At 67.5% G+C, this 54,949-nt stretch carries 58 protein-coding genes and 1 other RNA gene (1 of these 59 cut by a window edge); 34 read left to right on the top strand and 25 right to left on the bottom strand.

Annotated features, from left to right (window positions below; genetic code table 11):
- The 3 genes from LGR44_RS19025 to LGR44_RS19015 form a co-directional block, all read right to left on the bottom strand.
- Positions 1-60: the 5' portion of a DUF882 domain-containing protein gene (locus LGR44_RS19025; RefSeq protein ID WP_404809956.1), read on the bottom strand. It extends 1,641 nt beyond the left edge of the window; the window shows 60 of its 1,701 coding nt (coding positions 1-60); its start codon is at positions 58-60; the stop codon falls past the left edge of the window.
- Between the two features lie 133 nt (positions 61-193).
- Positions 194-1,912 (bottom strand): L,D-transpeptidase family protein, encoded by a 1,719-nt coding sequence (locus LGR44_RS19020; protein WP_226742293.1) that lies wholly within the window; start codon positions 1,910-1,912, stop codon positions 194-196.
- 110 nt (positions 1,913-2,022) lie between these two features.
- The gene (locus LGR44_RS19015) at positions 2,023-3,063 is read right to left on the bottom strand and encodes a sigma-54-dependent transcriptional regulator (protein WP_226742292.1); all 1,041 of its coding nucleotides are present in this window, start codon (positions 3,061-3,063) and stop codon (positions 2,023-2,025) included.
- 168 nt (positions 3,064-3,231) lie between these two features.
- Between LGR44_RS19015 and LGR44_RS19010 the strand changes: the two genes are divergently transcribed.
- Positions 3,232-5,094: a M3 family oligoendopeptidase gene (locus LGR44_RS19010; RefSeq protein WP_226742291.1), complete on the top strand. Its 1,863-nt coding sequence runs from the start codon at positions 3,232-3,234 to the stop codon at positions 5,092-5,094.
- A 37-nt stretch (positions 5,095-5,131) separates the two neighbouring features.
- Here LGR44_RS19010 and LGR44_RS19005 read toward each other — a convergent pair whose 3' ends face one another.
- Entirely contained in the window at positions 5,132-6,013 is an 882-nt protein-coding gene (locus LGR44_RS19005) for a bifunctional helix-turn-helix transcriptional regulator/GNAT family N-acetyltransferase (RefSeq protein ID WP_226742290.1), read from the bottom strand.
- A gap of 162 nt (positions 6,014-6,175) precedes the next feature.
- Here LGR44_RS19005 and LGR44_RS19000 point away from each other — a divergent pair, with 162 nt between their 5' ends.
- From LGR44_RS19000 to LGR44_RS18965, 8 genes are all read left to right on the top strand, one after another.
- Complete coding sequence (locus LGR44_RS19000; RefSeq protein WP_226742289.1) at positions 6,176-7,543, top strand: ABC1 kinase family protein; 1,368 nt, start codon at positions 6,176-6,178, stop codon at positions 7,541-7,543.
- A gap of 58 nt (positions 7,544-7,601) precedes the next feature.
- Positions 7,602-8,819: a glycosyltransferase gene (locus tag LGR44_RS18995; RefSeq protein ID WP_226742288.1), complete on the top strand. Its 1,218-nt coding sequence runs from the start codon at positions 7,602-7,604 to the stop codon at positions 8,817-8,819.
- Positions 8,820-8,931: 112 nt separating this feature from the next.
- The gene (locus LGR44_RS18990) at positions 8,932-9,225 is read left to right on the top strand and encodes an aa3-type cytochrome c oxidase subunit IV (RefSeq protein ID WP_226742287.1); all 294 of its coding nucleotides are present in this window, start codon (positions 8,932-8,934) and stop codon (positions 9,223-9,225) included.
- Positions 9,226-9,293: 68 nt separating this feature from the next.
- Positions 9,294-10,430: a Re/Si-specific NAD(P)(+) transhydrogenase subunit alpha gene (locus tag LGR44_RS18985; RefSeq protein ID WP_226742286.1), complete on the top strand. Its 1,137-nt coding sequence runs from the start codon at positions 9,294-9,296 to the stop codon at positions 10,428-10,430.
- A gap of 13 nt (positions 10,431-10,443) precedes the next feature.
- Positions 10,444-10,884, top strand: a complete 441-nt coding sequence (locus LGR44_RS18980; protein WP_226742285.1) for a proton-translocating transhydrogenase family protein — start codon at positions 10,444-10,446, stop codon at positions 10,882-10,884.
- Between the two features lie 4 nt (positions 10,885-10,888).
- Positions 10,889-12,280 carry an NAD(P)(+) transhydrogenase (Re/Si-specific) subunit beta gene (locus tag LGR44_RS18975; protein WP_226742284.1) on the top strand — a complete coding sequence of 464 codons (1,392 nt, stop codon included), beginning with the start codon at positions 10,889-10,891 and terminating at the stop codon, positions 12,278-12,280.
- A 75-nt stretch (positions 12,281-12,355) separates the two neighbouring features.
- A complete protein-coding gene (locus LGR44_RS18970; RefSeq protein WP_226742283.1) occupies positions 12,356-12,832 on the top strand; it encodes a GNAT family N-acetyltransferase in 477 nt (158 codons plus the stop codon).
- 89 nt (positions 12,833-12,921) lie between these two features.
- Positions 12,922-13,419: a hypothetical protein gene (locus LGR44_RS18965; RefSeq protein ID WP_226742282.1), complete on the top strand. Its 498-nt coding sequence runs from the start codon at positions 12,922-12,924 to the stop codon at positions 13,417-13,419.
- 27 nt (positions 13,420-13,446) lie between these two features.
- Here LGR44_RS18965 and LGR44_RS18960 read toward each other — a convergent pair whose 3' ends face one another.
- The 6 genes from LGR44_RS18960 to LGR44_RS18935 all read right to left on the bottom strand — a co-directional run bounded on the left by LGR44_RS18960 (position 13,447) and on the right by LGR44_RS18935 (position 17,336).
- Positions 13,447-14,022 (bottom strand): nucleotidyltransferase family protein, encoded by a 576-nt coding sequence (locus LGR44_RS18960; protein WP_226742281.1) that lies wholly within the window; start codon positions 14,020-14,022, stop codon positions 13,447-13,449.
- A 16-nt stretch (positions 14,023-14,038) separates the two neighbouring features.
- The gene (locus LGR44_RS18955; RefSeq protein WP_226742280.1) at positions 14,039-14,905 is read right to left on the bottom strand and encodes a tetratricopeptide repeat protein; all 867 of its coding nucleotides are present in this window, start codon (positions 14,903-14,905) and stop codon (positions 14,039-14,041) included.
- A 163-nt stretch (positions 14,906-15,068) separates the two neighbouring features.
- Entirely contained in the window at positions 15,069-15,299 is a 231-nt protein-coding gene (gene rpsU / locus LGR44_RS18950; protein ID WP_009763401.1) for a 30S ribosomal protein S21, read from the bottom strand.
- 168 nt (positions 15,300-15,467) lie between these two features.
- Entirely contained in the window at positions 15,468-16,547 is a 1,080-nt protein-coding gene (locus LGR44_RS18945) for a 5-(carboxyamino)imidazole ribonucleotide synthase (protein WP_226742279.1), read from the bottom strand.
- Positions 16,548-16,550: 3 nt separating this feature from the next.
- Positions 16,551-17,042 carry a 5-(carboxyamino)imidazole ribonucleotide mutase gene (gene purE, locus LGR44_RS18940; protein WP_226742278.1) on the bottom strand — a complete coding sequence of 164 codons (492 nt, stop codon included), beginning with the start codon at positions 17,040-17,042 and terminating at the stop codon, positions 16,551-16,553.
- A 93-nt stretch (positions 17,043-17,135) separates the two neighbouring features.
- A complete protein-coding gene (locus LGR44_RS18935) occupies positions 17,136-17,336 on the bottom strand; it encodes a YdcH family protein (RefSeq protein WP_226742277.1) in 201 nt (66 codons plus the stop codon).
- A 201-nt stretch (positions 17,337-17,537) separates the two neighbouring features.
- On the opposite strand from LGR44_RS18935, the gene LGR44_RS18930 reads away from it, so the two are divergent.
- A complete protein-coding gene (locus tag LGR44_RS18930) occupies positions 17,538-17,720 on the top strand; it encodes a YdcH family protein (protein WP_226742276.1) in 183 nt (60 codons plus the stop codon).
- A gap of 81 nt (positions 17,721-17,801) precedes the next feature.
- Here the strand turns inward: LGR44_RS18930 and LGR44_RS18925 are convergent, their stop codons facing one another.
- Positions 17,802-18,560 (bottom strand): sulfite exporter TauE/SafE family protein, encoded by a 759-nt coding sequence (locus LGR44_RS18925; RefSeq protein WP_226742275.1) that lies wholly within the window; start codon positions 18,558-18,560, stop codon positions 17,802-17,804.
- A gap of 97 nt (positions 18,561-18,657) precedes the next feature.
- Between LGR44_RS18925 and LGR44_RS18920 the strand changes: the two genes are divergently transcribed.
- On the top strand, positions 18,658-20,571 hold the full coding sequence (locus LGR44_RS18920; RefSeq protein WP_226742274.1) for a propionyl-CoA synthetase: 1,914 nt from the start codon (positions 18,658-18,660) through the stop codon (positions 20,569-20,571).
- Between the two features lie 393 nt (positions 20,572-20,964).
- Here the strand turns inward: LGR44_RS18920 and LGR44_RS18915 are convergent, their stop codons facing one another.
- The gene (locus LGR44_RS18915; protein ID WP_226742273.1) at positions 20,965-21,687 is read right to left on the bottom strand and encodes a DUF1013 domain-containing protein; all 723 of its coding nucleotides are present in this window, start codon (positions 21,685-21,687) and stop codon (positions 20,965-20,967) included.
- Positions 21,688-22,057: 370 nt separating this feature from the next.
- On the opposite strand from LGR44_RS18915, the gene LGR44_RS18910 reads away from it, so the two are divergent.
- Together LGR44_RS18910 and rcdA are read left to right on the top strand one after the other, a co-directional pair.
- The gene (locus tag LGR44_RS18910) at positions 22,058-22,264 is read left to right on the top strand and encodes a DUF1192 domain-containing protein (protein WP_226742272.1); all 207 of its coding nucleotides are present in this window, start codon (positions 22,058-22,060) and stop codon (positions 22,262-22,264) included.
- A 323-nt stretch (positions 22,265-22,587) separates the two neighbouring features.
- Complete coding sequence (gene rcdA / locus LGR44_RS18905) at positions 22,588-23,094, top strand: protease adaptor protein RcdA (RefSeq protein WP_226742365.1); 507 nt, start codon at positions 22,588-22,590, stop codon at positions 23,092-23,094.
- Positions 23,095-23,170: 76 nt separating this feature from the next.
- Here rcdA and rpmE read toward each other — a convergent pair whose 3' ends face one another.
- Positions 23,171-23,407, bottom strand: a complete 237-nt coding sequence (rpmE, locus tag LGR44_RS18900; RefSeq protein ID WP_226742271.1) for a 50S ribosomal protein L31 — start codon at positions 23,405-23,407, stop codon at positions 23,171-23,173.
- Between the two features lie 160 nt (positions 23,408-23,567).
- On the opposite strand from rpmE, the gene LGR44_RS18895 reads away from it, so the two are divergent.
- Together LGR44_RS18895 and LGR44_RS18890 are read left to right on the top strand one after the other, a co-directional pair.
- Positions 23,568-25,355 (top strand): ABC transporter transmembrane domain-containing protein, encoded by a 1,788-nt coding sequence (locus LGR44_RS18895; protein WP_226742270.1) that lies wholly within the window; start codon positions 23,568-23,570, stop codon positions 25,353-25,355.
- 79 nt (positions 25,356-25,434) lie between these two features.
- Positions 25,435-25,617 (top strand): DUF3606 domain-containing protein, encoded by a 183-nt coding sequence (locus LGR44_RS18890; RefSeq protein WP_226742269.1) that lies wholly within the window; start codon positions 25,435-25,437, stop codon positions 25,615-25,617.
- Between the two features lie 13 nt (positions 25,618-25,630).
- On the opposite strand, the gene LGR44_RS18885 is transcribed toward LGR44_RS18890, so the two are convergent.
- The 9 genes from LGR44_RS18885 to tkt form a co-directional block, all read right to left on the bottom strand.
- Complete coding sequence (locus tag LGR44_RS18885) at positions 25,631-26,659, bottom strand: peptidoglycan -binding protein (RefSeq protein ID WP_226742268.1); 1,029 nt, start codon at positions 26,657-26,659, stop codon at positions 25,631-25,633.
- The gene (locus LGR44_RS18880) at positions 26,659-27,621 is read right to left on the bottom strand and encodes a flagellar motor protein MotA (RefSeq protein WP_226742267.1); all 963 of its coding nucleotides are present in this window, start codon (positions 27,619-27,621) and stop codon (positions 26,659-26,661) included. Before LGR44_RS18880 ends, LGR44_RS18885 begins: the two co-directional genes overlap by 1 nt.
- Before the next feature lie 103 nt (positions 27,622-27,724).
- Positions 27,725-28,519, bottom strand: coding sequence for an inositol monophosphatase family protein (locus LGR44_RS18875; protein ID WP_226742266.1), 795 nt, complete (start codon positions 28,517-28,519; stop codon positions 27,725-27,727).
- Positions 28,520-28,606: 87 nt separating this feature from the next.
- On the bottom strand, positions 28,607-29,506 hold the full coding sequence (locus LGR44_RS18870; protein WP_226742265.1) for a tetratricopeptide repeat protein: 900 nt from the start codon (positions 29,504-29,506) through the stop codon (positions 28,607-28,609).
- The gene (locus LGR44_RS18865; protein WP_226742264.1) at positions 29,506-30,156 is read right to left on the bottom strand and encodes a thiamine phosphate synthase; all 651 of its coding nucleotides are present in this window, start codon (positions 30,154-30,156) and stop codon (positions 29,506-29,508) included. Before LGR44_RS18865 ends, LGR44_RS18870 begins: the two co-directional genes overlap by 1 nt.
- A 108-nt stretch (positions 30,157-30,264) precedes the next feature.
- On the bottom strand, positions 30,265-31,353 hold the full coding sequence (gene fba / locus LGR44_RS18860) for a class II fructose-bisphosphate aldolase (RefSeq protein WP_226742263.1): 1,089 nt from the start codon (positions 31,351-31,353) through the stop codon (positions 30,265-30,267).
- A 53-nt stretch (positions 31,354-31,406) separates the two neighbouring features.
- Positions 31,407-32,597 (bottom strand): phosphoglycerate kinase, encoded by a 1,191-nt coding sequence (locus tag LGR44_RS18855; protein ID WP_226742262.1) that lies wholly within the window; start codon positions 32,595-32,597, stop codon positions 31,407-31,409.
- A gap of 206 nt (positions 32,598-32,803) precedes the next feature.
- Complete coding sequence (gene gap, locus LGR44_RS18850) at positions 32,804-33,811, bottom strand: type I glyceraldehyde-3-phosphate dehydrogenase (protein WP_226742261.1); 1,008 nt, start codon at positions 33,809-33,811, stop codon at positions 32,804-32,806.
- A 45-nt stretch (positions 33,812-33,856) separates the two neighbouring features.
- Entirely contained in the window at positions 33,857-35,860 is a 2,004-nt protein-coding gene (gene tkt / locus LGR44_RS18845; protein ID WP_226742260.1) for a transketolase, read from the bottom strand.
- 221 nt (positions 35,861-36,081) lie between these two features.
- Between tkt and LGR44_RS18840 the strand changes: the two genes are divergently transcribed.
- The 11 genes from LGR44_RS18840 to ybgC all read left to right on the top strand — a co-directional run bounded on the left by LGR44_RS18840 (position 36,082) and on the right by ybgC (position 43,445).
- The gene (locus LGR44_RS18840; protein WP_226742259.1) at positions 36,082-36,375 is read left to right on the top strand and encodes a DUF4164 domain-containing protein; all 294 of its coding nucleotides are present in this window, start codon (positions 36,082-36,084) and stop codon (positions 36,373-36,375) included.
- Between the two features lies 1 nt (position 36,376).
- Positions 36,377-36,745 carry a cell division protein ZapA gene (locus LGR44_RS18835; protein ID WP_226742258.1) on the top strand — a complete coding sequence of 123 codons (369 nt, stop codon included), beginning with the start codon at positions 36,377-36,379 and terminating at the stop codon, positions 36,743-36,745.
- A 386-nt stretch (positions 36,746-37,131) separates the two neighbouring features.
- A non-coding RNA gene (ssrS, locus tag LGR44_RS18830) (6S RNA) lies at positions 37,132-37,287 on the top strand.
- A 4-nt stretch (positions 37,288-37,291) separates the two neighbouring features.
- Positions 37,292-37,867, top strand: a complete 576-nt coding sequence (locus LGR44_RS18825; RefSeq protein WP_226742257.1) for a 5-formyltetrahydrofolate cyclo-ligase — start codon at positions 37,292-37,294, stop codon at positions 37,865-37,867.
- 15 nt (positions 37,868-37,882) lie between these two features.
- A complete protein-coding gene (locus LGR44_RS18820; protein WP_226742256.1) occupies positions 37,883-38,704 on the top strand; it encodes a TIGR00282 family metallophosphoesterase in 822 nt (273 codons plus the stop codon).
- 72 nt (positions 38,705-38,776) lie between these two features.
- Complete coding sequence (locus LGR44_RS18815) at positions 38,777-39,457, top strand: exopolysaccharide biosynthesis protein (protein ID WP_226742255.1); 681 nt, start codon at positions 38,777-38,779, stop codon at positions 39,455-39,457.
- A gap of 223 nt (positions 39,458-39,680) precedes the next feature.
- On the top strand, positions 39,681-40,427 hold the full coding sequence (locus LGR44_RS18810; protein ID WP_226742254.1) for a YebC/PmpR family DNA-binding transcriptional regulator: 747 nt from the start codon (positions 39,681-39,683) through the stop codon (positions 40,425-40,427).
- A 161-nt stretch (positions 40,428-40,588) separates the two neighbouring features.
- Complete coding sequence (ruvC, locus tag LGR44_RS18805; protein WP_226742364.1) at positions 40,589-41,092, top strand: crossover junction endodeoxyribonuclease RuvC; 504 nt, start codon at positions 40,589-40,591, stop codon at positions 41,090-41,092.
- 145 nt (positions 41,093-41,237) lie between these two features.
- Positions 41,238-41,855, top strand: coding sequence for a Holliday junction branch migration protein RuvA (gene ruvA, locus LGR44_RS18800; RefSeq protein WP_226742253.1), 618 nt, complete (start codon positions 41,238-41,240; stop codon positions 41,853-41,855).
- Between the two features lie 98 nt (positions 41,856-41,953).
- On the top strand, positions 41,954-43,000 hold the full coding sequence (ruvB, locus tag LGR44_RS18795) for a Holliday junction branch migration DNA helicase RuvB (RefSeq protein ID WP_226742252.1): 1,047 nt from the start codon (positions 41,954-41,956) through the stop codon (positions 42,998-43,000).
- Complete coding sequence (ybgC, locus tag LGR44_RS18790; RefSeq protein WP_226742251.1) at positions 42,993-43,445, top strand: tol-pal system-associated acyl-CoA thioesterase; 453 nt, start codon at positions 42,993-42,995, stop codon at positions 43,443-43,445. Before ruvB ends, ybgC begins: the two co-directional genes overlap by 8 nt.
- A gap of 10 nt (positions 43,446-43,455) precedes the next feature.
- On the opposite strand, the gene LGR44_RS18785 is transcribed toward ybgC, so the two are convergent.
- The gene (locus LGR44_RS18785) at positions 43,456-44,940 is read right to left on the bottom strand and encodes a mannitol dehydrogenase family protein (protein ID WP_226742250.1); all 1,485 of its coding nucleotides are present in this window, start codon (positions 44,938-44,940) and stop codon (positions 43,456-43,458) included.
- Positions 44,941-45,365: 425 nt separating this feature from the next.
- Between LGR44_RS18785 and tolQ the strand changes: the two genes are divergently transcribed.
- Genes tolQ through tolB form a run of 4 tightly spaced genes read left to right on the top strand, consistent with a single transcriptional unit; the run spans position 45,366 to position 49,072 of the window.
- The gene (tolQ, locus tag LGR44_RS18780; RefSeq protein ID WP_226742249.1) at positions 45,366-46,106 is read left to right on the top strand and encodes a protein TolQ; all 741 of its coding nucleotides are present in this window, start codon (positions 45,366-45,368) and stop codon (positions 46,104-46,106) included.
- 12 nt (positions 46,107-46,118) lie between these two features.
- Positions 46,119-46,565, top strand: coding sequence for an ExbD/TolR family protein (locus LGR44_RS18775; RefSeq protein WP_226742248.1), 447 nt, complete (start codon positions 46,119-46,121; stop codon positions 46,563-46,565).
- A 25-nt stretch (positions 46,566-46,590) separates the two neighbouring features.
- Complete coding sequence (gene tolA / locus LGR44_RS18770; RefSeq protein ID WP_226742363.1) at positions 46,591-47,712, top strand: cell envelope integrity protein TolA; 1,122 nt, start codon at positions 46,591-46,593, stop codon at positions 47,710-47,712.
- A gap of 25 nt (positions 47,713-47,737) precedes the next feature.
- Positions 47,738-49,072: a Tol-Pal system beta propeller repeat protein TolB gene (gene tolB / locus LGR44_RS18765; protein ID WP_404809955.1), complete on the top strand. Its 1,335-nt coding sequence runs from the start codon at positions 47,738-47,740 to the stop codon at positions 49,070-49,072.
- A gap of 50 nt (positions 49,073-49,122) precedes the next feature.
- On the opposite strand, the gene LGR44_RS18760 is transcribed toward tolB, so the two are convergent.
- Positions 49,123-49,740 carry an HdeD family acid-resistance protein gene (locus LGR44_RS18760; RefSeq protein ID WP_226742246.1) on the bottom strand — a complete coding sequence of 206 codons (618 nt, stop codon included), beginning with the start codon at positions 49,738-49,740 and terminating at the stop codon, positions 49,123-49,125.
- A 47-nt stretch (positions 49,741-49,787) separates the two neighbouring features.
- Positions 49,788-51,326 carry a phospholipase D-like domain-containing protein gene (locus LGR44_RS18755; RefSeq protein WP_226742245.1) on the bottom strand — a complete coding sequence of 513 codons (1,539 nt, stop codon included), beginning with the start codon at positions 51,324-51,326 and terminating at the stop codon, positions 49,788-49,790.
- A gap of 253 nt (positions 51,327-51,579) precedes the next feature.
- Between LGR44_RS18755 and pal the strand changes: the two genes are divergently transcribed.
- The 4 genes from pal to LGR44_RS18735 all read left to right on the top strand — a co-directional run.
- Positions 51,580-52,080 (top strand): peptidoglycan-associated lipoprotein Pal, encoded by a 501-nt coding sequence (gene pal / locus LGR44_RS18750; RefSeq protein WP_226742244.1) that lies wholly within the window; start codon positions 51,580-51,582, stop codon positions 52,078-52,080.
- A gap of 108 nt (positions 52,081-52,188) precedes the next feature.
- Entirely contained in the window at positions 52,189-53,160 is a 972-nt protein-coding gene (ybgF, locus tag LGR44_RS18745; protein ID WP_404809958.1) for a tol-pal system protein YbgF, read from the top strand.
- A 26-nt stretch (positions 53,161-53,186) separates the two neighbouring features.
- Positions 53,187-54,230 (top strand): tRNA lysidine(34) synthetase TilS, encoded by a 1,044-nt coding sequence (tilS, locus tag LGR44_RS18740; protein ID WP_404809954.1) that lies wholly within the window; start codon positions 53,187-53,189, stop codon positions 54,228-54,230.
- 127 nt (positions 54,231-54,357) lie between these two features.
- The coding region (locus tag LGR44_RS18735; protein ID WP_226742241.1) for an ATP-dependent metallopeptidase FtsH/Yme1/Tma family protein at positions 54,358-54,949 on the top strand (592 nt) is incomplete at its 3' end.

Here is a 54,949-nt window from a genome sequence, read left to right as displayed (position 1 = left end):
GCCCGTGCGGCGAACGATGTTCGACGCGACCGCTGGGCGGTCCGAACGCAATACTCTCACTGTGATACTCGTCTCTAGCGTGCCGCCGACGTGAAAGCGGCATCCCGTATAGTGAAGGGATCTTTGCCGAAGACGGTTACTTCCGGGTTAAGTGAAAGCGAAAAAACGACAGGGAAAATGCGTCCGGAAAAGGTCAGGAATCCAAGCCCAGCGCGGCCTGGACCTTGCGGTCGACGCCGTAGATGTCGTCGAACCGCTTCACCTCGCCGCCCTCGTCCACGGCGACCGTGAAATAGGTCAGGTGCACGGGCAACGGCGTGTTCAGGTGGACGTAGCGCTCGCCCTTGCCGATGAGGCCGCGCAGCCTCTTCTCGGTCCACTTTCCGTCTTTGCCGAAGATCTGCTCGGCCAGCTCGAAGGGCTGATCGACGCGCACGCAGCCGTGGCTGAAGGCGCGCTTGGCGGCCGAGAACAGTTTCCGGTTGGGCGTGTCGTGCAGATAGACCGCGTGCTGGTTCGGGAACATGAACTTCACGTAGCCGAGCGCATTGCGCTCTCCCGGCGGCTGCCGCACGGTGATGCTGTTCCCGCGGCGGATGACCTTGTAGCCCTTGCGCTCGGCGTAATACGGGTCGGCCGCCATCGCCGGGAGGATCTCCTTCTTCATGATCGACGGCGGAATCGTCCAGGACGGGTTCACCACGAGATATTTCATCTCGTCCGAGAAGATCGGCGTCTGGGACTTCTCCTTGCCGACGATGACCCGGGTCTGATGGATGACGTCGCCGTCCTCGAAGAAGCGCAGGCGGTATTCCGGCACGTTCACCATGATGTGGCGCGAGCCGAGATCGGACGGCAGCCAGCGCCAGCGCTCCATGTTGGCGATCAGCTCGGCCTGCATCCGGGCCACGGGCGGGCCGGAGAGGGCGGCCACCGTCTGGGGCGTCAGGGCGCCGTTGGTCGGCAGGCCCTTCTCCTTCTGGAAGGCCGCGACGGCGGAGGCCACGCGCTCGTCGTAGACGTTGCGGCGGTCCTTGTTCTCGCCCAGGTTGAAACGTGCGCGGATCAGCGGCACGCGCGGGTCCTGCATGCCCACGCGCAGGGTGCGCCCCTTGGGCACCCGCACGCTCGGCTGCGACGGGTGGTTCTCGCGCAACCGGGCGAGACGGGCCTTCAGGGCCTGGTAGCCCGGGTGCTGCGGGTTGTAGGCGGCAAGCGCCGCGCCGGCGTCCTTCGCGGCGGAGACGCGGGCCAAGACCTCGCCGGCCTCGGGCAGTTCGAGCTTCGGCGTGATGAGGGGCGACAGGCGCGCGAGATCGATCCGCCCGCCGCGCGCATCCCGCGCGTAGCGGATGACGGCGGCGCTGAGCTTCAGGTCGGCCTCGGCCCATTGCGCGGGCGCGGCGTCCCTGCGCAGGCCCGGATCGGGCAGGGGATAGTCGGCGGGGTCGAGTCCGTCCTCGTCCGCCGCCCTGATCTGCCCGATCACCGCGTGGGCGGCAGGAGTCCAGGCGCCGTCGCGCGCCCAGGCCAGCGGCCGCTCGGCCTGCGCATAGAAGGCCGAGAGCGAGTCGCGCTCGGAGCGGCTCAGGCGCAGCTCGCGCAGGGCCGCCTCGTCGGCGAGGCGGCTCTCCATCGCGATGCGGAACCAGTCCGAGGCGGTGAGGGTGACCGCCGGCGCGTCCGGCAAGGGAATGTCGAGGGAGTCGGAGGGCTTCAGGTCGCCTGCCGTGATGGTGACCGGAGCGGCCGGTTCGGGCTCCGGCATCGCGATGTCCCGCGGCGCGGCGACATCATGGAAGGAGGGCTCCGCCGCCGGGCTGCGACTGTCTTCGGCCAGTGCGGGAAGAGGAAGGAGGGAAACGGACCCGATCAGACCCAGCCAGAGTGACGTCTTGCGCAAATTCCGCATGACCTATGTTCCTCTTCGCAATGGAGCGGGGAAGATCGAGAATCGTCCCCATTTTCATGAAAATGATCGGTGTGGCGCCGCACACCCGCTACGCTTAACGCACGAATGTGTCATGCGGCTGCATCGTCTAGGCCAAGTTCTTTCAATTTCCGGTAAAGAGTTGAACGGCCGATGCCGAGACGACGCGAAATCGCGGACAGATGGCCCTGGTAGTGAGCCAGCGCGAATCGAATCGCCTGAGCCTCCAGTTCGGCGAGGGTGCGCATCTCACCGCTGTCGTTCATGAGCGGCAGGGCGTGCGGATCGCGCCGGCCGGGGGCCGGTGCCTCCTGCACGGGCGCGGGCGCCGCCGCCTGCGGGAGCCGCGGGATCTCGATGCGGAAGCCCTGAACATGCGCTGCGATCTGCGGAAATTCGGCAGGGGTCAGCACCGGCCCCTCGGCCAGGGCGACCGCTCGGAACATCGCGTTCTCGAGCTGACGCAGATTGCCGGGCCAGTCGTAGCGGGAAAGAAGCGCCGACGCGTCGGGCGACAGGCCTCGGATGCGCTTGCCTTCGTCGGCGGCGAAGCGATGGAGGAGCAGGCCCGCCAGATCCGCGATCTCGTCGCGGCGCGTCCTCAGGGGCCGAAGGGAAATCGGCATGACCTGGAGGCGGTAATAGAGATCCTCGCGGAAGCGGGCCCGGCGCACCTCGTCGGCGAGAGCGAAGCCCGTCGTCGCCATGATGCGGACATCGGGACGGGACGGGCGCCGGGTGCCGCGCGGCGCGGCATCCGGCGTCGCGACGATTTCGAACAGGCGAGCCTGCGCCGAGGGATTCAGGCGCTCCACATCCTGAACCAGGAGGGTGCCGCCATGCGCGTCCTGCAGGTGGCGGGACAGGAATGCATCGGCATCGTCGCCCTCGTGCGGATCGCCCCCATGGATCCGGATGAAGGGCCGCTGCCGGCGCTCGCCGCCGTCATGGATGGCGCGGGCCAGGTCGTGCGCTCCGCTGCCGGGCTCGCTCTCGATCAGGACCGGAGCGGCGGACCGCGCCGCACGGTCGGCGAGGCGGGCGATCCTTTCCCTTTCGGAACCGAGGGACGGGTCGGGCGCGCCCCGTCGGAGGGCGCAGATGTCGTCCGTGAAGATCTTGGCGAGGAGCATGAAGAAGCTGAGAGCAGGGACCGTGCGCCGCGATGCTCGGGGACAAGGGTAAATGCACCCTTAACGCCGGTCCTTCCCCGAAGGCTTATCCCCAGGCAGGTTCGGGTTGATCCGAGGAGCCAGGAAGCCAATATGTGGGATAGCTCTCTCACGAACCCTGCACCGGACATGCCACGCTCTTTTCCTCTTCAGAAAGCATCCCCCTTGCACCACACCGCATCCGCAGGCGCCGCACAGACCGAACTCGGCGCCTTGCCCGAGTGGAACCTGTCGGACCTCTATCCCGGCATCGACAGCGACGCGTTCAAGGCGGATCTCGCGAGAGCGGAAGAGGAGTGCAAGGCGATTGCGGAGACGTATCGCGGCAAGCTCGACGCGCTCGCCCGGGGCGACAGCCCGGCGGAGGCCCTGGGCGCGGCGGTCAGGCGCTACGAGGCGGTGGAGGATCTTCTCGGTCGTCTCATGTCCTATGCGGGACTCGTCTATTCCGGCGACACCACCGATCCGGTGCGCGCGAAATTCTACGGCGACACCCAGGAGCGGCTGACCGCGGCGTCGAGCGATCTCCTGTTCTTCGGGCTGGAGCTGAACCGCATCGAGGATTCGGTGCTCGACAAGGCCATGGGCGAGGAGCCGCTGGCCCATTACCGGCCCTGGATCGAGGATCTGCGCAAGGACAAGCCGTATCAGCTCGACGACAGGCTGGAGCAGCTCTTCCATGAGAAGTCGGTGACCGGGCGGGCCGCCTGGAACCGCCTGTTCGACGAGACCATCGCTTCCCTGCGCTTCAACGTGCGCGGCGAGGAGCTGCCGATCGAGCCGACCCTCAACAAGATGCAGGATCCGGACGAGACCGTCCGCAAGGACGCCTCCGACGCGCTGGCGAAGACCTTCAAGGAAAACCTCCGCACGTTCACCCTCATCACCAACACGCTCGCCAAGGACAAGGAGATCTCCGACCGCTGGCGCGGCTTCGAGGACGTGGCCGATTCGCGCCACCTCGCCAACCGGGTCGAGCGTGAGGTCGTGGAGGCGCTCGTTGCCGCCGTGCGCGAGGGCTATCCGCGCCTGTCGCACCGCTACTACGCCCTGAAGGCCAAGTGGTTCGGCAAGGACAAGCTCGACCATTGGGACCGCAATGCGCCCCTGCCGAAGGTCGAGCAGCGCACGATCCGCTGGGACGAGGCGAAGGAGACGGTTCTGGCCGCCTATTCCGCCTTCTCGCCCCGCATGGCCGACATCGCCCGGCGCTTCTTCGACGAGCGCTGGATCGACGCCCCGACCCGTCCCGGCAAGGCGCCCGGCGCCTTCGCCCATCCGACGGTGCCCTCGGCGCATCCCTATGTGCTCCTGAACTACCAGGGCAAGCCGCGGGACGTGATGACGCTCGCCCACGAGCTCGGGCACGGCGTCCACCAGGTTCTCGCCGCCCCCAACGGCGCGCTCATGGCCCCGACGCCCCTGACGCTCGCCGAGACGGCCAGCGTCTTCGGGGAGATGCTCACCTTCCGCCGCCTCCTCGACCAGACCACGGACCCCATCCAGCGCAAGTCCATGCTGGCCGCGAAGGTCGAGGACATGATCAACACCGTGGTGCGCCAGATCGCGTTCTACTCCTTCGAGCGCAAGGTGCATCTGGAGCGGCGCAACGGCGAGCTGACGGCCGACAAGCTCTGCGAGCTCTGGATGTCGGTGCAGGACGAGTCCCTCGGCCCGGCGATCCGGCTCGGCCCGGGCTACGAGAGCTTCTGGACCTACATCCCCCACTTCATCCACTCGCCGTTCTACGTCTACGCCTACGCCTTCGGCGACTGTCTCGTGAACTCGCTCTACGGCAAGTACGAGACCGCCAACGAGGGCTTCGTGGACCGCTATTTCGCGCTGCTCTCGGCGGGCGGCACCAAGCATTATTCCGAGCTTCTCGCGCCCTTCGGCCTGGATGCCCGCGATCCGTCCTTCTGGCAGATCGGGCTGTCCATGATCGAGCGTCTGATCGACGAGCTCGAGGCGATGGAGGCGGAGAGCCGCTAACGCAAGTGCGGGCAGGGGAGGTCGGTCTTCTCTGCCCTCACAGCCGCTTTTCGAACCAGTGGTGGGCGTAGGGCTCGCTGTTGAAGGGGGCGACCTCGTGGTAGCCCTCCCGCCGATAGAGCGCCTGGGCCTCGGTGAGAGCCCGGTTCGTCTCCAGGCGGAGCGTCCTCAGGCCGATCTCGCGCGCCTTCGCCTCGAGCATCCGCAGCACCCGCCGCGCGATCCCGAGGCCGCGCGCGGACGGCGCCGTCCACATCCGCTTGATTTCGCCCGTGATCCCGTCTCCGACCTTGAGCGCCCCGCAGCCCGCAGGCTCTCCGTCGAGCCAGGCCAGGACGAAGAAGCCGGCCGGCGGCGTCATCTCCTCGTCGCTCGCGGAATTGCTCCGGGCCGGGTCGAAGCCGAGTTCGAACCGCTCGGCCAGCTCCTGGAAATACCGCTCCAGACACCGGCGTGCCGCCGGGCCGGCGGGCCCCTCGAAACGCAGCTCGACCTCTCCCATCCGGAGCAGGCGCTCGACCTCCGCCATGGCCTTCACCAGGCGTTCGCGCTGGTCCGGGTCGAGAGGCGCCAGGAACGACCGGGCGAGATCGTCGGAGAGCTCGTCGTAGGTCGCGCGCTCGGCGCGTCCCTTCTCCGTCAGGACGACGCGCCGGATCCGGCGGTCCGATGTCTGAGCCTCGGTCCGGACGAGACCCTGGGCTTCCAACGACCGCAGCAGGCGGCTGACATAGCCGGAATCGAGCCTGAGCCGCTCGCGCAGAACCCGCACGTCGATGCCGTCAGACCCGGCCTCGTGGAGCAGGCGCGCCTGTCCGAGCGGACGGCCGCGCCGGAGGTAGCTGTCCTCCAGGGCGCCGACATGCTGCGTGACGATGCGGTTGAAGCGCCGGACCTGCCGGATCTGATCCTCGTGCATTCTCTGACTTTAGTCAGGCATTTCCTGGCAGGCAAGAGGCGCAGCCGCCAGGGGCCGTGGCGGCGGTGGCCCGAGGACGCTTGGGCGCAGCCGCTTGCCCTGGCGTTTGCCGCAAGGGACCATATCTAAGGCTCTCCACAGATCCACGAGAGATCCCGAGCCATGGCCGACTCCGACAGCGAAGCCAACCGCTTCTCCGCGCGCGCCGCCCGCTACGCCCGCGTGGGCGCCAACATGGGCGGGGTCGCGGCCCGCATGGCGGGGTCGCGGCTCTTCGGCGGCGAGGGACGCGACGCCTCCAACGCCGCGGTGCTGGCCCAGGCCCTCGGCGGCCTCAAGGGGCCGATCATGAAGGTGGCGCAGCTTCTCGCCACCATTCCCGATCTCGTGCCGCCCGAATACGCCGCCGAACTGCAGAAGCTGCAGAGCGAGGCGCCGCCCATGGGCGCGGCCTTCGTGAAGCGGCGGATGCAGGCGGAGCTCGGCGCGAACTGGCAGAGCCGTTTCGGCTCCTTCGACCTGAATCCGGCGGCGGCGGCCTCCCTCGGGCAGGTGCACCGGGCCACCACCAAGGAGGGCGCTCCGCTCGCCTGCAAGCTGCAATATCCCGACATGCAATCGGCCGTGGAGGCGGATCTGCGCCAGCTGGAGCTGGTCTTCGCCGTCCATCGCCGCATGGATCCTGCCATCGACACCCGCGAGATCGCCCAGGAGATCGGCGCGAGGGTGCGGGAGGAGCTCGATTACGAGCGCGAGGCGAAGCACGCGGCGCTCTATGCCATGACCCTGTCCGACGTGGACGAGGTCCGGGTTCCGGACGTTCACCCGGAGCTGTCGACCAAGCGGCTTCTCTCCCTCGCCTGGCTCGAAGGCGAGAAGATCCTGACGTTCACGGAAAGCCCGACCGAGATCCGCAACCGGCTGGCGATTGCCATGTTCAAGGCCTGGTGGCACCCCTTCAGCCATGCGGCCGTCATTCACGGCGACCCGCATCTGGGCAACTACACGGTCTTCTCCGAGGGCGGGGAGGCGAGGGGGATCAACCTTCTCGACTATGGCTGCATCCGCATCTTCCATCCCCGCTTCGTCGGCGGCGTGGTCGATCTCTATCGCGGGCTCCAGCAGGACGACCGGGCGCGCATCGTGCACGCCTACGAGACCTGGGGCTTCAAGAACCTGTCGAACGAGCTCATCGACATCCTCAACATCTGGGCGCGCTTCATCTATGCGCCGCTCCTCGACAACCGCATCCGCACGGTGGCCGACGGGGTGAAGCCCGGCGAATACGGCCGCCGCCAGGCCTTCGAGGTGCACAAGGCCCTCAAGGAGAAGGGGCCGGTGACGGTGCCGCGCGAATTCGTCTTCATGGACCGCGCCGCGGTGGGCCTCGGCGCCGTCTTCCTCCACCTCAAGGCGGAGCTGAACTACCACGAGCTGTTCGAGGCCGAGATCGAGAGGTTCTCCCTCGAAGGGCTCGCCTCCCGGCAGAAGGAGGTTCTGACCGCCGCAGGCCTGCCGCTGCCGACGTAACGAGGTTGCGTGGCGCCCCGACTGGCCCTAAAGCCTCACGGCAGGTCAGGGGGCAGCCATGAAGATCCTTTTCGTCCACCAGAATTTTCCGGGCCAGTTCGGGCGTCTGGCCGCGACCTTCGCCCAGGAAGGGCACGAGGTGGCGGCTTTGGGCATGGTCAAGTCCTGCGCCCTGCCGGGCGTGACCTACCATCCCTACGCGGCCGTGCCCGGTCCCGAAGACGCCCCCTTCAAGAACCGGTACTCCCCGGTCGTTCCCCGCCTGCGGCGGGCCTACGGCGTGGCCCACAAGGCCAGGTCCCTGGCCGATGCGGGCTTCCGGCCGGACGTGGTGGTGGTCAATACGGGCTGGGGCGAGAACCTGTTCCTGAAGGACATCTGGCCCGAGGCCCGGCACGTGGCCTATTTCGAATACTACTACGCGGCCAAGGGCCAGGATCTCGACTTCGATCCGGAATACTCGTCCCTCGACGACGAGACGATCTGGAAGCTCCGCATCAAGAACGCCATGCAGCTCGGCGCCCTCGACGCGGCCGACGTGGCGGTCGCGCCCACCCGTTACCAGCGCGATACGTTCCCGCCCTACCTGCGCGACCGGCTGGCGGTCATCCACGACGGCATCGACGCCCAGCGGCTGAGGCCGGATCCGGAGATCTCGATCCAGCTCGGCGAAAACGGCCCCAGGCTCGACCGCAACACCCCGGTCGTGACCTACGTCACCCGCAACATAGAGCCCATGCGCGGCTCGCATATCGTGCTGCGCAGCCTGCCGGACCTCCTCGACATCGACCCGAACCTGCGGGTGATCGTCGTCGGAGGCAAGGGGACGAGCTATTCCGGCAGCGCGCCCGGCGGCAAGACCTGGCTCGACGTGTTCCGCGCCACCATCGAGCGCCCGGTGGACTGGTCGCGGGTCCATTTCGTCGGAAATCTGCCCTACGACCAGTTCGTGAAGGTGCTGCAGGTCTCCTCGGCCCATCTCTACCTGACCTATCCCTTCGTCCTGTCCTGGTCCCTGATCGAGTCCATGGCCCTGGGCTGCCGGATCGTGGCCTCCGCCACCCCGCCGGTGCAGGAGGTCATCGAGGAGGGCGTGACCGGCCGCCTCTTTCCCTTCTTCGACCGGCAGGCCCTGGTGGAGCGGGTGCGGGAGACCCTGGCCGAGAAGGATCGCTCGGCGGCCATGGCCGAGGAGGCCCGCCGCTTCGCCCTGGCGAACTACGACTTCCAGACGGTCTGCCTTCCGCAATGGCGGGAGTTTCTGGGAATAAGATAACCTTGGCCTTTGCTTCACAAAGTTCTCGTCAAGTCCATCCGAAAGATTGCGGCTGCTCACCGCATGGGTTAAACGCAGCGTTCAAGAACTGATGCTGAACAGGGCATTGATCATGGCCGATACAAAACACGCGCCACACGGGGGCTATAGTCCGGATATGGACTCTCGCGCTCACGAGGCGACCTACAACGGATTCGTCCGCTTCGCCGAAATCGGAACCGCCGTCGTCATCTGCCACGTGCTGGCACTGGCCGTCGGCGGCATCAAGCACGCCTGGCTCACGGCCATCTTCGGCGTCATCCTCTCGCTGGTCGCCGGGGCCGTCGGGGCCTTTTCGCCCTCGATCGGAGTTCGCGCGCCGGTGGGCGTCGCCATCCTGCTCGTCCTGGCGCTCATCCTCTATTGATAAGCTTCGCGGCCCGGCTAAGAATGGGAAGACCTGAAGGCGCTTAAACTACCGACGCGGGGTTATGCATGCGGATCGCCGTTCTCTCCGAAACCGATAGAGCGGAGACACGCGTCGCCGCAACGCCTGAAACGGTCAAGAAATACAAGAGCCTGGGCGCCGACGTGGTCGTCCAGGCGGGAGCCGGCCTGCAGGCCGGCCTCTCCGACGCCGATTTCGAAGCGGCCGGAGCCACGGTCGCCGGGAGTGCCGCCGATGCCGTGAAGGACGCCGACATCGTCCTCAAGGTGCGGCGCCCCGCCGAGAGCGAGCTCACCGGCCTCAAGCCCGGCGCGCTCCTCATCGCCATCATGGACCCCTACGGCCAGGAGGCCGCCCTCAAGGCGCTCGCCGAGGCGAAGGTGGCTGCCTTCTCCATGGAGCTGATGCCCCGCATCACCCGGGCGCAGGTGATGGACGTCCTGTCGTCCCAGGCCAATCTGGCGGGCTACCGCGCGGTCGTCGACGCCGCGGCGGAGTACGGCCGCGCCATTCCCATGATGATGACGGCCGCCGGCACCGTGCCGGCCGCGCGCATCTTCGTCATGGGCGCGGGCGTCGCCGGCCTTCAGGCCATCGCCACGGCCCGCCGCCTGGGGGGCATCGTCACCGCCACCGATGTCCGTCCCGCCGCCAAGGAGCAGGTGGAAAGCCTGGGCGCCAAGTTCGTCGCGGTCGAGGACGAGGAGTTCAGGCAGGCCGAGACCGCCGGCGGCTACGCCAAGGAAATGTCGGCGGAATACCGCGCCAAGCAGGCGGAACTCGTCGCCTCCCACATCGCCAAGCAGGACATCGTCGTCACCACGGCGCTCATTCCGGGGCGTCCGGCTCCCAGGCTGCTGACCCGGGAGATGGTGGAATCCATGAAGCCGGGCTCCGTGATCGTCGATCTGGCGGTGGAGCGCGGCGGCAATTGCGAGGTCTCCAAGCCGGGCGAGGTGGTGGAGCACAACGGCGTGAAGATCATCGGCCACCTCAACGTGCCGGGGCGTCTCGCGGCGACCGCATCGAACCTCTATGCGAAGAATCTCTACGCTTTCGTCGAGACGCTGATCGACAAGGAAGCCAAGACCGTCGCCGTGAAGTGGGACGACGAGCTCGTGAAGGCGACCTGCCTCACCCGCGACGGCGTGATCGTCCACACGGCCTTCCAGCCGACGGCCTGACCAGGGGGAAAACATGGCAACGGTACTCACGCCCGAACAGGCTGTCGAACAATCCCGCGCCGCGGCCGAAGCCGCCCAGCGCGCGGCCGACGTGGCCCAGGCCATCGCCGATCAGGTGGCGGTCGCGGCGGCCACCGTCACCCACGGCGCGGTCGACCCGACGGTCTTCCGCCTCGCCATCTTCGTGCTCGCCATCTTCGTGGGCTACTACGTGGTCTGGCAGGTGACGCCGGCGCTCCACACGCCGCTGATGTCGGTCACCAACGCGATTTCCTCGGTCATCGTGGTCGGCGCGCTCCTGGCGGTCGGCGTCAGCGTCGCGCCCGGCCTCGGCGAGGGGCCGATCTGGGCGCGGGTGCTCGGCTTCATCGGCCTGATCCTCGCCTCGATCAACATCTTCGGCGGCTTCCTGGTGACCCAGCGCATGCTCGCCATGTACCGGAAGAAGGGTTGAGGCCATGTCGGCGAATCTTGCCTCGATCCTCTATCTCGTCTCGGGCGTCCTCTTCATCCTGGCCCTGAGGGGCCTTTCCCATCCCACCACGTCCCGGCAGGGCAACCTCTTCGGCATGGTGGGCATGGGGATCGCGATCCTCACGACCCTGTTCGTGCAGCCGCCGGACGGGTTCGGCGGCTGGCTGCTGGTGATCCTCGGCCTCGGCATCGGCGGCGGCATCGGCGCCGTGGTCGCCAAGCGGGTGCCGATGACGGCCATGCCCCAGCTGGTCGCGGCCTTCCACTCCCTGGTCGGCCTCGCGGCGGTCCTGGTGGCGGCGGGCGCGCTCTATGCGCCGCAGGCCTTCGGCATCGGGACGGTCGGTACGATCCACGGCGGCTCGCTGTTCGAGATGTCGCTGGGCGCCGCCATCGGCGCCATCACCTTCACGGGCTCGGTCATCGCCTTCCTGAAGCTCGATGGGCGCATGTCCGGCAAGCCGATCATTCTGCCGCAGCGTCACCTGCTCAATATCGGCCTAGCCGTCCTGCTTCTGGTGCTGATCGCCACCTTCATGAGCACCGAGAGCCACGCCGCATTCTGGCTCATCGTGCTGGTGTCCTTCGTGCTGGGCGTGACTCTCATCATCCCCATCGGCGGCGCCGACATGCCGGTCGTGGTGTCGATGCTCAACTCCTATTCCGGCTGGGCGGCGGCCGGCATCGGCTTCACCCTGGGCAATCTCGCGCTCATCATCACCGGCGCGCTGGTCGGCTCCTCGGGCGCGATCCTGTCCTACATCATGTGCAAGGGCATGAACCGCTCCTTCATCTCGGTCATTCTCGGCGGGTTCGGCGGCGAAACCGCGGGCGCGGGCGCGGTCGAGGCCCGGCCCGTCAAGCAGGGCTCCGCGGACGACGCGGCCTTCATCATGAAGAACGCCTCCAAGGTCATTATCGTGCCGGGCTACGGCATGGCGGTGGCGCAGGCGCAGCACGCTCTGCGCGAAATGGCGGACGAGCTTAAAGCCGAGGGCGTCGAGGTGAAATACGCCATTCACCCGGTGGCGGGGCGCATGCCCGGCCACATGAACGTGCTGCTCGCGGAAGCCAACGTGCCCTATGACGAGGTGTTCGAGCTCGAGGACATCAACGGCGAGTTCGCGCAGGCCGACGTGGCCTTCGTGATCGGCGCCAACGACGTGACCAACCCGGCCGCGAAGACCGACCCCCAATCGCCGATCTACGGGATGCCGATCCTCGACGTGGAGCGGGCCAAGACCGTGCTCTTCATCAAGCGCGGCATGGGCTCGGGCTATGCGGGCGTGGAGAACGAGCTGTTCTTCAAGGACAACACCATGATGCTCTTCGGCGACGCCAAGAAGATGGTGGACGAGATCCTGAAGAACCTCTGATCCGCCGACGCAGCACACATTCCTTCGGTGGGTGAGGCCGGTTTCGAACCGGCCTTATTTTTCGTGGAGTTTCCCATGGCCGTCACATTGCGCACCGCTCTGCCATCCGACCAGGACGCGGTCATCGAGCTGATCCATCGCCTCAACCTGTTCGAGGCGGACCTCGTCAGCGACCGGCGGCGGGACTACGCCGCCGCCGTCGCCTATTACGACGAGCTGCTTCAGCGCCTCGCCAAGCGGGAGGGGCGCATCGTCCTGGCGGAGGAGGGCGGCGTGGTGGTCGGCGCCATGGGCTATTCCCGCGACGAGGACGCCGCTTACGTGGTGGACGGCGTGCGCCGGCACGGCACGGTCACGGACCTGATCGTCCACGAGGAATGGCGCGGGCGCGGCATCGGGCAAATGCTTCTGAAGGAGGCCGAGCGCCTGACCCGGGAAGGGGGCATGACGCGCCTCTTCATCGGCGCACTCGTCGCCAACGAACCCGCGTGCCGCATCTACGAGACGTTCGGTTTCGAGCCCTACGTGTCGATCATGGTGAAGGATCTTTGACGGCTCCCTGAAATCGCAGGGATGTATTGCTTGCCTCCAGTCAATGAAATAAAGTTTCAATTAAGTGGCTTTTCTTCAATGGAGTTGGCATGGCAATCGCCGATCGACGTGCGAGTCTTTCCATGTGTCTCGCTCTGGCGGTGCTGCTGGGTTTCGGATCGTCAAGCTCCGGCTTGCAGGCCAGGACTGCCTCTCGCTTCCCCTCCGATGAGCGGGTCCAGGAACTGCTGGAACTGGCTCTTCGATTCATCTCACGCGCGCGCTGTGAAAACGACCAGCCTTGTAAGCCCGCGACAGAGCAGGAGATGAGAACGCCTCCCGTTGCCATGAGTCACGCGCGGGAGGCTGTTCGAACAGGTTTCCTGTCAGCTGTGGCTGAAAAATGTGGGCTCGACTACGGAGAAAAGTTCTTCCTGCCCATGATGTCCCATTTCCGTCGTTCGGTTGGGCTCAATGAGCGTCAACTTGCTATTCTGGGTCTGATGCACGGCATAGAACTTGGCTCTTCATCGAAGAGCCTTCCGAAAGATGCCTGCTCGCCTGAGATGAGGCGCCTCTTGTCGCAAGGGCGGCCCGCACTCCCATAGGCCTGGGAGGCCCTGTCCGGGTAACGCTCACGGGTCCGAAGGACCATTGCGAGTGGGAAGGACGGTCAGCTTCGGCCAGCGGGACAGCCAGTCCTTGGCGGCCAGACGCTTCCGATAGACATCCATCTTGTGCCGGAAAGCAGGCGTTGGGCGAAGGACGAGGTCGAGAAGGTCGTCCACGCCCCAGGGAGCGAGGATCTCGACCTGGCCGCCGACGAGGCGCGCCGCCACGACGGTGGCCGTCTCGGGCCAATGGGCGATGGCGTCGAGGGTGTCGCGATAGGGCCGGTCGCCGTTGCGCAGATGCATCCGGGCCTGGTTCTTGACCGACCAGGCGGGCGCGGCATCGAGACGGCGGAGGCGGTGCTCCAGGGCCGTGTCGCGGTCCCTGGCGAAATCGGCGGGATCGAAGAAGATCACGTCGATGTCGTCGAGGCGCCCCAGATCGGGCCTGCGCCCGTGCAGAGCGTCCCAGACGGCGTTGCGGACGAACCCCGCGCCGATCCAGGCGTCGGGGAGGGCGAGGCTCTCGACGAGGCCGAGGGCATGCCGAAATCCGGCTTCGCCCGCGAGAAGGTCCGCGATGTCCGCGGGCCCTCTCATGGATGTTCTCAGGCGATCAGCGGAACAGGCCCGCGACGCCGCCGCCGCCCTGGAGGCGCGACTGACCCTGGCGGGCCGTGGCGTTCGCGTTGTCGATGGCCAGCGCGCGCTGGTAGCTCTCCACGGCCTGCTGGCGGTCGCCCTTGCGCTCGAACGCGACGCCGCGCCAGGCCCAGGAATCGGCATCCTGCGCATTCACGTTGAGGGCGGCGTTGAAGTCCTCGATCGCCTTGTCGAACTCGCCCGTCGCCACGAGGCTCTGGCCGCGCGCGGCGTAGGGCGCGCCCACGAAGGGGTTGCGGTCGATGGTGGCGTCGAAGTCCAGGATCGCCTGGGCGTGCTGGCCCTGGCGCTGATAGAGCAGGCCGCGGGCATGGAGCGCCTCGGCGGATTCCGGCAGGAGGCGGATGGCCACGCTCAGGTCGTTGAGGGCTTCCTGATACTGGTTCTGGACCCGCAGGAGATTGCCGCGGCCGATATAGGCCGGGCCGTAATTGGGATCGGCCTGGATGGCGCGGGTGAAGTCGGCCAGAGCCTGGTCGTTCCGGCTCGTCTGGCGCAGGGCCAGCGCCCGGTTGGTGTAGGCCGGGGCATAGTTCGGGTCGATCTGCACCGCCTTGGTGAAGTCGGCGATGGCGCTGCTGTAGTTCCCGACGCGCGCATAGGCGGCGCCGCGGGTGTTGTAGGCGCTCGGATCGTTCGGGTTGCGTTCGATCACGCTCGACAGGGAGGCGATGTTCACTTTGCTCGTGCCCTGGGTGTCCTCCTCCACCACGGCGATGCGCTGGGCGACGCCGCGGCTCGTGGTCTCGCAGCCGGCGAGGCCGAGGGCGACAAGGGTCAGACTCAGGGGGGCAAATCGGCGAATCGATGGGGCGAACACCTTCGTCTCCAATTCTCAGGGGGAAAGGCTACTCTGCCGAGAAAACCTTAATAGCCATGAAACAGGCGGTCGGGGATCGGCCGTCAAACGAAAACAGCGCCCCGCTTGCGCAGACGGGCGCTGAATTCACAACCGATAGGCCAAACTATTTTAAGCTCAGGGCTTAGCGGGTCGGACGGGGTTTCGAAGGCAGAAGGCCTTCGCGCTGCATCCGCTTGCGGATGAGCTTGCGGGCGCGGCGGACGGCTTCCGCCTTCTCGCGGGCCTTCTTCTCAGACGGCTTCTCGTAGTGCCCGCGGAGCTTCATCTCGCGGAAGATACCCTCGCGCTGCATCTTCTTCTTGAGAGCGCGGAGCGCCTGATCGACATTGTTATCCCGGACAAGAACCTGCACGCCAATTCCTCGTGTTTGAGCCGTTTCGATTGTTGCAAAAAACAAAGGAGGCGCGTCTCGCGCACCTCTATCTGGCCGGCGGGATTATCAGAAGAAGCCTTGCCTGTCCAGGGTCTTCCGAACAAAAGCGCCAGTCGGCTAAGTCAACGGTTCAGGTTGGAAAAGGTTTCAGGCTTTTTCCGAAAAAACACGGGTCACGTGGCCCATCTTGCGGCCGGCCCTGGCTTCCGCCTTGCCGTAGAGATGGAGATGGGCCCCCGGCTCCGCCAGGATACGGTCCCAGGCCTCCACGTCGCGGCCGATCAGGTTCTGCATCTCGACCCGCCCGAGCCGGGTCGTTTCGCCCAGGGGCCAGCCGCAGACGGCCCGCACATGCTGCTCGAACTGCGACGTCACGGCCCCGCCGAGGGTCCAGTGTCCCGAATTGTGCACCCGGGGCGCGATCTCGTTGACCACGAGGCGCTCGCCCCCGTCGCCCGTGACGAGGAACATCTCGACGGCCAGGACCCCGACATAATCCAGGGCGTCCGCGATGGTCCGGGCGATGTCGACCGCCTGCTGCTCCGTGGCCGCCGAGACGCCGGCCGGGACCCGGGTCGTGTCGAGGATGTGGTGGCGGTGCTCGTTGGCGCACAGGTCGTAGGCGGCGAACTCGCCGGAGGCGGTCCGGGCCGCGACGACCGAGACCTCGCGCTCGAACGGCACGAAGCCCTCGAGGATGGACGGCGCCCGCCCCACCGCCGCCCAGGCGGCCGCGGGATCGGTCTCCGGACGGATCATGGTCTGCCCCTTGCCGTCATAGCCGAAGCGCCGGGTCTTGAGCACGGCGGGCGCGCCGATCGTCTTCAGGGCGTCGACGAGCTGCGCCTCGCCGGAGACCTCCGCAAAGGGGGCGACCGGAATGCCGAGCCCGGCGATGAACGTCTTCTCCTCCAGGCGGTCCTGGGAAACCGCGAGGGAGCGGGCATTGGGGGCGATCGGGGTATGGGCCCCGAGGATCGCGGCGGTGGCGCCGGGCACGTTCTCGAATTCGTAGGTGACCACGTCCACGGCCTTGGCGAAGCGGATCAGGGCCGTTTCGTCCTCATAGGCGGCGATGGTGTGCTCGGTGCAGACGTCGAAGGCGGGGCTGTCCTCGTCGGGGGAATAGACATGGGTGCGCAGCCCGAGCTGGGCCGCCGCCATGGCGATCATGCGGCCGAGCTGGCCGCCTCCGAGGATGCCGAGGGTGCTGCCGGGACGGACCATGGCTCAGGCCTCCGCCGCGGGGCGCTCGGCCACGCTCTCGGTCTGGCGGGTACGCCAGGCGTCGAGGCGCTGCGCGAGGGCCTCGTCGTGCAGGGCGAGAACCGCGGCGGCGAGCAGGGCCGCGTTCACGGCGCCCGCCCGGCCGATGGCGAGGGTGCCCACGGGAATGCCGGCCGGCATCTGCACGATGGAGAGCAGGCTGTCCTGGCCGGAGAGGGATTTCGACTCGACCGGCACCCCGAAGACGGGCAGGGGGGTCATGGAGGCGGTCATGCCCGGGAGGTGGGCGGCGCCGCCGGCTCCCGCGATGATGACCTGGAAGCCCTCGGCCTTCGCGCCCTTGGCGAAGGCCACCAGCCGGTCCGGGGTCCGGTGCGCCGACACGATGCGGGCGTCGTGGGGAATGCCCAGAGCCTCCAGGGTCTCGGCGGCATGCCTCATGGTGGCCCAGTCGGACTGGCTGCCCATGATGATGGCAACGGGGGCTCCCGCCATGGTGTGGCTCCGGCTCGAGAAATACGCTCAAGGCGGCATAGCGAAGGCGGCAGGGCCAAGCAAGGCCGTTGCCGCCTCGAAGGCCGGTCTTTCTCAGGCGATGATGTCGGGAGTGAGCTGGTCTTCCAGCCGGCTGATCTGGTCCTTGAGGACGAGCTTGCGCTTCTTGAGGCGCTGCACCTGCAGCTGATCGCCGGCGATGATCCCCTCCAGGGCATCGATGGCGGTGTCCAGATCGCGGTGCTCCTGCTTCAGGCGGGCCAATTCCGCTTCCAGTTCGAGCTTATCGTTCATTGGGAAATCCAGATTGCCTGTCCGCCTCCCGGCGGTCCGGCGAGATGGCGAAATTATGCTCTGAGGCATGGCCGAGAGCAAGGTGAATCCCAGCCGTTCGATACTGCGTTGCAGCATGGAATTTAGTCGGCTCTGCCTTCCGCTCGCCACACTCTGTAGGGCACAATGTCGCTGTCGGAAGATCGAATAGGAGGGACCGACATGGCCTTGCAGAACCACTTGGTGGAGCTCGAGCGCAAGCATCGGGCGCTTGAGCGCGAAATTCAGGATGCGCTGAACCATCCATCGATGGACGACACGAGACTGGTGGAACTCAAACGCAGGAAACTTCATCTCAAGGACGAAATCGCCAGGTTGCGCGACACGCGCTCGGTGGCGCACTGACCCGGAATCCTCTCCGAAACTCTCCCATCCGAAGCCGCCGTCTTCGTCCCGAAGCGGCGGCTTTTCCATGCCGGAGGCCGATCAGAGGAGCGGCATGACCCCGTCGTAGATCAGCTTGGCGCCGACCAGCACCAGCAGGACGTAGACGATGGTGTAGAACCGCTCGCCCGACACGTAGCGCACGAGCCGCACGCCCGCCCAGGTCGACGCGATGGCCAGCGGGAACAGGGCCGCGGCGGTCGAGAGATTCTCGCCGGTGAGCTGGCCCAGGGCGAAATAGGGCGGCACCTTCATCCAGTTGTTGACCGCGAAGAAGATCGCGCCCGTGCCGACGAACACGTCCCGCGGCAGCCGCTGCGGCATCACGTAGATCTGGAACGGCGGGCCGCCCGCATGGGCGATCATGCTGGTGAAGCCGGTGATCCAGCCCCAGAACACGCCCCGCGGCAGGTCGGCTTTCGTCGGCACGGGCGGCGTCTTGCGCCGCTCCACGACGATCCGGCGCAGGGCGAAGCTGACGGCGATCAGCCCGACCGCGAGCCTCACCACCGAATCGGAGACCTGCGCCGCCAGGAGATAGCCGGTGACCGTGCCGAGGATGGCGCTCGGCACCAGGATCAGCACGTTGCGGCGGTCCCAGGCGCGGCGGTAGGCCCAGACCGACACCACGTCCTGCACCAGCAGGATCGGCAGGATGATCGCGGCCGCCTGCACCGGCGACAGGACGAGGGACATGAGCGGAAGCGAGAGAAGTCCGAGTCCGGAGAAGCCGCCCTTGGCGAGGCCCAGAAGCGTGACCGCCGGAACGGCGGCGGCATAGAAAAGCGGGTCGGTGACCATGAAAACTCGCCGAAAGTCGCCGCTGACCGCGGCTTTCATGCCTGCTACCACGACAGGACATGCAAGTCTCATGCGGTGACGACAACGGGGAAACGCCATGACATCAACCCAAAGCCGCTACTACGACGCCTATGCGCAGTGGAAATCCGATCCGGTCGGCTTCTGGGAGGAGGCCGCGCGCGAGATCGACTGGATCAGGCCGGCGGACCGGATCTTCGACGCGGAGGCCGGGACCTACGGCCGTTGGTTCGCGGGCGCGCTCTGCAACACCTGCTACAACGCCGTCGACCGGCACGTGGCGACGCGGGGCGACCAGGCCGCGATCATCTACGACAGCCCCGTCACGGGAACGAAGCGGATCCTCACCTACCGGGACCTGCAGGAGGAGGTGGCGATCCTTGCCGCGGTGCTCCAGGACATGGGCGTCGCCAAGGGGGACCGGGTCGTCCTCTACATGCCGATGATCCCCGAGGCCTCCATCGGGATGCTGGCCTGCGCCCGAATCGGCGCGGTCCATTCCGTGGTCTTCGGCGGCTTCGCGCCCAAGGAACTCGCGACCCGCATCGACGATGCGCGGCCGAAGGTCGTCCTCACCGCCTCGTGCGGCATCGAGGGAGCCCGCGTGCTGCCCTACAAGCCGCTTCTCGACGAGGCGATTTCTCTGTCGGCCGCCAAGCCGGAGTCCTGCCTCGTGGTCCAGCGCCCGCAATGCGAGGCCTCGCTGGTCGAAGGCCGCGACCGCGACTGGCAGGAGGAGGTGGCGAAGGCCCGGGCGGCGGGCCGCAAGGCCGATTGCGTGCCGGTGGCCGCCACCGATCCCCTCTACGTTCTCTACACCTCGGGCACGACCGGAAAGCCCAAGGGGGTGGTGCGCGACAACGGCGGCCACATGGTCGCGCTCAAATGGACGATGCGGAACTTCTACGGCGTCGAGCCGGGGGAGGTGTTCTGGGCCGCGTCCGACGTCGGCTGGGTCGTGGGCCATTCCTACATCGTCTACGGGCCGCTGCTGCATGGCGCCACGGCCATTCTCTACGAGGGCAAGCCCGTCGGCACGCCGGATGCCGGCGCCTATTGGCGCGTCATCGCCGAGCACGGGGTCGTCACCCTGTTCACGGCGCCCACCGCCTTCCGGGCGATCAAGAAGGAGGACCCGAATGCGGAACTCCTCGAGGGCCACGACCTGTCGCGCTTCCGCGCCCTGTTCCTGGCCGGGGAGCGCGCCGATCCCGACACGATCCAGTGGGCGGAGAGGATCCTGGACGTGCCGGTGATCGACCATTGGTGGCAGACGGAGACGGGCTGGCCCGTGGCGGGCAACCCGATCGGGCTCGGGCTCCTGCCGGTCAAGTACGGCTCGCCCACGGTGCCCATGCCGGGCTACGTCCTGGAGGTGCTCGACGAGGGCGGAAAGCCGGTCCCGCCGGACACGATGGGCTCCATCGTGATCAAGCTGCCGCTGCCCCCCGGCTGCCTGCCGACCCTGTGGAACGCGGACGAGCGCTTCCGGGAGGCGTATCTCTCCGTCTATCCCGGCTATTACAGCACCTCGGATGCGGGCTACCTCGACAAGGACGGATACGTATGGGTCATGGGCCGCACGGACGACATCATCAACGTGGCCGGCCACCGGCTGTCGACCGGCGGCATGGAGGAGGTCCTCGCCTCCCACCCGGCCGTGGCCGAATGCGCCGTGATCGGGGTCAAGGACTCGCTCAAGGGCGAGGTGCCGTGCGGCTTCGTCGTCCTGAAGTCGGGGGTCGAGAAGGCGCCCCAGGAGGTCGAGACGGAGCTCGTGTCCCTGGTGCGGGAGAAGATCGGCCCCGTGGCGGCCTTCAAGCTCGCGATCACGGTAGGGCGCCTGCCCAAGACCCGCTCGGGCAAGATCCTGCGCGGCACCATGAAGAAGATCGCCGACGGCGAGTCCTGGTCCATGCCGGCCACCATCGACGATCCGGTGATCCTCGACGAGATCGGGGAAGCGTTGAAGCAGAGGGGGCTGGCGGGATGAGGTTCTCCGACCTCCGGCAAGGAGACGGCGCCCGCTTTCGGGAGCAAGGATGAAAGCCGCCGAGTCCGGGCGAGGGGCGCCTTCGCCGTGCGAGACGCGGTTTTTCCCTCTCCCTTGCGGGGGGATAGCTGCTTCAGCAGCCTGGTGGGGGGCGCAAAATCGGAGCCCGACGCATCCTTCAGGAGACCGGGAGGCCGAGACGGAGCCGGTTCGGGTAACTCGCACCCGGTCATCCCACCCCCACCTCCACCTCCTCCCCGCAAGGGGGAGGAGAGCACGGCAGCGCCTCAGGCGGACTCGGGCAGGCCGAGATCGCAGGGAAGGGCCTGGGGGACGCCGCGACACGGCGGCCCGCAAGAAAAAGGCCCGGAGCGATCCGGGCCTTTTCGCATCCTACTCTTCGTCCTCGTCGTCCGAGCGCCGGAGCTGCTTGAGCTTGGCGAAGACCGAGTTGACGTCGATCTCCTCCTCCTGCGCCGGCTTCGGGCGGCTCATGTCGGCGAAGGGCTCGTCGCGGGGAGCGGGGGCCGTCGAGACCTCGGCCGGCATCAAGGTGCCGCCGGTCTCCTGCGGTTCCACCTGCGGACGGTCCTTGGCGGCGCGCTGCACCTCGAAGTCCAGGTCGATCTGCGAGCACAGGCCGAGGGTGACCGGGTCCATGGGGGTCAGGCTCGCCGAGTTCCAGTGGGTGCGCTCGCGGACCTGCTGGATCGTGGTCTTGGTCGTGCCGACCAGACGCATGATCTGCGCGTCCTTGAGCTCGGGATGGTTGCGCACGAGCCAGAGAATGGCGTTCGGTCGGTCGTGGCGGCGGGAGACCGGGGTGTAGCGCGGCCCCTTCTTGACCCGCTTCTGCTCCGGCAGCTTCACCCGCGACTCGGCCATCTTCAGGCGGCGGTCCGGATCCTCTTGCGCCTTCTCGATCTCCTCGCGGGTCAGCTGGCCCGTGGTGATCGGATCGAGGCCCTTGATGCCCGTGGCGACTTCCCCGTCGGCGATGCCCTTCACCTCGAGGGGGTGGAGCTTGCAGAAATCGGCGATCTGCTCGAACGACAGCGAGGTGTTCTCGACGAGCCATACGGCTGTCGCCTTCGGCATCAGCGGTCCCTGGGACATGGGCGAATCTCCTTCAAGCCGGGCGCCGTTCTTGGGCGCCGCACGGCAAAACTCTCTTGCGCTCCGAACCGGCCGGGCCGGAGCATCTCGTCTCACGTTGTGAGGGAAACGGGTGGATTATAGTTATCGTGCCCCGATGTTGCAAATTTAAATGCCGGTCCCGGGCGGGTTCGCGCGCGCCCCGGCAGGGCTGGGGCGAAGGAAATCCGGGCGCTTCCACGGCGCGGGCGGCCCGGCGCCGGTGCGGGCGTGTCAGGAATTCGCCTCATATCTTTCCAGCTTTGGACAAGCTGCGTGGCTATAGGCCAGCGTTGGCACGGGCCTCGCCCCGCATTAACGTCTGAGGAAATTCGTTCGGAAGGAGACCGCCATGGCTTTCGACCCCTTCGCCGAGGAACCGGCTGCGAGCGTGTCCGGGCATCAGCTGGGCCAGGACCTGTCGGTGCTGTCGATCGACGAGATCGATGAGCGCATCGCCCTGCTCCAACGGGAGATCGAGCGCCTGAAGGAGGTCAGAGCCGGCAAGGAAAGCTCCCGTGCGGCGGCGAGCGCCTTCTTCAAGCTGGGGCAGGCCTGATCCGGATTCTGTCACTGAGTTACGGTTTTTAACCCGCTCTTAAGGTTTCCAGACGATAACCATGGGTATCCAGTTTCCTCTGGATGCCGAGTGGCTCCTGTCCACTCTGTTTGACGCCTCCCTGTTATGACTTCGAGCCGCCGCTTGGCGGCTCTTTTTTCACAGAAGTGCTCTCGCTTAACCTTAACGAAGGGTTAGCAGGGCAAACGCGGCGGGCGCGCCCTATACTGATCCTCATCAGACAACATTGCATCCTCGCCGGGCTCCCTGGAGAGAGGATCAGAGCCATTGGGAGGCGGTGGGTGAGCGAACCCGACGTGATCATGTTTGGCGCAGGTCCAATCCGGTTTGGGCAAAGCTTCGTGAACTCCGAGGCCTTCAGGGTCCTCTTCCAGGAGGGCATGGAGCTCATCGAGGAGACGGCCGCCTATCTGGACGGGCCGGGGCGCCACGATTCCCGGCAGATGTCCCGGGAGATCAGCCTCGTCTATGCCAGCGAGAGCATGCGGCTGACCACGCGCCTGATGCAGGTCGCGTCCTGGCTTCTGCTCCAGCGCGCCGTCGCGGAGGGCGAGATGACGGCCGATCAGGCCAATCTCGAGAAGAACCGGGTCCGCCTGACGGTTCCGGAGGCGCCGACCACCGTGGCCGAATTCGAGAAGCTGCCGGAGCGCCTCAAGGACCTGATCGGCCTGGCCGCGAGGCTCCATTCCCGCATCATGCACCTGGAGAAGCTCATGTCGGAGCCGCCCGCGCCGCCGGAGGTGCCCGGGCCCAACCCCGTCACCGCCCAGCTCGGCCTTCTGGAGCAGGCCTTCTCCAAGAAATGAGACAAGAAAAAAGCCCCGCCGAAAGCGGGGCTTTTTCAGATCGGTTGGCGAAGCGGGCCACTTGCGTGGCGACGGCTTACTTCTTGCCGAACGAGATGTTGCCGAACTTCGAGTTGAAGCGCGACAGACGGCCGCCACGGTCGAGCAGCTGCTGCGTGCCGCCGGTCCAGGCCGGGTGGGTGTTCGGGTCGATGTCGAGGTTGAGCGTGTCGCCCTCTTTGCCGTAGGTCGAGCGGGTCATGTACTCGGTGCCGTCGGTCATGACGACCTTGATCATGTGGTAGTCGGGATGGTCGGTTTCTTTGCGGGCCATTGCCATAGTCCTTCTCGCGGTCAGCCAGTCCGGCTTGCCGCAGCCTGAGATCGAGCCTGTCTTGAATGATTGCGCGCCTATACCTCACTTAGAACCTTGAAACAAGCCGGTGGAAAGGTGCTAAGTCCTTGGGCATCCGAATTGTCGTACCGAAAGCGTGATGGCCGAACCTTCCCCCCGTCCGAAAGCCGCCCTTAGCTCGCTCAAGCCGCTGATCCCCTATGGTCTGGCCTACAAGGGCCGGATCGCGGCCGCCATCGCGGCCCTGATCTTCGCTTCCGGAGCGACCCTGGTGGTGCCCATCGCCGTGCGGCGGGTGGTGGATTTCGGATTCTCGGCGGAGGGCCGGGCCTATATCGACGCCTATTTCGCCGTCCTGCTCCTGGTGGTGGGAATCCTGGCCGTGGCCAGCGCCATGCGCTACTACCTGGTCATCACCCTGGGCGAGCGGGTGGTGGCGGATCTGCGCGCCGCCGTGTTCCGGCACCTGACCTCCCTCGACCCGGCCTTCTTCGACCAGACCAAGAGCGGCGAGATCGTCTCCCGCCTCACCGCCGACACCACGCAGGTCAAGGCCGCCTTCGGGGTCAGCATCTCCATCGCCCTGCGCAACGCGTTCCTGTTCATCGGCGCGGTGGTGCTCATGATCATCTCGAGCCCCAAGCTCTCGGCGCTCGTGCTGCTCGCCATTCCGGTCATCGTCCTGCCCCTGGTCATGTCCGGCCGGGCGGTGCGGCGCCGGTCGCGGGCGGCCCAGGACCGGCTGGCCGACGCCTCGGCCTATGCGGCGGAGGCCATCGGCGCGGTGCGGACCATGCAGGCCTTCGGCATGGAAAGCCGCACGTCCTCCCGCTTCGCCGCCGCCGCCGAGGACGCCTTCGGGGCGGCCCGCCTGTCGACCACCATGCGGGCCCTCCTGACCGGAACCGGCATCTTCCTGGTCTCGGCGAGCGTCGTGGGCGTGCTCTGGTACGGGGCCCAGGACGTGCTGGCCGGCGAGATGACCGGGGGGCGGCTGTCGCAGTTCGTGCTCTACGCGGTCTTCGCGGCCAGCTCCCTCGGCCAGCTCTCGGAGGTCTACGGCGAGTTGGCGCAGGCGGCAGGCGCCGCGGAACGGCTGGGCGAGATCCTGGCCGCCAAGCCCGCCGTCGAGGCGCCGAGGAACCCCAAGCCCCTGCCGGAGCCGCCCCTGGGCACCGTCGCCTTCCAGGACGTGCGCTTCGCCTATCCGACCCGGGCGGGGCAGCCGACCCTCCACGGCCTCAGCCTCACGGTCGCGCCCGGCGAGCGGGTGGCCCTCGTGGGGCCTTCCGGGGCGGGCAAGAGCACGGTCCTGCAGCTGCTGCTGCGCTTCTACGATCCCCAGAGCGGATCGGTCCTGGTCGACAATGTCCCGATCCAGCAGGCCGACCCGTTCCAGCTGCGCAGCCGCATGGCGCTCGTGCCGCAGGAGCCGACGATCTTCGCCGCCAGCGTTCTCGAGAACATCCGCTACGGCAGGCCGGACGCCACCGAGGACGACGTCCGCCGCGCCGCCGCTCTCGCGGCGGCCGACGGCTTCATCCAGGCGCTGCCGGACGGGTACGGCACCATCATCGGCGAGCGCGGCGTGACGCTCTCGGGCGGCCAGCGCCAGCGCCTCGCCATCGCCCGCGCGATCCTGAAGGACGCGCCCATCCTGCTCCTGGACGAGGCCACGTCGGCCCTGGACGCGGAAAGCGAACGCAAGGTGCAGGCCGCCCTGGAGCGCCTCATGGAGGGCCGCACCACCTTGGTCATCGCCCATCGCCTGGCGACGATTCGCTCGGCCGACCGGATCCTGGTGATGGATCAGGGCCGGATCGTCGAGGAGGGAACCCACGAAGCCCTCCTGGCCAAGAGCGGCCTCTATGCCCGCCTGGCCCGCCTCCAGTTCTTCGACGGCGAGCGCAGTCAGGCGGCTGAATGATCCGGTTGAACCGATGACCGTCTTGCCGGTTGAGTCAGGGCCGGCACCATGCCGGCTCATTCATCCCGGGAGAGGGATCATGATCGGCAACCTGAGCAAGCGGCATCCTCAGGATTCGGCCCGCATCGACATCCACGAGGATTGGGAGGTCCGCTATTGGTCCGACCGATGGCAGGTTTCCCGCCGTCAGCTGATCGATACCGCCAAAAGAGTCGGCTTCCAGGTGAGCGAGGTCGCCAAGGCGCTCGGCAAGAGCGCCTGAGCCGTCCCGCGCCTCAACGTTCCGTCAGCTTCAGCTCGATGCGCCGGTTGCGGGCATAGGCCTCTTCGGTCGTGCCCGGATCGATGGGCTGGTACTCGCCGAAGCCAGCCGCGAGCAGGTTGCGCGGATCGACGCCCCGGGCCACCAGCGCCTGGACGACGGCGATGGCGCGCGCGGCGGACAGAGCCCAGTTCGACGGGAACTGCGCGGTGGCGATGGGGCGGTTGTCCGTATGGCCGTCGACCCGGACCACCCACGGAATGTCCGGCGGGATCTCCCGCGCGACTTCCAGGAGGGCGCTGGCGATCCGGTCGATCTCGCCGGCGGCTTCCGGGCGCAGCACGGCCTGACCGGCCGGGAAGAGCACCTCCGACTGGAAGACGAAGCGGTCGCCGACAATGCGCACGTCCTGGCGGTTGCCGAGGATCTGGCGCAGGCGGCCGAAGAAGTCGGAGCGGTAGCGGGCGAGTTCCTGCACCCGTTGGGCGAGGGCGATATTGAGGCGGCTGCCGAGATCGGCGATGCGGGCCTGGCTCTCCCGGTCCCGGCTCTCGGAGGCGGCGAGCGCGTCCTCCAGCGCCGCGAGCTGCTGGCGCATGGCGGCGATCTGCTGGTTGAGGATCTCCACCTGGCTCAGGGCCCGCGACGTGGTCTGGCGCTGGGCCTCCAGTTCGGTGTTGAGTTCGGTCGCCCGCTGCTCGGCCACGCCTCCGCTGTCGATGAGACCCTGGAGGCGGGCCCGCTCGGCCTCGTTCGCCTGCAGGGTGGTCTGAAGGGCGTTCAGGTTTTCCTCGACGGTGCGCCGGCTCGAACGTTCGAGGGAGAGGAGATCGGTCAGTTCGGCGATCTGCCGGTTCAGCCGGTCGAGCACCGTGTCGCGGCTCGACAGCTCCCGGGAGAGGAAGAACTGCCCGACCATGAAGACGGAGATCAGGAACACGATGGCGAGAAGCAGGGTCGACAGGGCGTCGACGAAGCCGGGCCAGTAGTTGATCGTGCCCTGGCGCCCGCGTCTGCGGCCTCCGGTGCTGGAAATCGCCATCAGGACAGCCTTTCACGGGCCAAGCGGTCGAGAACCTGCTTGAGCTCCTTCTCGCGTGCGGCTTGAGCCTCCACCCAGTCGCGGATCAGCTGCTGCTCCGCCCGCATGTGCTGGACGAGACCCTGAACGCCCTCGGCCAGGTTGGCCATGGCCTGGGTCGAGGCCCGCCCGCCGGCGCCGTCGTTGACCGCGGAGGTCAGCCGGTTGAGGGCCACGGCGAGGTCGTTCGGGTTTCCGGAGCGGGCGGGCATGTCCGCGCCCGTATCCATGGTGGAGGTGGCAAGCCAGTCCTCGAGCTCGGTGTAGAACCGGCTCTGGGCCTGACCGGCCTGAAGGTCGAGGAAGCCCAGGACCAGGGAGCCGGCGAGGCCGAAGAGGGAGGCCGAGAAGGCGAGGCCCATGCCCTGGAGCGGACCGGCCAGGGCGGTCTTCAGCTCGTCGAAGAGCACGGCCGCGTCCTGGCCGGTCCTCAGAGAGCCGATGATTCGCCCGACCGAACCCACGGTCTCGATCAGGCCCCAGAAGGTGCCGAGCAGGCCGAGGAAGACCAGCAGGCCCGCCAGGTAGCGCACGATCTCGCGGCTCTCGTCCAGGCGCGCGCCGATGGAATCGAGCAGCGAGCGGGTCGCCGTGACGGACAGGAGGGAGCGGCTCGACCGGTTGCCGATGAGCGCGGCCATGGGGGCGAGCAGGACCGGGGAGGTGGGCGCCACGAGCCCTTCCTCGGTCTGCCGGATGGTGTTGACCCAGCGCACCTCCGGGAACAGGCGCCAGACCTGCCGGATCGCCAGGACGATGCCGATGGCCATGACGCCCATGATCAGGGCGTTCAGGCCCGGATTGGCCAGGAAGGCGTCCCAGATCTGCCGATAGAGGATGAAGGCGACAAACCCCGCCAGAACCAGAAAGACCGCCATGCGGATGAGATAGATCCGCGGTGGGGTAAGGGGTTGATCGGCCATCGTTATCCTGCTCGCTGGTGCTTCGAGACCGTTCTACTGTGACCGCGCCGGATCGTGGGATCAAGCGTGGCTGCGGATCTCGGCGCCTTGGCGAACAGAAATATCAGCCTTTCGCCTGCTTCAAGAGCTTGAGCAGCTCGCGATGCACGATTTCGTTCCCGCAGGCGACCGATTTCTTGCCCAGGGGATCGCTGCCGCCATCCGCGTCGGAGATGAATCCGCCCGCCTCGCGGATCATGAGGATGCCCGCCGCGATATCCCAGGAGTTGAGGCCGCGCTCCCAGTAGCCGTCCAGGCGTCCGCAGGCCACGTAGGCCAGGTCGAGCGCCGCGGCGCCCCAGCGGCGCATGCCGCCCACGTGGTTCATCACCGTGGCGGCCTCTCTCAAGAACAGGCCGTGATCGCCCTTGCCGATATGCGGCAGGCCGCAGGCGAGGACCGCGTCCGCCATGTCCATGCGCGCCGCCACGCGGATGCGGCGGTTGTTGAGAAAAGCGCCCTTGCCCCGTTCCGCGATGAACAGCTCGTCCTTGGCCGGGTCGTAGATCACGCCCGCCACGATCTGGCCGTCGCGCTCCAGGCCCACCGAGAGGGCGAAGTGAGGCAGGCCGTGCAGGAAGTTCGTGGTGCCGTCGAGCGGGTCGATGTGCCAGCGATGATCCGGATCCGTGCCCTGGACGACGCCGCCTTCCTCCATCACCAGGCCGTAGCCGGGGCGGGCCTTCTCCAGGGTCTCGCGCAGGATCTTCTCCGCCTTGCGGTCGGCGGCCGAAACGAAATCCCCCGGGCCCTTGCGGGAAACCTGCAGGTTCTCGACCTCGCCGAAGTCGCGCTTGAGGGAGCGCGAGGCCTTCATCACGGCATCGGTCATGACGGTCATGAGGGGCGAGCGGATCATGCGGTGGGGTCCTGGACAAGGGGCTTCTTAGAGGGGACGTGGCCGGGTGGACCACGGGAGGGTTCGAACGTCAAGCGACTCTAGAATCTACCGCATCCCGAGACGTTCCGCCGCGAGGCGTTCGGCACGCTGCCGGTCTTCGGCGCTCAGGTCCTTGAGGGCGTCGTCGAGCCAGGGATCGGTCAGGCCCTGGGCCGCCGCCAGGATGTGCCAGGCGGCGGCATCGACCTTGTTCTGCGGGACGCCGCGTCCGGCGGCCAGGAGACGCGCCAGCCGGTTCTGGGCGATGGCATTGCCCTTCGCCGCAGCGCGACGGAAATAACGGGCGGCCTGGGATTCGCTCGCTGTGACGCCGTCGCCGTTGAACAGCAGGATCGCGTATTCGACCTCGCCCACCGAGCTACCGTTGTCGGCGGCGCGCTTGAAGAGCCGGGCCGCCTCGGCGGCATCCTGCTCGACGCCCCTGCCTTTGAGGTAGAGGACCCCGAGGGCGTGCTGCGCGTCCGGAATCTCGCTCTGGGCCGCCCGGCGGAGCAGTTCGGCCGCCCGCTTGACGTCCTGTTCCGTGGCGCTGGACAGGAGCAGGAGGGCGAGGTTGTGGCTCGCCACCGGGTTGCCCTTGGCGGCGGCCTTTTCCAGCCAGTCGCGGCCCTGGGCGGGATCCCGGTCCATGCCGCGTCCCTCGAGGGCCATGAGGCCCAGCGAGGCCATGGCGTTGGCGTCGCCCCGCTCGGCGGCCAGCCGGTACCATTCGGCGGCCTTGCGCGGGTCGGCCCCGACGCCGAGACCCTGGTTGTAGAGCTCGCCCAGCAGCGTCATGGCGGCGGCATCGTCCCGGTTCCTGTCCAGGCGCTGGGTCGCCTCCTGAAAGGCGGCCCGGTACAGGCCGCGCTGGAAGGCTCCGTAGGCGAGGTCCGGCTCCGCCGCGTGAGCCGTCGCGGCGAGGGCCAGGAAGGCCGCGGATGCGAGAAGGCGGAAAAGCCGCATCAGCGCACGGCCTCCTCGGTGCCGATGGCGGCGACGGCCGCTTCCACGCCCTTGGCGGGGCCGTCCGGATGGGACCAGACCGCATCGCCGACGGCGATGAACTCGGCCTGGGTGGCGACGAGGGCCGGAATCGCGTCCAGGCTCGGGGCATAGGCGGCGCAGGGCGTCTCGAAGATCTCGGCCCACCAGCCGGCGCGCTCCACCACGCTCTCCAGGGAAGGGAGGGACCCGTCCGGGCGCGGCTCGCCGAAAAGCAGGTAATCGACGCCGGCCTCGCCGAAGGTCATGGCGTCGTCCTTGGTGCGGATTCCGCCGACGCCGAGGGCGCGCTCGCCCTTGAGACGCTCGCGCAGCTCGCGGATGCGGGCCGGGCTGCCCTGGGCATGGACGCCGTCCGCCCCGCCCCGCGCCGCGATGGTGGCGAGATCCGCCTCGCCCTCGACGGTGACGATCAGCGCCGCCCCGTGGTCCTGGACGGAGGGGGCCAGAGCCTTGACCTGGTTGATCAGGGAGCGCTCGTCGGCGGATGCCAGCCGCAGCAGCACGGCGGCCACGGTCCCGCCCGCGCAGGCTTCCGCGAGACGGGGCGCGAAGGAGGCGTCCTCCAGGACGGGCGTGATGAGGTAGAGACGGGCAGCGGGCTCGGCCATGGTCCACGGTTCGTGAGAGTTTTTTCAGACGGCTATGCCAATAACGAAAACGGGGCCGTCTTGCGAGGCCCCGTTTCTCTTATGCGAATGAGGCGAAAGCCTGATCGCTTACTCTGCGGCCTGCTTGGTCGCCCCGAAGGTCGGGTCGAGCTCGCCGGAAGCGTAGCGCTTGGCCATCTCGGCGAGGGTGTAGACACGCTTGATCTTCGAGGCCTGACCGGCGGTGTTGAACTCCTGCAGGCGCTGCCTGCAGAGCTTCGTCATCGCCTCCATGGCCGGCTTCAGGTACTTGCGCGGGTCGAACTCGCCGGGGTTCTCGGTCAGGACCTTGCGGATCTGGCCGGTCATCGCCATGCGGTTGTCGGTATCGATGTTGATCTTGCGCACGCCGTGCTTGATGCCGCGCTGGATCTCCTCCACCGGCACGCCCCAGGTCGGCTTCATCTGGCCGCCGTACTGGTTGATGATGTCCTGCAGCTCCTGCGGCACGGAGGAGGAGCCGTGCATGACGAGGTGCGTGTTCGGGAGCTTGGCGTGGATCTCCTCGATGATGTTCATCGCCAGGATCGCGCCGTCGGGCTTGCGGGTGAACTTGTAGGCGCCGTGCGAGGTGCCCATGGCGATGGCGAGTGCGTCGACCTTCGTCTCGGCCACGAACTTCACGGCCTCGTCCGGATTGGTCAGGAGCTGGTCGTGGGAAAGCTTGCCCTCGGCCCCGTGGCCGTCCTCGGCCTCGCCCATGCCGCTCTCCAGGGAGCCCAGCACGCCGAGCTCGCCCTCCACCGAGATGCCGCCGAGATGGGAAATCTCGACCACCTTCTTGGTGACGCCGACATTGTAGTCCCAATCGCCCGGGGTCTTGCCGTCGGCCTTCAGCGAACCGTCCATCATGACCGAGGTGAAGCCGGCCTGGATCGCCGTCATGCAGGTGGCGGGCTCGTTGCCGTGGTCGAGATGCACGCAGACCGGGATGTGCGGGTAGATCTCGGTGACGGCGTCCATCATGTGCTTGAGCATGACGTCGTGGGCATAGGCCCGGGCGCCGCGGCTCGCCTGGATGATCACCGGCGCGTCGACCTCGCTGGCCGCCGCCATGATGGCGAGCGCCTGCTCCATGTTGTTGATGTTGAAGGCAGGCACGCCGTAGCCGTGCTCGGCGGCGTGGTCCAGAAGCTGCCTCAGGGTAATGCGCGCCATGTCTTCCTCCTTATTGGTCTTGCTCTTTAAGTGCGGCGAAGCTGAACCGGGGCTTAAGCCTTCAGGGCTTCGACGCCGGGCAGCGATTTTCCTTCGAGCCACTCCAGGAAAGCGCCGCCTGCGGTTGATACATAGGTGAAGCTTTCCGATACGCCAGCGTGGTTGAGCGCCGCGACCGTGTCGCCGCCGCCCGCCACCGAGAGCAGCTTGCCGGCCTTGGTGCGCTCCGCCGCGTGGCGGGCCGCCGCGACCGTGCCCTGGTCGAAGGGCGCGATCTCGAAAGCGCCGAGGGGGCCGTTCCACACCAGCGTCGCCGCGTCGTTGATCGCCGCGCAGACGCGTTCGACGGATTGGGAACCCACGTCGAGGATCATCTGGTCCTCGGGGATGGCATCGATGCCGTAGGTGTGGTTCTCCGCGCCGGCCTTGAACTCGTAGGCGCAGACGCCGTCCACCGGCAGGATGATGGCGCAGTTGGACTCGCGCGCCTGCTCGATGATGCGCAGCGCCGTCGCCGCCAGGTCCTTCTCCGCAAGGGACTTGCCGACGCCCAGCCCCGTGGCGTGGACGAAGGTGTTGGCCATGCCGCCGCCGATCACGAGGGCGTCGACCTTCTTCACCAGGTTTTCGAGCAGGTCGATCTTGGTCGAGACCTTGGCGCCGCCCACGATGGCGACCACCGGGCGCTTGGGCGCTTCGAGGCCCTTGGTCAGGGCCTCCAGCTCCGCCTGCATGGTGCGGCCGGCATAGCTGGGAAGCGCGCGGGCCAGACCTTCCGTTGAGGCATGGGCCCGGTGCGCGGCCGAGAAGGCGTCGTTGACATAGATGTCGCCGAGCTTCGCCAGCGCCTCGACGAAGGCCGGATCGTTCTTCTCCTCACCCGCATGGAAGCGGGTGTTTTCGAGGAGAAGCACGTCACCGTCCTTCATAGTGTTCACGGCCCGGGCGGCCGCATCGCCGATGCAGTCGTCCGCGAAGGCAACCGGCTTGCCCAGGTGGCTCTGCACCGCCTCCGCGACGGGCTTCAGGGACTCCTTGGGATCGCGGCCCTTGGGACGTCCGAAATGCGCGAGAAGGATGACCTTCCCGCCTTTCTCGGCGATCTCCTGGATGGTGGGCAGGACGCGCTCGATGCGCGTCGCGTCCGTCACCCGGCCGTTCTCCATCGGGACGTTGAGATCGACCCGGACGAGAACGCGCTTGCCCTTGACGTCGGCCTGATCGAGCGTGCGGAAGGCGGTCATGGTCCATCAACCCTGGTTCAGAGGTGCTGTGCGGAAAGCGATCACCCATAGAAAGATGACCGCAATCAGAGGGACGAAAGCCAAGATCGAGAGGTACTTAGAGATCCCGGCTTGAGGGAGAAGCCGCCAAAAGGCGATGACATTGATGATGCATGTAAGGATTATGATCCAATGCCAGATACTTGCTCCCCCCATAGGCAGCTCCCTTAGATCAGCTTCGCCATGGCGACGGCGGTGTCCGCCATGCGGTTCGAGAAGCCCCACTCGTTGTCGTACCAGGACATGACGCGCACGAGGTTGCCGTCCATGACCTTGGTCTGGTCCATGTGGAAGGTGGACGAGGCCGGGTTGTGGTTGAAGTCGATGGAGACGTTCGGGTCGTTGGTGAAGGCGAGAACGCCCTTCAGCTCCTGCTCGGCCGCGCGCTTGATCGCCTCGTTGATCTCGTCCTTGTTCGTGGCCTTCTTGGCGATGAACTTGAAGTCGATCACGGACACGTTCGGGGTCGGCACGCGGATCGAGACGCCGTCGAGCTTGCCGTTCAGTTCCGGCAGCACGAGGCCCACCGCCTTGGCGGCGCCGGTGGAGGTCGGGATCATCGACAGGGCCGCCGCGCGGGCGCGGTAGAGGTCCTTGTGCATCTGGTCGAGGGACGGCTGATCGTTCGTGTAGGAATGGATCGTCGTCATGAAGCCCTTCTCGATGCCCACCACATCATTGAGCACCTTCGCGACCGGCGCGAGGGCATTGGTGGTGCAGGAGGCGTTCGAGATGACGATGTGGTCCTTGGTCAGCTTGTCGTGATTGACGCCGTAGACCACCGTGAGATCCGCGCCGTCGGCGGGAGCCGAGACGATGACCCGCTTGGCGCCCGCCTGCAGGTGCGCCGAGGCCTTCTCCTTCGAGGTGAAGATGCCGGTGCACTCCATGGCGATGTCGACGCCGAGCTCCTTGTGGGGCAGGGTGGCCGGGTCCTTGATGGCCGTGACCTTGATCTTCTGGCCGTTGACCACGATGGAGTCGCCCTCGACCTTCACCTCCGCCGGGAACCGGCCATGGATGGAGTCGTAGCGAAGCAGGTGCGCATTCGTTTCGACCGGGCCGAGATCGTTGATGGCGACGACCTGGATGTCGGTCCGGCCGCTCTCCACGATGGCGCGCAGGATGTTGCGCCCGATGCGACCGAACCCGTTGATCGCGACCTTCACCGTCATAGTCTTTGCTCCCTTTGTGCGGTGAGGCTCAGGATCGCCTGAACCTCATAGATTATGCGTTCTCAGAACCCTCTCGGCGACCGCTTCGGCGGTGATGCCGAAGTGCCTGTAGAGATCCTTGTAGGGCGCGCTCGCGCCGAACCCACTCATGCCGACGAAGATTCCGTCGGAGCCGATGACCGAGTCCCAGCCGAAGCGGACAGCCGCCTCGACCGCGACCTTGACCGGCGCATCGCCGACGATGCGGGCACGGACTTTCTCGGGCTGGGCCAGGAAGAGGTCGAGCGAGGGCACCGAGACAACGCGAACGGCGAAGCTTTGTTCATTCAGAATCTTCTGGGCCGCCAGCGCGATCTCGACCTCGGAGCCCGAGGCGAAGATGGTGGCGCGGGCTTTTCCTTCCGCCGGCGAGATTTCGTAGGCGCCCGTGGCCGCGAGGTTCTCGCCGCTGGCCTCCTTGCGGATCTGGGGCAGGTTCTGGCGGGTGAGCGCCAGAAGGGTCGGGCCGTCCGTGCGCTCCAGCGCCAGCTGCCAGCACTCGGCGGTCTCGACCGCGTCGGCCGGGCGGAAGACCCGCATCTTCGGCATGGAGCGCAGGGAGGCCAGGTGCTCCACCGGCTGGTGGGTCGGGCCGTCCTCGCCGAGGCCGATGGAGTCGTGGGTCATCACGTAGACGACCGGGATGCCGGCGAGCGCCGCGATGCGCATGGCAGGCCGCGCGTAGTCGGCGAAGACCAGGAAGGTGGCGCCGGCCGGCACGAGGCCGCCATGGAGCGCCATGCCGTTCATGGCCGCCGCCATGCCGTGCTCGCGGATGCCGTAATGGATGTAGCGTCCGGCGAAGCTGCCCGGCGAGATGGCGTTGAGGTTCTTGGTCTTGGTGTTGTTCGAGGGCGTCAGGTCGGCCGAGCCCAGCACCAGCTCCGGCACGGCCTCGGTGATGACCTCGAGGGCGATCTCGCTGGCCTTGCGGGTCGCGACGTTCTGCGGCTCGGCGATCAGGCGCTCCTTCAGCTTCGCCACCGCGTCGGCGAGGCCCTGCGGGCGCTCGCCCTTGATGCGGCGCTCGAACTCGGCGCGCTTCTCGGGAGACAGGGCCTTCAGCCGGTCGGCCCAGGCCTTGCGCTGGCGGCGGCCCTTCTTGCCGGCCTTCGCCCAGGCGTCGCGGATGTTGTCCGGCAGCTCGAAGGGCGCATGGCTCCAGCCGATGGCGGCCTTGGCGCCGGCCAGTTCCTCGGCGCCCAGCGGCTCGCCGTGGGCCTTGGAGGTGCCCGCCTTCTTGGGCGCGCCGTAGCCGATGGTGGTCTTGCAGGCGATCAGGGTCGGGCGGTCCGACTTCTGGGCGCGGGAAAGGGCGCGGCCGATGGCCTGCGGATCGTGGCCGTCCACGCGCACGGCGCGCCAGCCGGCGGCCTCGAAGCGCTTCACCTGGTCGACGGAGTCGGAGAGCGAGAGCGGGCCGTCGATGGAGATGCCGTTGTCGTCGAACAGGACGATGAGGCGGCTCAGCTTCAGGTGGCCCGCGAGCGAGATCGCCTCCTGGCTGATGCCCTCCATCAGGTCGCCGTCGGAGGCGATCACGTAGGTGCGGTGGTCGACGAGGTCGTCGCCGTATTCGGCGTTGAGCATGCGCTCGGCCAGCGCCATGCCGACGGCGGTGGCGATGCCCTGGCCCAGCGGGCCGGTCGTCGTCTCGACGCCGGGCGTCATGAAGTTCTCGGGGTGGCCCGGGGTCTTGGAATCGAGCTGGCGGAAGCGCTTCAGCTCGTCGACGGTCATGCCCTTCACGCCCACGAGATGGAGCAGGGAGTAGAGCAGCATCGAGCCGTGGCCGGCGGAGAGCACGAAGCGGTCGCGGTCGGGCCAGGTCGGGTCGGTGGCGTCGTATTTCAGGAACTTGGTGAAAAGCACCGTCGCCATGTCGGCGGCGCCCATGGGCAGGCCGGGATGGCCGGACTTTGCCTGCTCCACGGCGTCCATGGCGAGGACCCGCACGGCATTCGCCAGATCGGAGTGAGTGACGCGGTCGGCGGAGACGGTATCTGGCACGGCGTGATCCACAAATCTTGCGGGCGGCCCTCTGAGGGGCGGGCCCTTCCAAAAGCGTGCGGCTCCTTAACACGGGGCAGGGGCGAGTCAAAGGCTCCGACGGCTTAAATCCCAAGGGAGCGTCGCCGTCCGGGCCCGGGCCCGGGGCGCGATCGGGCGCAAAACCGGTTTCCACTTTCGCCGATCAGGCTCTAGTGTCGTGTCGAATCCCGGATGATGCGATGAGCCCCACCCTCGACGATGCGATGAAACGGCTGGAGATGGCCCTCGGCCTGCTGGAGGCCTCGGTCTCCCGCCGGCTCGATGCCGACCGCCGCCGCGGCGACCTGGAGACGGAGCTTCAGCTCATGCAGGACGACCGCGCCCGTCTCGCCGTGGAGCTCGACAGCGCCCTGACGCGCCTGCACCGCTTCGAGGCGGCCACCGACGACGTCAGCCGGCGCGTGCGCCAGGCCATCGGCGCCGTGCAGAGCGTGCTCGCCCAGGCGGGGCAGCTCGAGCCGGAGGAGGGCTGACATGTCCCAGGTGACGGTGACGATCGCCGGCAAGACCTACCGCATGGCCTGCGCCGACGGGGAGGAGCAGCATCTCGAAGGCCTCGCGGCCTCCTTCGACGCCCGGATCGAGGAGATGCGCGCCGCCGCCGGCGAGATCGGCGACATGCGCCTGCACGTCATGGCGGCCATCACCCTCGCCGACGAGCTGTCCGAGGCGAAGAAGCGCATCGTCTCCCTGGAGCGGGAGATGGACGAGATGAAGCGGTTCTACTCGGCCGGAGACCACCGGATCCAGGTCGCCGAGGCCCGTTTCGCCGAGAGCATCCAGCGGGTGACCGAGCGGATCGAGCGCCTCGCCCGCAGCCTCAACGCGCCGGTGCAGGAGTGAGGCAGATGGGTCTCAGTGAGGCGTATGTGAGCCTGAGTATCGCCGGACGATGCGTCCAACCAGAAGACCGGCGACCGCAAGAGAGCCAATAGCGAGGCCACGACCAAATCCTTGCCAGCCTGGAACGTAGTCAAGGCCGAATAGGTAAGCCGCCCAGCACAAGGCAATGGCAGCAATCAGAAAATAGTCGCGCCAATTCATTTCTATGGCCTTAGATATGTTCCGATGTATCAATTGGGCAATGAAACACGAGAGAGCGATGGCTTACAAGCGGTAGATCCGTTCCGTAGAAGGATCATGGAGTTGAGGTCTCTTGAGGGGTTTCTTTTCGCCACACGCCCAACTTTCCCCTTCCCCCCGGCCCCTATCGTCCCTACATAGGAAAGGCGGGGCTGCGGGGCGCGTCTGGAGTTCATTTCCCCGGGGCCTTATCGATCCTGAAGGGAGCTGTCCCTGACCCGGTCCCTGGACCGGGACATACGGCGCCCACCTACTTTGTAGGTTCCCGGGATCGCTTCTCCGACGGCTTTTGTGGCTCCGCACTTCATGTCTTCTTCGTCTCTTCCCGCGTTCAAGGACCAGCTTCGCAGCGAAGGCTTCGCCCGCCGCGACGGCCTGGACAAGGACTTCCGCAGACAGGCGGCCGAGCGCATCGCCGGGCAGGTCCTGGCTCTTCCGGACCTGCGCGAACGGAACCCCGTCGGCGCCTACTGGCCCATCCGCAGCGAGGTCGATACGCGCCCGCTCATGGAGGCGCTCGTCGCCCGCGGGCAGGACGTGGCCCTCTCGCAGATCCTCCATCCCCATCTGAGTTTCCGCCTCTGGCAGCCCGGCGACGTGCTGGTGAAGGGCGGCTTCGGCGTGCGCGAGCCCGGGCCGGACGCGCCCGAGTGCTTTCCGCAGGCCCTCCTCGTGCCGCTCGTGGCCTTCGACCGGCGCGGCGGGCGCATCGGCTACGGCAAGGGCCATTTCGACCGGGCCATCGCGGCGCTCGAAAACCAGCATCCCATCTTGACCGTCGGCCTCGCCTATGCCGTTCAGGAAATCGAGCAGGTTCCGATCGAACCCCACGACCGGCTGCTCGACCTGATCGTGACGGAGTCCGAACTCATTCGGACCTGAGTACAAGGACTTCCCATGCGTCTTCTCTTCCTCGGCGACGTGGTCGGACGGGCCGGCCGCAACGTGGTGGTCGAGCGCCTGCCCGCCTTGCGCGAGCGCTGGAGCCTCGATTGCGTCGTCATCAACGGCGAGAACTCGGCCGGCGGCTTCGGCATCACGGAGGCGATCTGCGACGACCTGCTGAACGCGGGCGCGGACGCGGTGACGCTCGGCAACCACAGCTGGGACCAGCGCGAGACCCTGGTGTTCATCGAGCGCCAGCAGCGGCTCCTGCGGCCGGTCAACTATCCGCCGGGCACGCCGGGCCGCGGCGCGAACCTCATCGACACCCGTTCCGGCCACCGGGTCCTCGTCGTCAACGTCATGGGCCGCCTCTACATGGATGCTCTCGACGATCCCTTCGCGGCGGTTGACCGGGAGCTCGACGCCTGCCCCATGGGCCAGGTGGCCGATGCGGTGATCGTGGACGTCCATGCGGAGGCCACGAGCGAGAAGGAGGCCATGGGCCACCATCTCGACGGGCGCGCCAGCCTCGTGGTGGGCACCCACACCCATGTGCCGACCGCCGACCACCGGGTCCTGGCGGGCGGCACCGCCTACATGTCGGACGCGGGCATGTGCGGCGATTACGATTCCGTGCTCGGCATGCAGAAGGAGGAATCGATCCGCCGCTTTCTCCAGAAGACGCCGGGGCCCCGGATGGAGCCGGCCCTGGGGGAGGGCACCCTGTCGGGAATCGCGGTCGAGACCGACGACCGGACCGGGCTCGCCGTGCGGGTCGCGGCCCTCAGGATCGGGCCGCACCTGGAGGAATCCTGGCCCCGTTTCTGGGACTGACGGAACCCTGCAGCCTCGGCTCTCTTGGCGGGCCGCAAAACATCCCCATCTGTCCTGTCACGGAGGACCAAGGTGGATATCGAGCATAAGAAGCGCCTTTATCGGGATGTGGGGGCAACGGTGCCGGAGGCGCTGGAGCACAAGAGCGCATCCGACGTCCTGCGGGCCGTGATCACCTCCGCCAAGGGGGAGACCATCTCCATCGGGGAGATCATCGAGGCGTTCGGCGAACGCGCCTTCGGCTTCGTGCTGATCCTGTTCAGCCTGCCGAACTGCGTGCCGGCCCCGCCGGGGGTCGCGGGCGTCGTCGGAACCCCGGTCCTCATCTTCGGCATCCAGATGATGCTGGGGCACAAGCATCCGTGGCTGCCGGGCTTCATCCGGCGGCGGACCATTTCTCTCTCCAAGTTCAAGCGCCTGATCGACATCGCCGAGCCCAGGCTCCGCTGGCTGGAGAGCTGGTGCAAGCCGCGGCTGACGCAACTCTTCGGCACCGTCGGCGACCGGATGGTCGGCCTTTTCGCCTTCCTGGCGGCCCTCTCGGTGCTGATTCCGTTCCCGGGCACCAATTTCCCGCCCTCCATCGCCCTCGTCATCGTGTCCATCGCGGTGATGGAGGAGGACGGCTATCTCCTGATCGGCGGCTATCTTCTGGGCCTCGCCGGCCTGGCCTACACGGCGACGATCCTGGGAGCCTCCTACCACCTAGTCCAGGCGGCGATCACGGGCGGCTTCTCCTGGCTCGGGTTCTGATCCGGCCGTGAAGAGGCTTTGCCTCGGACGCAACTGCGTTTTATAAGCCCGCTCGGAAGCATGTCCGGGCGCCGTGGACGCCGGTTCGCCGTTTTCGGACCATGCAGCGGAAGAAATCGGGAGCGGGACCCTTCCCTAAGGGCACCGCTTCGCCATCAACATTCCGCGGCCTGACGGGCCCTTGGTCGCCAAGGCGCTCTCGGTCGCGCATAGCGGAGGCCCCATGGCCGGACATTCACAGTTCAAGAACATCATGCACCGCAAGGGGCGCCAGGATGCGATGCGCTCCAAGCTGTTCTCGAAGCTCGCCCGCGAAATCACCGTGGCGGCGAAGATGGGCACGCCCGACCCGAACATGAATCCCCGCCTGCGCGCCGCCATCCTGGCGGCCCGGGCCGAGAACATGCCCAAGGACAACATCCAGCGCGCCATCAACAAGGCGTCCAGCGCCGAGGGCGAGAACTACGAGGAGATCCGCTACGAGGGCTACGGCCCCGGCGGCGCCGCCATCATCGTCGAGGCCATGACCGACAACCGCAACCGCACGGCCTCGGACATCCGCTCCTACTTCACCAAGAGCGGCGGCAACCTCGCCGAGACGGGCGCGGTCTCGTTCATGTTCGACCGGGTCGGCCTGGTGGAGTTCGCGCCCGAGGCCGCCGATGCCGACGCCATGCTGGAAGCCGCCATCGAGGCCGGCGCCGACGACGTGGTGTCCTCCGAGAACGGCCACGAGGTCTATTGCGAGCAGACCACCCTCAACGAGGTGACCAAGGCGCTGGAGGAGAAGTTCGGGGAGCCGCGGGCCTCCAAGCTCGTCTGGAAGCCCCAGACTCCGGTCGCGGTCGACGACGAGGCGGGCGAGAAGCTGATGCGCCTCATGGAGACCCTCGAGGAGCATGACGACGTCCAGAACGTCTACGGCAATTTCGAGCTTTCCGAACAGCTCATGCAGAAGATGGCGGGATAGTCGGACAAGCGCCGCGTCTTTTCCCTCCCCCTTGTGGGAAGGGCCAGGGTGGGGGTGTTGGCGCCGGACCTTCATAGGCTATCGCTCACACCCCCACCTCCACCTCCTCCCCACAAGGGGGAGGAGAGCCAGTCGGTGCCAGATAGCTGGCTTGAGGAAGTATCATGGAACGCGTCCGCATCCTCGGCCTCGATCCCGGCCTGCGCAACACGGGCTGGGGCGTCATCACGGTCGAGGGGACCAAGCTCTCCTTCGTCGCCTGCGGGGTCGTGACCTCGGACGGCGACCTGGCCCTGGCGCTGCGGCTCAAGCAGCTCCACGACCGGCTGACCGACGTGATCAGGACCTGGACTCCCGACGAGGTCTCCGTCGAGGAGACCTTCGTCAACAAGGATGCGCAGGCGACCCTCAAGCTCGGTCAGGCCCGGGCCATGTCCCTGCTGGTCCCGGCCCTCCATGGCCTCCCGGTGGCGGAATACGGAGCCAACCAGGTCAAGAAGACCGTGGTGGGTGTCGGCCATGCGGAGAAGGATCAGGTGCAGGCCATGGTGAAGATCCTGCTGCCCAAGGCCGACTTCAAGAAAGCCGACGCGGCGGACGCGCTCGCCATCGCCATCGCCCATGCCCACCACCGCAAGGCGCGGGCTTTGGCGGCGAGCTATTAAAGTGTTACATGACAACGAATGTCATTCCGGGGCGGCGTAGCCGAGCCCGGAACCCATAACCGCCGACCTGAGCCGTTCCGGATCTCCGCTCGTGTTTATGGGTCCCCGCCTTCGCGGGGATGACGCCGGAGAGGGAAAAAGGACCGTGATCGGCAAACTCAAGGGCGTGGTGGATTCCTACGGCGACGACTTTGTCATCCTCGACGTGCACGGGGTCGGCTACGTCGTGCACTGCTCCTCGCGCACGCTCCAGAACCTGCCCCAGACCGGAGAGGCGGCGGTCCTGTCCATCGAGACCCATGTCCGCGAGGACATGATCCGCCTCTACGGCTTCCGCTCGGACCAGGAGCGCGAGTGGTTCCGCCTGCTCCAGAGCGTGCAGGGCGTGGGCTCGAAGGTGGCGCTCGGCATTCTCTCCGTGCTCGATCCCGGGGCGCTCGCCACCGCCATCGCCACCGGCGACAAGGCATCGGTCGCCCGCGGCCCCGGCGTCGGCCCCAAGCTCGCCCAGCGCATCGTCTCGGAACTCAAGGACAAGGCCCCGGCCTATTCCACCGTGGACCCGGCCCTCATCCGCCTGTCCGATTCCATCGACGACAGGACCGCTCCCGTCCCGGTCTCGGACGCGATCTCGGCCCTGGTCAATCTCGGCTATCCCCAGGTCCAGGCCTCCGCGGCGGTGGCCGCCGCCCTCAAGCAGGCCGGCGAGGAGGCCGAGGCGAAGACGCTGATCCGGCTGGGCTTAAGGGAGTTGGCCCGGTAAGGCTCGACCCGGTGTTTTCGTTCCCGTTTTGATCTTTTTAAGGATTGGCGTATGAGATCAGGACGCCCATATCCAAGCCTTCCGAAGGGTACGTTTCCTTGACCGATTCCCGCCGCCTGCTCAGCCCCGAAAAGCGCGAGGACGACGTCGACGCGTCGATCCGGCCGCTGTCGCTCGACGATTTCACGGGTCAGAAGGCCGCGCGGGCCAATCTCCAGGTCTTCATCAACGCCGCCAAGACGCGGGGCGACGCCCTCGACCACGTGCTCTTCGTCGGCCCGCCGGGACTGGGAAAAACCACGCTGGCCCAGATCGTGGCCCGCGAGCTGGGCGTGAACTTCCGCTCGACCTCGGGTCCGGTCATCGCCAAGGCGGGCGACCTGGCGGCGCAGCTGACGAACCTGGAAGAGCGCGACGTGCTCTTCATCGACGAGATCCACCGCCTCAACCCGGCCGTCGAGGAAATCCTCTATCCGGCCATGGAGGACTACCAGCTCGACCTCATCATCGGCGAGGGCCCGGCCGCGCGCTCGGTGAAGATCGAGCTGCCGAAATTCACGCTGGTCGGCGCCACCACCCGCGCGGGCCTCCTCACCACCCCCCTGCGTGACCGCTTCGGCATCCCGATCCGGCTCGAATTCTACACCGTAGACGAGCTTGAGCTGATCGTGCGGCGCGGGGCGCGGGTGATGGGGCTGAACATGAGCGAGGAGGGCGCGAACGAGATCGCCCGCCGCGCCCGCGGCACGCCCCGCATCGCGGGCCGCCTGCTGCGCCGGGTGCGCGACTTCGCCATCGTGGAGGGGGCCGAGATCGTGTCCCGCGAGCTGGCGGACAGGTCCCTGCGCCTTCTCGATGTGGATCCCATCGGGCTCGACCTCATGGACCGCAAGTACCTGACCATGATCGCCTCGTCCTTCGGCGGCGGCCCGGTCGGGATCGAGACCATCGCGGCAGCGCTGTCCGAGCCCCGCGACGCCATCGAGGACATCATCGAGCCCTACCTCATCCAGAAGGGCTTCGTGCAGCGCACCCCGCGCGGCCGCATCCTCACGCCTCATGCCTTCAAGCATCTCGGCATCCCGGAGCCCTCCCGCGAGACGGCGGCGCAGTTCGGGCTGTTCAACGGAGACGGGGATGAATGAGGCGACGGCCTCCTGGCCGCATCTCTCGGGCGCCATGCGGGACGGCGCCCACGTGCTGCCCGTGCGCGTCTATTACGAGGACACGGATTTCTCGGCCCGCGTCTATCACGCCAGCTATCTGCGGTTCCTGGAACGGGGCCGCACGGAGCTGCTGCGGGCGGTCGAGGTGGCCCAGTCCGACCTGCACGCGGAGACGGGCGGCCTCGCCTTCGTGGTCCGGAAGATGACCATCGATTTCCTGGGCGCCGCCGTCATGGACGACGTGCTCACCGTCGTGACCCGGCCGAAGGAGATGCGCGGCGCGTCGATGACGCTGGCGCAGGAGGTGCGCCGGGGCAACGACGTGCTCGTCACGGCCGATGTGATGGTGGCCGCCGTGCGCGACGGCCGGGCCGTGCGCATCCCCGACAATCTGCGGGCGGCGCTCACCGGAGAGGCCGGGTAGCCTCCGAAATCTAGGCGAGGGTGCCGTCCAGGTAGCGTTGCAGGGTGGCGCGGGTCCCGTCCCGCCACAGGCCTGCCAGCATGGCTCCAAACCGGTTCCGGAAGGCCGGGGCTTCCGCCAGATCCCCGAAAACGTCCCTGAGCGCCAGGAAGGCCGCCGGATCGTCCTTGGCGGCCCGGGCGGCGGCCGTCAGGCGGGCGGCGTTCGGGTCGTCCAGGGTGAAGGGTGCGCCCGCATCGTCCGTTCCGGCGCAGGACCGGCACCAGAGGGCGGAGACCAGGGCGAGGCCCGTCACGTCGGCGCCCATGCGCACGCGGTCGCGGGTCGAGGGCAGGATGAATTTCGGTTGCCGGTTCGAGCCGTCCTGGGTGAGCCGGGGGATGGTGTCGCCGATCTCCGGATTGGCGAACCGCTTCGCGACGATCCCGTAATAGGCGCGAAGATCGACCCCCGGCACCGGCGGCACGCACGGGATGATCTCCTCCGTTTCCAGCCGGTCGAGGAAGCCCCGCACTTGCGGGTCCGCCATGGCGTCGTGGACGTAGTGGATGCCCAGCAGGGCGGCCGGATAGGCGATGGCCGCGTGTCCCCCGTTGAGGATGCGGATCTTCATCAGCTCGAACGCGGCCACATGGGGCGTGAAGGTCACGCCGACCTCCTCCCATGCCGGCCGCCCGGCCGAGAACCGGTCTTCCAGCACCCATTGCCGGAACGGCTCGCAGAAGACCGGCCAGTTGTCCCGGATGCCGAAGCGCCCGGCGAGGAGCTCGCGCTGCCGGTCGGTGGTGGCCGGCGTGATGCGGTCGACCATGCTGTTGGGGAAGGCGACGCGCTCGCGGATATAGGCGGCAAGGCCGGGGTCCACGAGCCCGGCGAGCCCCGCCACCGCATCCAGCGTCACAGCGCCGTTGTGGGGGATGTTGTCGCACGACATCACGGTGAAGGGCTGCAGGCCCCGGTCCCGGCGCCGCCGCAGGGCGGCCACGATGGCGCCGAACACGCCCTTCGGAGCGTCGGGATGTGCCGCGTCGTACCGGATCTCCGGATGCTCCGGATCGAAGGCGCCGGTGGCGGGATCGATGCAGTAGCCGCCCTCCGTGACCGTGAGCGACACGATCCTCAGGGCCGGATCGTCGAGGGCGTCGACGATGGCGCGGGCATCCTCGCCCACGGGCACGAAGCCGGTCATGGCGGCGGTGATCCGCGCCGCATGGGCGCCGGGCTCGAGTTCGACCACCGTGGTGAGCCAGTCCTGCGCCTCCAGCGCCTGCCGCATGGCGGCGTCTCCGGGGCGGACCCCGGCGCCGACGAGGGCCCAGTCCAGGTCCCTGCCGGTGTTGAACAGGTCGTCCAGATACACCGCCTGGTGCGCCCGATGAAAATTGCCGACGCCGATATGGAGGATGCCGGCCCGCAGCGCCTCGCGGGAATAGGCCGGGCGGGCGACCGCGGGCGCAAGGGTGTCGAGGGTCGCGAGGCTCAAGGACTGGATCATGGGCTTGTCGGTCGAATGAGAGAGGAGGAGAGGGCTATAGCAGACCTGCGGGCTGCGACGGAGTCGCGCTGCAAAGGCGATGGCGTGAAGCTGGGCAGAGAATGCGCCGGGCGCATTTCCGACCGGCGTCCAAAGCATTCGAGAGGCCATGCGAAGGCCAGAAATCGCGGGAAAGCCGGTCCTTTTCAGGCGGTTCGGGGCGTGGTCGCGCCATGCTGTCCCATGTGCCGAAACGGCGCTTAAACCAAGCCTTAACCCTACTGTGTGCTTAACATGTAACGCAGGAGCGCTTCTGCGTCCCAAAGTCCGTGCGCCCTTATTTTCGACAGATTCGGGGGCGAACGAACATTGATACGCAAAAAGATTTTCCTAATGCGCGGTGAGCCTTGGCTCCAAGGCTGCTCGTAGAGCGAGGACATGAGATCATGAATCCGGCTGATGTGGCCCAGGCTGCCCCTGTGGTGCACGACATGTCTCTCTTCGGCCTGTTCTGGCAGGCCCATTTCGTCGTCAAGCTCGTCATGGTGGGCCTGCTGGCGGCCTCGATCTGGTGCTGGGCGATCATCGTCGACAAGACGCTGCTCTACGGACGCACCAAGCGCGCCATGGACCGCTTCGAGGAAGTGTTCTGGTCCGGCCAGTCCCTGGAGGAGTTCTACCGCTCGCTCCAGAACCGCCCCTCCACCGGCCTCGCGGCGGTCTTCGTGGCCGCCATGCGCGAGTGGAAGCGTTCCTTCGAGGGCTCGGGCCGCTCGTTCCAGAGCCTGCCCCAGCGCATCGACAAGGTGCTCGACGTCACCATCCAGCGTGAGGTGGAGCGGCTCAATTCCCGCCTCACGGTGCTCGCCTCCATCGGCTCCGCCGGACCCTATATCGGCCTCTTCGGAACGGTGGTCGGCATCATGAACTCGTTCACCTCCATCGCGGCTTCCAAGAACACCAGCCTCGCCGTCGTGGCGCCCGGCATCGCGGAGGCCCTGTTCGCCACCGCCATCGGCCTGTTCGCGGCCATCCCGGCGGTTCTGGCCTACAACAAGCTGCAGAGCGAGGTCGGCAAGCTGCAGTCGCGGCTCGAGGGCTTCGCCGACGAATTCTCCGCCATCCTCTCCCGCCAGATCGACGAGCGCATCGGACACGCGTCTCATCATCCGGCGAACGCAGCGTAAGGGGCCTGGGCCATGGCAACGAGTGCAGGCATGGCGGGCGGCGGCGGGCGCCGCCGCAGGCGGGCCCGGCGCGCAGGCGTCATCAACGAGATCAACATGACGCCGTTCATCGACGTCATGCTGGTGCTCCTCATCATCTTCATGGTCGCGGCGCCGATGATGACCGCGGGCGTCCCGCTCGACCTGCCGCAGACCACGGCGGCGCCGCTGAACATGGATTCGAAGCCCGTGACCCTCTCCATCAAGGAGACGGGCCAGGTCTTCCTCGGCGAGGACGAACTGACCGACGACGCGATCGTCGGCAAGCTCGCGGAGGTGGCGAAGAGCGGCTTCGACGAGCGCATCTTCGTGCGCGGCGACAAACAGGTGGATTACGGGCGCGTGGCCCAGATCATGTCGATCGTCACCTCGGCCGGCTACAAGCGCGTCGCCCTGGTGACGGAACCCGATCAGCGATAGGCGAGGGAGACAGACAGCCGTGGCGTTGAAGCCGAAATTCAACCCCTCCGAACCGGGCCTCTGGGTGTCGGGCGTCGCGCATGCGGCGATCCTGGCGGCCGCCATGGTCGGGCTGTCCTCCGTCAGCGAGTTCCCCGAGGCGCAGGAAGGCATCCCGGTCGAGATCATCACCGACAACCAGTTCTCGCAGATCACCAAGGGCGAGCAGACCGCTAAGGAGGTCCTGCCCACCCCCAAGCCCCGGGCGGACAGGGTCGCGGACAAGGTCGAGCAGCGCGACCCCGGCGAGGACACGCGCGACGCGCCGGCCCCGCCGAAGCGTCCCGAGGAGATGAAGGTGGCCGAGAAGGAGGAGCCCGTCGTGGCCCAGCCTCCACCGCCGCCCCCGCCGCCGCAGCCTTCCCAGGCCGAAGCCGAGGCGAAAGCCAGGGCCGAGGAGCAGCAGAAACTGGCCGAGAAGGCCGAGGCCGAAGCCATCGAGAAGGCGCAGGCCGCCAAGGCGGAGGCCGAGGCGAAGGCAAAGGCCGCGGCGGAAGCGAAAGCCAAGGCGGACGCCGAAGCCAAGGCCAAGGCCGTCGCGGAAGCCAAGGCGAAAGCCAAGGCGGAGGCGGAGGCCAAAGCGAACGCCGAAGCGGAAGCCAAGAAGATCGCGGAGGCCAAGGCCAAGGCGGAAGCCGAGGCGAAGGCCCGCAAGGAGGCCCAGGTCGCCAAGAAGCTCGACATGGGCGACATCCGGCAGTTCCTCGACAACAAGGAGCGCAACCAGTCCACCGGCGCGACCGGGGCGGAGGTCCAGAAGACCGCCTCCCTCGGCACCGCCACGGGGACGGCCGCGAAGCTCAATCCGAGCATGCGCGACGCGCTCATGGGTCTCCTGCGCGAGCAGATCGAGCGCTGCTACACGGCGCCCATCAGCGCCTCGACCGGCACGGCCACCCCTCCGGTCATCGACATCCGCCTCAACGAGGACGGCTCCCTGATGCGGGATCCGGCCGTGCTCCAGGCCGGCGCGAGCTCCACCGACCGGGCCGTCGCCGATGCGGCCCTGCGCGCCGTGCGCCGCTGCGCGCCCTTCCGCGTCCCCGCCAAGTTCGCTCCGTTCTATACGGATTGGAAAACCCTGAACGTTCAGTTCGACCTTTCCTGATCTTAAAGCCCCTCACGCTTGAGACATGACCCCCATGATCCATCGTCTTGTGTCCCGCCTTCTCCTCGCGCTCGCCATTGCGGTGCCGTTCGCCGCGCTTGCTCCGGCGGCCCATGCGCAGCTCAGCTTCCGCGTCGGACCCGGCGGGCAGTTCCAGCCCATGCCCATCGCCATTGCGGATTTCTCCGGTGAGGGCGATCTCGGGCAGCGGGTGTCCGGCATCATCGGCAACAACCTGCAGCGTTCGGGCTATTTCGCGCCGCTCGACCCGTCGCGCTTCCCGGAGCGCCCGTCCTTCGACGCCGCGCCGCGCTTCGAGGCCTGGCGGGCGGCGGGCGCCCAGGCGCTGGTGACGGGCCGCGTCTCGCGCGACCCCGCAGGCCGCCTCAAGGCCGAGTTCCGCCTGTGGGACATCGAGTCCGGTCAGCAGCTCACCGGCCAGCAATATGTGACGGACGCCAATTTCTGGCGCCGCGTCGGCCACATCATCTCCGACGCGGTCTACACGAAGATCACCGGCTTCGGCGGCTTCTTCGACACCCGCATCGTCTTCGTCGACGAGTCGGGCCCGAAGGAGAACCGCCGCAAGCGCCTGGCGATCATGGACCAGGACGGCGCCAACGTCCGCTACCTCACGCAGGGCGAAAACCTCGTAGTCACCCCGCGCTACTCGCCCGCCACCCAGGACATCACCTACATGTCCCAGGCGGAAGGCCAGCAGCCGCGCGTGCAGGTGATCAACCTGGAGACCGGTTCGCGCCAGATCCTCGGCAACTTCCCCGACATGGCCTCCTCCCCGCGCTTCTCGCCGGACGGGCAGCGCATCGTCATGAGCCTGCAGCAGGGCGGCAATGCCAACATCTTCATGATGGACCTGAACTCGCGCGCCACGACCCGGCTCACCTCGACGGCCGCCATCGACACCTCGCCGTCCTTCTCGCCGGACGGCAGCCAGATCGTGTTCGAGAGCGACCGTGGCGGCAAGCAGCAGATCTACGCCATGAACGCTGACGGCTCGAACCAGCGCCGCATCTCCTTCGGCGAGGGCGCCTATTCGCAGCCGGCCTGGTCGCCGCGGGGCGACTACATCGCCTTCACCAAGCAGCGCGCGGGCGGCTTCGCCATCGGCATCATGAAGCCGGACGGCTCCGACGAGCGCATCCTGACCGAAGGCTTCCACAACGAAAGCCCGACCTGGGCGCCCAACGGCCAGTACATCCTGTTCTTCCGCGATCCGGGCGGGCAGGCGGGCGGCAAGCTCTACATGGTGGACATCACCGGCCGCGTGGAGCAGCCCGTGCCGACGCCGTCCTTCGCGTCGGACCCCACCTGGTCCCCGCTCCTGAGCGAGACGCGGTAAGCGGCCATGACGAAAGCGGGGCGCCTCGGGGCGCCCTGTTCGGTTTCGGGTCAGACGCCGCGCGGCGCCGCCGTGCCGGGCATGTCGTCCTTGCGCCCCTTCAGCTTGAAGGCGAGGACGAGGAGCGCGATGCCGAAGAACAGGGCATAGGCCCCGATCCACCAGGTCAGCACCACGGCGCCGACGAGCGGCGCGATCAGCAGGGCGATGCCGAACAGGACCGAGACCACGCCGCTGAAGATCAGCCAGCCGCGTCCATAGGTCGGGTTCAGCTTGAAGGCGGCGACGATCATCAGGATGCCGGTGATCAGCGACCAGAACGCCATGAGGGTGACGAAGAACACTACCGTCAGCCCCGGCCAGGCGAAGGCGACGATTCCGACCAGGATGTTCACGATGCCCTCCAGCACCAGGAGGCCCCACCTCTGGTGGTGCGAGGCGGCCCGCACGGCGGCGACGATCGCGAAGACCCCGTCGACGAGCATGTAGGCCGAGAAGAAGAGCACGAAGGACAGGATCGCGGCTCCCGGCCAGAAGAAGGCGATGAGGGCGAAGAGGATGGCGAAGGCCCCGCGCAGGGCCACCGCCCACCAGTTCTGCGCCAGGAGGGCGCTCATCGCCTGAGCGCGATCGAAGGACTCGTGGGGATGCGAATACCCGGACGCCATGGTCGTCTCCCTTGAAGGCGGCAATGCCCTAACGGAAAGGTATATATTCAAGACTCCGGATTGGCAGCCGCTTTCTCGCCTTCCGATGGCGCGGTGCTGATTTCCTTCACTTTCGCCAGGCGGCGCCTGAGCCGCATCTTGCGGCGCCGGATGCGGATGCGGCGCTTGAGGCGGAACGCGCGGATCAGGAGCGCGGCGCCGAACCAGACCAGGGCGATCACCAGCGGCGACACGACGATGACCGGGAAGAGCGTGATCAGGATCGCCAGGGCCAGGAGGGCGAAGCCGATGATCGCGATGCTGCTGGCCTCGGTCGCCGTGAGGGACTTGGAGTTGACCGCCTTGCCGATGCTGCCGCTGAGCGCGAGCGCTCCGACCGCGATCCGCCGCACGCCGCCCTTCTTGTACTTCACGGAGCGCCGGGAGCGCATGTTCCGGGCCTGGCGGCGACGGGCCTGCCAGCCGGGGACGATCTCGGTCGCTTTGGCCAGATCCTCCAGGTACATGGCCTCCATGGCTTCCGCGAAGGTCGGGTCCTCCACCACCACGTCGAGCTCCCAGTTGGTGGCCCAGCTCGCGAGGTTGAGATTGGTGGACCCGACGCGGGCCCAGCGCCCGTCCGCGACGGCGGTCTTGGCGTGGAGCATCGACCCGTTCCACTCGAACACCCGGATGCCCGCTTCGATCAGGGACCGGTAGCCTGCCCGCACGATGGGCTGGAGCGCCGGGACGTCGCTCGAGCCCGGCACGAGCAGACGGACGTCCACCCCGTCCCGGGCGGCTTCCCCCAGGGCCTGGATGTAGGACGTGGTGGGGACGAGATAGGCGTCCGTGAGCCAGAGGTTGCGCTGCGCGGTCGCGGCGATGAGCTGGTCGAGCCGGTAGGTGCGAAACATCCCCGGCTGGCCGTTGATCACCCGCGCCGGCACCGTGCCGGCGATCGGGATGGTGCCGGGCTCGACGAGCTGGTCCCGGGGGATCGGCGCACCGGCCCGCGCCCAGCTCTCGGCGAAGGACACATCGAGATCCGCCACGACGGGGCCTTCCAGGGACAGCCCCGTATCGCGCCAGGGCTCTTCCGAGTCCTTGCCCTCCCAGTTGTCCGAGATGCACAGGCCGGACACGAAGGCGATCCGCCCGTCGACGGTGATGAGCTTGCGGTGGTCGCGCCGGATCCAGAGCGGGTCCGTCAGCCGGGGCGGATTGAAGACGCGCACCTCCACGCCCGCCTGCCGCAGCCTGCGCCAGAACCGGGGCAGCGCCCGCGTCGTCGAGCCGAGCCAGTCGTAGAGGATCCGTACCTTCACGCCGGCGCGGGCCCGCTCCATGAAGGCCTCGGCGAAGACGGCGCCGGTCTCGTCGTCGGCGATGATGAAGTTCTCGAAGTGGATGATCCGCTCGGCCGACCGGATGGCTTCGAGCCAGGCCGGGTAGTTCTCCCGGGAATCGCGGAGCAGGGCCACGGCATTGCCGAGGCGCAGGTCGCTGTCGGCGATGCGCGCGAAGGCACGCTCCAGGCGAAGTTCGCCGGAGCCGTGCTGCCTGATGTTGCCGAGGCTCGCGAGCTGAGCGGTTGTCGTATCCATGTCCCTTTAACGCACGAAACGGCCTTTCGGCTCTCGCAAAGGTCAAGCTTGTGCACAATGTTGCAGAGGATGCGGCCGTTGCCACCTCCTTGCCGCATTCACTCTCGATTAACCCTGCGCCCAGGTTTCTCGGCCCGGGCGCGATTCACCTTATCCTTCAACTCTCCATCAAGGTTGACGGAACCCTCCCTTAACTATCCCCGGATATAGAAGACACAACGTTCGGCAGACGTATGTGTAAGGAGTATTGCCAATGATGACGTTGCGCGCCGTCAAATTCGCCGCTGCCATCGTCCTCGCCCTCGGGGCGGCGGCGTGTTCGTCCAACAAAGATGAGATGGCTGGCGGAGCCGGCGGGTTCGGGGCCGGCGGAGCGGCGACTCCGGGCAGCGCCCAGGACTTCGTCGTCAATGTGGGCGACCGCGTCTTCTTCGAGACGGACCAGACGGACCTGACCCCGACCGCCGTGGCGACCCTCGACAAGCAGGCCCAGTGGCTGAGCCGCTATCCGAACTACACCTTCATCATCGAAGGCCATGCGGACGAGCGCGGCACCCGCGAGTACAACTTCTCGCTCTCCGCCCGCCGTGCCCAGAACGTGCGCGACTACCTCGTGTCACGCGGCATCGACGCCTCGCGCTTCCGCACTGTGTCCTACGGCAAGGAGCGCCCGGTGGCGGTCTGCAACGACATCTCCTGCTGGTCGCAGAACCGCCGCGCGGTCACCGTGCTCAGCGCGGGTGCCGGTGCGTAAGGGGCCTGAAGGGGCTTCCGCCTGAAACAATCGCGCGCCGCCACATTATCGCCGTGGCGGCGCTTATGTGTTATCGGCACGGTCACTGAGACCTTTACGGTATCCATGATGTTTCGTCGCCTGATCGCCTGTTTCGCCTTCGTCACCATCCTGGCCGCACCTGCCGCCGCGCAGGATGCCGCCGATGCCATCGTTCGCATCAACCGGCTGGAGAGCCAGTTCCGGCAGATGTCGGGACAGATCGAGGAGCTCCAGTTCGAGAACCGCCAGCTCAAGGAGCAGCTCCGCAAGTTCCAGGAGGACGTGGAGTTCCGCTTCCAGGAGGGCCGCGGCGGCTCCAAGGCCGCGCCTCCGGCGGCCGCGCCCGCCCGCCCGGCGCAGCCCCAGGCCCAGCCGCAGCGGCGCAGCGACGTGTTCGACCCGTCGGAGGCGCCCGGCGCCCCCGGCGCGCCGCTTCCTCTCGGAAGCACGCCCCCGTCCGCCCCCCTGGCCTCGGCAGACGCCGTCAGCCCCATGCCGATCCCGAGCGGCGCCGTGAGCGGCATCGAGGAGCTGATCGAGAGCGACGAGATGGCCGCGGGCGGTGGACCGCTCGACCTCAGCCCGGCCAGCCGCACCTCGACGATCCCCCAGGGCGCCGGCGGGGCGATCCTGCGCGCCAATCCCGACCAGAGCGTCGCCGCCGCGAGCGTCAGCGATCCCCGTTCGGACTACGCGACGGCCTATGCCTACCTGACCCGGCAGCAATTCGATCAGGCTGAAATGGGTTTCCGCCGCTTTCTGCAGTCCAACCCCCGGGACAAGCTGGTGCCGGACGCCTCCTACTGGCTCGGCGAGACCTATCTGCAGCGGGGCCGCTATCGCGAGGCCGCCGAGCAGTTCCTGAACGTCTCGACGGACCATCCCGACGCCGCCCGCGCGCCCGAGGCGCTTCTCAAGCTCGGGGTCGCCCTCAGCGGGCTCGGAGCCCACGACCGGGCCTGCGCGGTCTATGCGGAGATCGAGCGCAAATATCCCCAGGCTCCCGCCACCGTGCGCCAGGGTGCCGAGCGCGAGCAGAAGCGCGCCAAGTGCAGTTGAGCGGCGTGCCCGCACCTCGCTGACGCGTGACCGCCGTCCCCCCATCTGATTCCGATTGGTCCGGCGATGTGCTGGACCGTCTCTTTTCGTCCCTCGGGAATGCCGGCGGCATCGTGGCGGCCGTCTCGGGCGGGCCCGATTCCATCGCTCTCATGCATCTGCTGGCCCGCTGGCGCGCCGCGGCGCCGCGGCCCCGCATCCTGGTCGCCACCGTCGATCACGGGCTGCGGCCGGATTCCGCCGACGAGGCCGCCTTCGTCGCGCGGGAGGCAGGCGCCCTGGGCCTGCCGCACCGGACCCTCGCCTGGACAGGCGACAAGCCCCGGACCGGCCTGCAGGAGGCCGCGCGCGAGGCGCGCTACCGCCTTCTCGTCCACCAAGCCCGGGAGGAGGGCGCCTCCCATCTGGTGACCGCCCATACGCAGGACGATCAGGCCGAGACGGTTCTGATGAGGATGGCGCGGGGCTCCGGACTGGCGGGCCTCGCGGGCATGCGCGCCGAACGGGACCGGGATGGGGTCCGCCACGCGAGACCTCTGCTGACCTGCTCCAAGACATCGCTGGTGAGACTGTGCGAGGGGCAGGGCTGGCGTTACGTCGATGATCCTTCCAACCGCAACGAGGCCTTCGCGCGGGTGCGCTGGCGGGGAATCATGCCGGCGCTGGCGGCGGAGGGATTGACGGCGGAGCGCCTCGCCCGCCTCGCCGAACGGCTGGCACAGGCGGACGAGGCCCTGGACGCCAAGGCGCGGGAGGCCCTGTCGCTCGCCGGGGCGGCCGGCGACGGGGACGGGATTGTCCTGGAGGCAGGACGCCTTGCCGAGGAGCCGTTCGAGATCGCCCTGCGCATGCTGACCGCAATGCTCGAAAGGAGCGGCGCCCGCCTCGAAGCCAGCCGCCTGCACCGGATCGAGGCCTGCACGCGCCGGCTCCGGGAGGCGATCCGCGCCGGGGAGGAGCTGCGCGCGACCGTTGCGGGGCAGCTCGTCCGGCTCGACCCGTCCGGGCGACTGACCGTCCGGCCGGAGCCGCCGCGCCGCCGGGGCGTTAGGCCTATGTCTTATCCATAAGCCCCAAAGATGATGCCCCATGCCCGCCTCATTCCCTTGGCAAGGGAGGAGCGTGTGCCTACATTGACTTTAGCCGCGTGAGGGATCGCCTCGCGCTTCATCTCCCTCTGGGGCAGAATCTGATCCGATGAATTCAAATTTCCGCAACTTCGCCCTGTGGGTCGTCATCTTCCTCCTGGTACTGGCACTCGTGACCCTGTTCCAAAGCCCGGGTCATCGGACGGGCGGCGGCGATATCGCGTACAGCCAGCTCCTCAGCGAGGCGGATGCCGGGCGCATCTCGAACGTGGTCATTTCCGGTCCCGAGATCAGCGGCACCTACACGGACGGACGCACCTTCACGACCTATGCGCCGAACGACCCCATGCTGGTGTCGAAGCTGCAGCAGAAGGGCGTCCAGATCACGGCCCGGCCCCAGTCGGACTCGACCCCCTGGTTCATCGCCGTCCTCATGAACATCCTGCCCATCGCCCTGTTCATCGGCGCCTGGGTCTTCCTGTCCCGACAGATGCAGAACGGCGCCGGCCGGGCCATGGGCTTCGGCAAGTCGAAGGCGAAGCTTCTGACGGAGGCGCATGGCCGTGTGACGTTTGAGGACGTGGCGGGCATCGACGAGGCCAAGGAGGACCTTCAGGAGGTGGTGGAGTTCCTGCGCGATCCGCAGAAGTTCCAGCGCCTGGGCGGGCGCATTCCCCGCGGCGTGCTGCTGGTCGGGCCTC

It is taken from the genome of Microvirga lenta, assembly GCF_020532555.1.
Classification (GTDB): domain Bacteria; phylum Pseudomonadota; class Alphaproteobacteria; order Rhizobiales; family Beijerinckiaceae; genus Microvirga; species Microvirga lenta.
Note: the sequence above shows the minus strand (reverse complement) of the source record. Positions and strands in the feature narration are given on the sequence as shown.

Bases quoted from the DNA above. Each gene is read 5' to 3' on its own strand.
- LGR44_RS18835 (WP_226742258.1), top strand. From the start codon at position 36,377: ATGTCCCAGGTGACGGTGACGATCGCCGGCAAGACCTACCGCATGGCC.
- LGR44_RS18810 (WP_226742254.1), top strand. From the start codon at position 39,681: ATGGCCGGACATTCACAGTTCAAGAACATCATGCACCGCAAGGGGCGC.
- LGR44_RS18975 (WP_226742284.1), top strand. From the start codon at position 10,889: ATGTCGGCGAATCTTGCCTCGATCCTCTATCTCGTCTCGGGCGTCCTC.
- ybgC (WP_226742251.1), top strand. From the start codon at position 42,993: ATGAATGAGGCGACGGCCTCCTGGCCGCATCTCTCGGGCGCCATGCGG.
- LGR44_RS18870 (WP_226742265.1), bottom strand. From the start codon at position 29,506: ATGCGGCTTTTCCGCCTTCTCGCATCCGCGGCCTTCCTGGCCCTCGCC.
- LGR44_RS18990 (WP_226742287.1), top strand. From the start codon at position 8,932: ATGGCCGATACAAAACACGCGCCACACGGGGGCTATAGTCCGGATATG.
- LGR44_RS18985 (WP_226742286.1), top strand. From the start codon at position 9,294: ATGCGGATCGCCGTTCTCTCCGAAACCGATAGAGCGGAGACACGCGTC.
- LGR44_RS18760 (WP_226742246.1), bottom strand. From the start codon at position 49,740: ATGGCGTCCGGGTATTCGCATCCCCACGAGTCCTTCGATCGCGCTCAG.
- LGR44_RS18885 (WP_226742268.1), bottom strand. From the start codon at position 26,659: ATGGCGATTTCCAGCACCGGAGGCCGCAGACGCGGGCGCCAGGGCACG.
- LGR44_RS18880 (WP_226742267.1), bottom strand. From the start codon at position 27,621: ATGGCCGATCAACCCCTTACCCCACCGCGGATCTATCTCATCCGCATG.
- LGR44_RS18820 (WP_226742256.1), top strand. From the start codon at position 37,883: ATGCGTCTTCTCTTCCTCGGCGACGTGGTCGGACGGGCCGGCCGCAAC.
- LGR44_RS18785 (WP_226742250.1), bottom strand. From the start codon at position 44,940: ATGATCCAGTCCTTGAGCCTCGCGACCCTCGACACCCTTGCGCCCGCG.
- LGR44_RS18865 (WP_226742264.1), bottom strand. From the start codon at position 30,156: ATGGCCGAGCCCGCTGCCCGTCTCTACCTCATCACGCCCGTCCTGGAG.
- rcdA (WP_226742365.1), top strand. From the start codon at position 22,588: ATGTTTGGCGCAGGTCCAATCCGGTTTGGGCAAAGCTTCGTGAACTCC.
- fba (WP_226742263.1), bottom strand. From the start codon at position 31,353: ATGGCGCGCATTACCCTGAGGCAGCTTCTGGACCACGCCGCCGAGCAC.
- LGR44_RS18920 (WP_226742274.1), top strand. From the start codon at position 18,658: ATGACATCAACCCAAAGCCGCTACTACGACGCCTATGCGCAGTGGAAA.
- tolQ (WP_226742249.1), top strand. From the start codon at position 45,366: ATGAATCCGGCTGATGTGGCCCAGGCTGCCCCTGTGGTGCACGACATG.
- LGR44_RS18960 (WP_226742281.1), bottom strand. From the start codon at position 14,022: ATGAGAGGGCCCGCGGACATCGCGGACCTTCTCGCGGGCGAAGCCGGA.
- LGR44_RS19010 (WP_226742291.1), top strand. From the start codon at position 3,232: ATGCCACGCTCTTTTCCTCTTCAGAAAGCATCCCCCTTGCACCACACC.
- tolB (WP_404809955.1), top strand. From the start codon at position 47,738: ATGACCCCCATGATCCATCGTCTTGTGTCCCGCCTTCTCCTCGCGCTC.
- LGR44_RS18875 (WP_226742266.1), bottom strand. From the start codon at position 28,519: ATGATCCGCTCGCCCCTCATGACCGTCATGACCGATGCCGTGATGAAG.
- rpmE (WP_226742271.1), bottom strand. From the start codon at position 23,407: ATGGCCCGCAAAGAAACCGACCATCCCGACTACCACATGATCAAGGTC.
- LGR44_RS18755 (WP_226742245.1), bottom strand. From the start codon at position 51,326: ATGGATACGACAACCGCTCAGCTCGCGAGCCTCGGCAACATCAGGCAG.
- LGR44_RS19015 (WP_226742292.1), bottom strand. From the start codon at position 3,063: ATGCTCCTCGCCAAGATCTTCACGGACGACATCTGCGCCCTCCGACGG.
- LGR44_RS18890 (WP_226742269.1), top strand. From the start codon at position 25,435: ATGATCGGCAACCTGAGCAAGCGGCATCCTCAGGATTCGGCCCGCATC.
- LGR44_RS18855 (WP_226742262.1), bottom strand. From the start codon at position 32,597: ATGACCGCCTTCCGCACGCTCGATCAGGCCGACGTCAAGGGCAAGCGC.
- ybgF (WP_404809958.1), top strand. From the start codon at position 52,189: ATGTTTCGTCGCCTGATCGCCTGTTTCGCCTTCGTCACCATCCTGGCC.
- LGR44_RS18910 (WP_226742272.1), top strand. From the start codon at position 22,058: ATGGCTTTCGACCCCTTCGCCGAGGAACCGGCTGCGAGCGTGTCCGGG.
- LGR44_RS18980 (WP_226742285.1), top strand. From the start codon at position 10,444: ATGGCAACGGTACTCACGCCCGAACAGGCTGTCGAACAATCCCGCGCC.
- LGR44_RS18825 (WP_226742257.1), top strand. From the start codon at position 37,292: ATGTCTTCTTCGTCTCTTCCCGCGTTCAAGGACCAGCTTCGCAGCGAA.
- LGR44_RS18840 (WP_226742259.1), top strand. From the start codon at position 36,082: ATGAGCCCCACCCTCGACGATGCGATGAAACGGCTGGAGATGGCCCTC.
- LGR44_RS18915 (WP_226742273.1), bottom strand. From the start codon at position 21,687: ATGTCCCAGGGACCGCTGATGCCGAAGGCGACAGCCGTATGGCTCGTC.
- LGR44_RS19000 (WP_226742289.1), top strand. From the start codon at position 6,176: ATGGCCGACTCCGACAGCGAAGCCAACCGCTTCTCCGCGCGCGCCGCC.
- LGR44_RS18775 (WP_226742248.1), top strand. From the start codon at position 46,119: ATGGCAACGAGTGCAGGCATGGCGGGCGGCGGCGGGCGCCGCCGCAGG.
- pal (WP_226742244.1), top strand. From the start codon at position 51,580: ATGATGACGTTGCGCGCCGTCAAATTCGCCGCTGCCATCGTCCTCGCC.
- LGR44_RS18995 (WP_226742288.1), top strand. From the start codon at position 7,602: ATGAAGATCCTTTTCGTCCACCAGAATTTTCCGGGCCAGTTCGGGCGT.
- LGR44_RS18965 (WP_226742282.1), top strand. From the start codon at position 12,922: ATGGCAATCGCCGATCGACGTGCGAGTCTTTCCATGTGTCTCGCTCTG.
- purE (WP_226742278.1), bottom strand. From the start codon at position 17,042: ATGGCGGGAGCCCCCGTTGCCATCATCATGGGCAGCCAGTCCGACTGG.
- LGR44_RS18970 (WP_226742283.1), top strand. From the start codon at position 12,356: ATGGCCGTCACATTGCGCACCGCTCTGCCATCCGACCAGGACGCGGTC.
- LGR44_RS19020 (WP_226742293.1), bottom strand. From the start codon at position 1,912: ATGCGGAATTTGCGCAAGACGTCACTCTGGCTGGGTCTGATCGGGTCC.
- LGR44_RS19005 (WP_226742290.1), bottom strand. From the start codon at position 6,013: ATGCACGAGGATCAGATCCGGCAGGTCCGGCGCTTCAACCGCATCGTC.
- LGR44_RS18945 (WP_226742279.1), bottom strand. From the start codon at position 16,547: ATGGTCCGTCCCGGCAGCACCCTCGGCATCCTCGGAGGCGGCCAGCTC.
- LGR44_RS18895 (WP_226742270.1), top strand. From the start codon at position 23,568: ATGGCCGAACCTTCCCCCCGTCCGAAAGCCGCCCTTAGCTCGCTCAAG.
- LGR44_RS18935 (WP_226742277.1), bottom strand. From the start codon at position 17,336: ATGAACGATAAGCTCGAACTGGAAGCGGAATTGGCCCGCCTGAAGCAG.
- LGR44_RS18930 (WP_226742276.1), top strand. From the start codon at position 17,538: ATGGCCTTGCAGAACCACTTGGTGGAGCTCGAGCGCAAGCATCGGGCG.
- LGR44_RS18925 (WP_226742275.1), bottom strand. From the start codon at position 18,560: ATGGTCACCGACCCGCTTTTCTATGCCGCCGCCGTTCCGGCGGTCACG.
- gap (WP_226742261.1), bottom strand. From the start codon at position 33,811: ATGACGGTGAAGGTCGCGATCAACGGGTTCGGTCGCATCGGGCGCAAC.